The 57,671-nt window shown below is 63.6% G+C and carries 53 protein-coding genes and 1 pseudogene (1 of these 54 cut by a window edge); 27 read left to right on the top strand and 27 right to left on the bottom strand.

Translation table 11 applies throughout. The annotated features are described in order from the left end of the window. On the bottom strand, positions 1–1,195 hold the 5' portion of the coding sequence (locus tag C266_RS24105; protein ID WP_010805194.1) for an MFS transporter. It extends 53 nt beyond the left edge of the window; 1,195 of the gene's 1,248 nt are visible here — the first part of the coding sequence; the start codon lies at positions 1,193–1,195; the stop codon falls past the left edge of the window. Positions 1,196–1,292: 97 nt separating this feature from the next. On the opposite strand from C266_RS24105, the gene C266_RS24100 reads away from it, so the two are divergent. After that, on the top strand, positions 1,293–2,273 hold the full coding sequence (locus tag C266_RS24100; RefSeq protein WP_081636393.1) for a LysR family transcriptional regulator: 981 nt from the start codon (positions 1,293–1,295) through the stop codon (positions 2,271–2,273). On the opposite strand, the gene C266_RS24095 is transcribed toward C266_RS24100, so the two are convergent. Beyond that, positions 2,274–3,251 (bottom strand): LysR family transcriptional regulator, encoded by a 978-nt coding sequence (locus C266_RS24095; RefSeq protein ID WP_010805192.1) that lies wholly within the window; start codon positions 3,249–3,251, stop codon positions 2,274–2,276. A 151-nt stretch (positions 3,252–3,402) separates the two neighbouring features. On the opposite strand from C266_RS24095, the gene C266_RS24090 reads away from it, so the two are divergent. The 3 genes from C266_RS24090 (at position 3,403) to mmsB (ending at position 7,261) form a co-directional block, all read left to right on the top strand. Further along, complete coding sequence (locus C266_RS24090; RefSeq protein WP_010805191.1) at positions 3,403–4,641, top strand: ABC transporter substrate-binding protein; 1,239 nt, start codon at positions 3,403–3,405, stop codon at positions 4,639–4,641. 158 nt (positions 4,642–4,799) lie between these two features. Further along, a complete protein-coding gene (locus C266_RS24085) occupies positions 4,800–6,299 on the top strand; it encodes a CoA-acylating methylmalonate-semialdehyde dehydrogenase (protein ID WP_010805190.1) in 1,500 nt (499 codons plus the stop codon). Between the two features lie 32 nt (positions 6,300–6,331). After that, positions 6,332–7,261, top strand: a complete 930-nt coding sequence (gene mmsB / locus C266_RS24080) for a 3-hydroxyisobutyrate dehydrogenase (protein WP_010805189.1) — start codon at positions 6,332–6,334, stop codon at positions 7,259–7,261. 106 nt (positions 7,262–7,367) lie between these two features. Here mmsB and C266_RS24075 read toward each other — a convergent pair whose 3' ends face one another. Beyond that, entirely contained in the window at positions 7,368–7,757 is a 390-nt protein-coding gene (locus C266_RS24075; protein ID WP_010805188.1) for a hypothetical protein, read from the bottom strand. 234 nt (positions 7,758–7,991) lie between these two features. Here C266_RS24075 and C266_RS24070 point away from each other — a divergent pair, with 234 nt between their 5' ends. The 4 genes from C266_RS24070 (at position 7,992) to C266_RS24055 (ending at position 10,893) form a co-directional block, all read left to right on the top strand. Next, positions 7,992–8,903, top strand: coding sequence for a bestrophin family protein (locus C266_RS24070; RefSeq protein ID WP_010805187.1), 912 nt, complete (start codon positions 7,992–7,994; stop codon positions 8,901–8,903). 54 nt (positions 8,904–8,957) lie between these two features. After that, the gene (locus tag C266_RS24065) at positions 8,958–9,314 is read left to right on the top strand and encodes a helix-turn-helix transcriptional regulator (protein WP_010805186.1); all 357 of its coding nucleotides are present in this window, start codon (positions 8,958–8,960) and stop codon (positions 9,312–9,314) included. Beyond that, positions 9,298–10,248, top strand: coding sequence for an SRPBCC family protein (locus tag C266_RS24060; protein WP_010805185.1), 951 nt, complete (start codon positions 9,298–9,300; stop codon positions 10,246–10,248). Before C266_RS24065 ends, C266_RS24060 begins: the two co-directional genes overlap by 17 nt. Positions 10,249–10,485: 237 nt before the next feature. Next, positions 10,486–10,893, top strand: a complete 408-nt coding sequence (locus C266_RS24055) for a DUF4148 domain-containing protein (protein WP_010805184.1) — start codon at positions 10,486–10,488, stop codon at positions 10,891–10,893. A gap of 90 nt (positions 10,894–10,983) precedes the next feature. On the opposite strand, the gene C266_RS24050 is transcribed toward C266_RS24055, so the two are convergent. Further along, positions 10,984–11,886, bottom strand: coding sequence for a hypothetical protein (locus C266_RS24050; RefSeq protein WP_010805183.1), 903 nt, complete (start codon positions 11,884–11,886; stop codon positions 10,984–10,986). Positions 11,887–12,338: 452 nt separating this feature from the next. Here C266_RS24050 and C266_RS24045 point away from each other — a divergent pair, with 452 nt between their 5' ends. Continuing rightward, entirely contained in the window at positions 12,339–12,782 is a 444-nt protein-coding gene (locus tag C266_RS24045) for a hypothetical protein (RefSeq protein WP_010805182.1), read from the top strand. A 44-nt stretch (positions 12,783–12,826) separates the two neighbouring features. Here C266_RS24045 and kefC read toward each other — a convergent pair whose 3' ends face one another. Then, positions 12,827–14,749, bottom strand: coding sequence for a glutathione-regulated potassium-efflux system protein KefC (kefC, locus tag C266_RS24040; protein ID WP_010805181.1), 1,923 nt, complete (start codon positions 14,747–14,749; stop codon positions 12,827–12,829). Beyond that, positions 14,749–15,486 (bottom strand): NAD(P)H-dependent oxidoreductase, encoded by a 738-nt coding sequence (locus tag C266_RS24035; RefSeq protein WP_036664309.1) that lies wholly within the window; start codon positions 15,484–15,486, stop codon positions 14,749–14,751. The genes kefC and C266_RS24035 overlap by 1 nt, the downstream gene beginning before the upstream one ends. 199 nt (positions 15,487–15,685) lie before the next feature. Here C266_RS24035 and C266_RS24030 point away from each other — a divergent pair, with 199 nt between their 5' ends. Beyond that, positions 15,686–16,018 (top strand): hypothetical protein, encoded by a 333-nt coding sequence (locus C266_RS24030; RefSeq protein ID WP_010805179.1) that lies wholly within the window; start codon positions 15,686–15,688, stop codon positions 16,016–16,018. 63 nt (positions 16,019–16,081) lie between these two features. Here C266_RS24030 and C266_RS24025 read toward each other — a convergent pair whose 3' ends face one another. The 5 genes and pseudogenes from C266_RS24025 to C266_RS24005 form a co-directional block, all read right to left on the bottom strand. Then, on the bottom strand, positions 16,082–16,540 hold the full coding sequence (locus C266_RS24025; protein WP_010805178.1) for a cupin domain-containing protein: 459 nt from the start codon (positions 16,538–16,540) through the stop codon (positions 16,082–16,084). Between the two features lie 274 nt (positions 16,541–16,814). Next, positions 16,815–17,072: pseudogene (locus C266_RS27085) on the bottom strand (hypothetical protein); the annotation flags it as partial. Between the two features lie 7 nt (positions 17,073–17,079). Then, positions 17,080–17,781, bottom strand: coding sequence for an SH3 domain-containing protein (locus C266_RS24015; protein WP_010805176.1), 702 nt, complete (start codon positions 17,779–17,781; stop codon positions 17,080–17,082). Positions 17,782–18,190: 409 nt separating this feature from the next. Then, positions 18,191–19,297, bottom strand: coding sequence for an S-(hydroxymethyl)glutathione dehydrogenase/class III alcohol dehydrogenase (locus C266_RS24010; protein WP_010805175.1), 1,107 nt, complete (start codon positions 19,295–19,297; stop codon positions 18,191–18,193). Positions 19,298–19,553: 256 nt separating this feature from the next. Continuing rightward, positions 19,554–21,275 carry a bifunctional diguanylate cyclase/phosphodiesterase gene (locus tag C266_RS24005; protein ID WP_010805174.1) on the bottom strand — a complete coding sequence of 574 codons (1,722 nt, stop codon included), beginning with the start codon at positions 21,273–21,275 and terminating at the stop codon, positions 19,554–19,556. Positions 21,276–21,746: 471 nt separating this feature from the next. Here C266_RS24005 and C266_RS24000 point away from each other — a divergent pair, with 471 nt between their 5' ends. From C266_RS24000 to C266_RS23985, 4 genes are all read left to right on the top strand, one after another. Then, positions 21,747–22,331: a YfiR family protein gene (locus C266_RS24000; protein WP_010805173.1), complete on the top strand. Its 585-nt coding sequence runs from the start codon at positions 21,747–21,749 to the stop codon at positions 22,329–22,331. A gap of 134 nt (positions 22,332–22,465) precedes the next feature. After that, entirely contained in the window at positions 22,466–23,710 is a 1,245-nt protein-coding gene (locus tag C266_RS23995) for a diguanylate cyclase domain-containing protein (RefSeq protein ID WP_010805172.1), read from the top strand. Between the two features lie 137 nt (positions 23,711–23,847). Then, positions 23,848–24,372, top strand: a complete 525-nt coding sequence (locus tag C266_RS23990) for an OmpA family protein (RefSeq protein WP_306439163.1) — start codon at positions 23,848–23,850, stop codon at positions 24,370–24,372. A gap of 261 nt (positions 24,373–24,633) precedes the next feature. Then, positions 24,634–25,845: an SGNH/GDSL hydrolase family protein gene (locus C266_RS23985; protein ID WP_051126559.1), complete on the top strand. Its 1,212-nt coding sequence runs from the start codon at positions 24,634–24,636 to the stop codon at positions 25,843–25,845. Positions 25,846–25,867: 22 nt separating this feature from the next. Here C266_RS23985 and C266_RS23980 read toward each other — a convergent pair whose 3' ends face one another. Next, positions 25,868–26,530, bottom strand: a complete 663-nt coding sequence (locus tag C266_RS23980) for a 2-hydroxychromene-2-carboxylate isomerase (RefSeq protein WP_010805169.1) — start codon at positions 26,528–26,530, stop codon at positions 25,868–25,870. A gap of 244 nt (positions 26,531–26,774) precedes the next feature. Here C266_RS23980 and C266_RS23975 point away from each other — a divergent pair, with 244 nt between their 5' ends. Together C266_RS23975 and C266_RS27840 are read left to right on the top strand one after the other, a co-directional pair. Next, a complete protein-coding gene (locus C266_RS23975) occupies positions 26,775–27,827 on the top strand; it encodes a YeiH family protein (RefSeq protein WP_010805168.1) in 1,053 nt (350 codons plus the stop codon). A gap of 123 nt (positions 27,828–27,950) precedes the next feature. Continuing rightward, a complete protein-coding gene (locus C266_RS27840; RefSeq protein WP_168162952.1) occupies positions 27,951–28,121 on the top strand; it encodes a hypothetical protein in 171 nt (56 codons plus the stop codon). A gap of 83 nt (positions 28,122–28,204) precedes the next feature. On the opposite strand, the gene C266_RS23970 is transcribed toward C266_RS27840, so the two are convergent. From C266_RS23970 to C266_RS23950, 6 genes are all read right to left on the bottom strand, one after another. Then, a complete protein-coding gene (locus tag C266_RS23970) occupies positions 28,205–29,098 on the bottom strand; it encodes a glycosyltransferase family 2 protein (protein ID WP_010805167.1) in 894 nt (297 codons plus the stop codon). 16 nt (positions 29,099–29,114) lie between these two features. Continuing rightward, positions 29,115–30,428, bottom strand: coding sequence for an O-antigen ligase (locus C266_RS23965; RefSeq protein WP_081636392.1), 1,314 nt, complete (start codon positions 30,426–30,428; stop codon positions 29,115–29,117). 127 nt (positions 30,429–30,555) lie between these two features. Further along, complete coding sequence (locus tag C266_RS26455) at positions 30,556–30,903, bottom strand: hypothetical protein (RefSeq protein WP_010805165.1); 348 nt, start codon at positions 30,901–30,903, stop codon at positions 30,556–30,558. Positions 30,904–30,960: 57 nt separating this feature from the next. After that, a complete protein-coding gene (locus tag C266_RS23955; RefSeq protein WP_010805164.1) occupies positions 30,961–31,173 on the bottom strand; it encodes a hypothetical protein in 213 nt (70 codons plus the stop codon). Between the two features lie 291 nt (positions 31,174–31,464). Then, a complete protein-coding gene (locus tag C266_RS27605; RefSeq protein WP_010805163.1) occupies positions 31,465–31,590 on the bottom strand; it encodes a response regulator in 126 nt (41 codons plus the stop codon). Positions 31,591–31,699: 109 nt separating this feature from the next. Then, on the bottom strand, positions 31,700–33,001 hold the full coding sequence (locus C266_RS23950; protein ID WP_010805162.1) for a UDP-N-acetylglucosamine 1-carboxyvinyltransferase: 1,302 nt from the start codon (positions 32,999–33,001) through the stop codon (positions 31,700–31,702). Between the two features lie 252 nt (positions 33,002–33,253). Here C266_RS23950 and C266_RS23945 point away from each other — a divergent pair, with 252 nt between their 5' ends. The 3 genes from C266_RS23945 (at position 33,254) to C266_RS23935 (ending at position 36,066) form a co-directional block, all read left to right on the top strand. Next, positions 33,254–34,453, top strand: coding sequence for an amidohydrolase family protein (locus tag C266_RS23945; RefSeq protein ID WP_010805161.1), 1,200 nt, complete (start codon positions 33,254–33,256; stop codon positions 34,451–34,453). A gap of 310 nt (positions 34,454–34,763) precedes the next feature. Next, positions 34,764–35,759: an alpha/beta hydrolase gene (locus C266_RS23940; protein ID WP_144265915.1), complete on the top strand. Its 996-nt coding sequence runs from the start codon at positions 34,764–34,766 to the stop codon at positions 35,757–35,759. A gap of 85 nt (positions 35,760–35,844) precedes the next feature. Then, entirely contained in the window at positions 35,845–36,066 is a 222-nt protein-coding gene (locus tag C266_RS23935; RefSeq protein ID WP_371257182.1) for a hypothetical protein, read from the top strand. A gap of 29 nt (positions 36,067–36,095) precedes the next feature. Here the strand turns inward: C266_RS23935 and C266_RS23930 are convergent, their stop codons facing one another. Continuing rightward, entirely contained in the window at positions 36,096–37,010 is a 915-nt protein-coding gene (locus C266_RS23930) for a LysR substrate-binding domain-containing protein (RefSeq protein WP_051126536.1), read from the bottom strand. A gap of 219 nt (positions 37,011–37,229) precedes the next feature. Between C266_RS23930 and C266_RS23925 the strand changes: the two genes are divergently transcribed. The 3 genes from C266_RS23925 (at position 37,230) to mdoH (ending at position 42,400) form a co-directional block, all read left to right on the top strand. Beyond that, a complete protein-coding gene (locus C266_RS23925) occupies positions 37,230–37,904 on the top strand; it encodes a LysE family translocator (protein ID WP_010805157.1) in 675 nt (224 codons plus the stop codon). 354 nt (positions 37,905–38,258) lie between these two features. Beyond that, on the top strand, positions 38,259–39,782 hold the full coding sequence (locus C266_RS23920; RefSeq protein WP_051126558.1) for a glucan biosynthesis protein G: 1,524 nt from the start codon (positions 38,259–38,261) through the stop codon (positions 39,780–39,782). Further along, a complete protein-coding gene (gene mdoH, locus C266_RS23915) occupies positions 39,779–42,400 on the top strand; it encodes a glucans biosynthesis glucosyltransferase MdoH (protein ID WP_010805155.1) in 2,622 nt (873 codons plus the stop codon). The genes C266_RS23920 and mdoH overlap by 4 nt, the downstream gene beginning before the upstream one ends. A gap of 125 nt (positions 42,401–42,525) precedes the next feature. Here the strand turns inward: mdoH and C266_RS23910 are convergent, their stop codons facing one another. After that, positions 42,526–43,329 (bottom strand): peptidoglycan DD-metalloendopeptidase family protein, encoded by an 804-nt coding sequence (locus C266_RS23910; protein WP_081636391.1) that lies wholly within the window; start codon positions 43,327–43,329, stop codon positions 42,526–42,528. A 440-nt stretch (positions 43,330–43,769) separates the two neighbouring features. On the opposite strand from C266_RS23910, the gene C266_RS23905 reads away from it, so the two are divergent. From C266_RS23905 to C266_RS23895, 3 genes are all read left to right on the top strand, one after another. Then, positions 43,770–43,973, top strand: coding sequence for a cold-shock protein (locus C266_RS23905; protein ID WP_010805153.1), 204 nt, complete (start codon positions 43,770–43,772; stop codon positions 43,971–43,973). Positions 43,974–44,189: 216 nt separating this feature from the next. Next, positions 44,190–44,828 (top strand): LysE family translocator, encoded by a 639-nt coding sequence (locus tag C266_RS23900; RefSeq protein ID WP_010805152.1) that lies wholly within the window; start codon positions 44,190–44,192, stop codon positions 44,826–44,828. A gap of 267 nt (positions 44,829–45,095) precedes the next feature. Then, positions 45,096–45,863 (top strand): flagellar brake protein, encoded by a 768-nt coding sequence (locus tag C266_RS23895; protein ID WP_010805151.1) that lies wholly within the window; start codon positions 45,096–45,098, stop codon positions 45,861–45,863. A 111-nt stretch (positions 45,864–45,974) separates the two neighbouring features. On the opposite strand, the gene C266_RS23890 is transcribed toward C266_RS23895, so the two are convergent. From C266_RS23890 to C266_RS23860, 7 genes are all read right to left on the bottom strand, one after another. Beyond that, entirely contained in the window at positions 45,975–47,327 is a 1,353-nt protein-coding gene (locus tag C266_RS23890) for a hemolysin family protein (RefSeq protein ID WP_010805150.1), read from the bottom strand. Positions 47,328–47,471: 144 nt separating this feature from the next. Further along, positions 47,472–48,383, bottom strand: a complete 912-nt coding sequence (locus C266_RS23885) for a LysR family transcriptional regulator (protein ID WP_010805149.1) — start codon at positions 48,381–48,383, stop codon at positions 47,472–47,474. Between the two features lie 138 nt (positions 48,384–48,521). Next, a complete protein-coding gene (locus tag C266_RS23880; RefSeq protein WP_010805148.1) occupies positions 48,522–49,349 on the bottom strand; it encodes a dioxygenase in 828 nt (275 codons plus the stop codon). Between the two features lie 65 nt (positions 49,350–49,414). Beyond that, a complete protein-coding gene (locus C266_RS23875) occupies positions 49,415–49,819 on the bottom strand; it encodes a DoxX family protein (RefSeq protein ID WP_010805147.1) in 405 nt (134 codons plus the stop codon). Between the two features lie 177 nt (positions 49,820–49,996). Then, positions 49,997–51,247 carry a glycolate oxidase subunit GlcF gene (glcF, locus tag C266_RS23870; protein ID WP_010805146.1) on the bottom strand — a complete coding sequence of 417 codons (1,251 nt, stop codon included), beginning with the start codon at positions 51,245–51,247 and terminating at the stop codon, positions 49,997–49,999. A gap of 8 nt (positions 51,248–51,255) precedes the next feature. Then, positions 51,256–52,389 carry a glycolate oxidase subunit GlcE gene (gene glcE / locus C266_RS23865; RefSeq protein WP_010805145.1) on the bottom strand — a complete coding sequence of 378 codons (1,134 nt, stop codon included), beginning with the start codon at positions 52,387–52,389 and terminating at the stop codon, positions 51,256–51,258. Continuing rightward, the gene (locus tag C266_RS23860) at positions 52,389–53,981 is read right to left on the bottom strand and encodes an FAD-linked oxidase C-terminal domain-containing protein (RefSeq protein WP_010805144.1); all 1,593 of its coding nucleotides are present in this window, start codon (positions 53,979–53,981) and stop codon (positions 52,389–52,391) included. Before C266_RS23860 ends, glcE begins: the two co-directional genes overlap by 1 nt. Before the next feature lie 278 nt (positions 53,982–54,259). Here C266_RS23860 and C266_RS23855 point away from each other — a divergent pair, with 278 nt between their 5' ends. Then, a complete protein-coding gene (locus C266_RS23855) occupies positions 54,260–55,066 on the top strand; it encodes a FadR/GntR family transcriptional regulator (RefSeq protein ID WP_010805143.1) in 807 nt (268 codons plus the stop codon). A 997-nt stretch (positions 55,067–56,063) separates the two neighbouring features. Continuing rightward, complete coding sequence (oxlT, locus tag C266_RS23850; RefSeq protein WP_010805142.1) at positions 56,064–57,389, top strand: oxalate/formate MFS antiporter; 1,326 nt, start codon at positions 56,064–56,066, stop codon at positions 57,387–57,389. Positions 57,390–57,671 lie beyond the last annotated feature (282 nt).

Raw genomic sequence — 57,671 nt, 5'->3', positions numbered from 1 at the left:
CGGCAAGCGTGGCGAGCGATGCAACGCCCGTCCAACCCCAGTGCGCCAGTGCCTGAGCGCCGAGCGCTGCGCCTATCGACATGCCGATGAACACGCCGACGAAGAGCACCGCGTTCAGACGGCTGCGGGCGGCGGGCTCGATGCCGTACACGATGGTCTGATGCGATACGAGCGCCACCTGCACCCCCAGATCGAAACCGATGGCGGCCAGGCCGATCAACCACAACTGAGCGTGCGCGCCGAGCATGGGGGCGAGCAGCATCGCTGCAAACGAGACGGCCACCAGACCCGCACCGAGACGCGTCACGATCTGCGGCCCGCGACGATCGGCAATACGCCCGGCCAACGGCGCACCAAGTGCACCGGCGGCACCTGCCAGACCGAAGGCGCCCGCCGCAGCAGCCCCCAGATGGAACGGCGCTTCGTGAAGCATCACCGCCAGCGTCGACCAGAAGGCACTGAACCCGACCGACAGCAAGCCCTGCGCCACAGCGGCACGGCGCAACGCCGGATGACGCCGCCACAGGCTGGCCACCGAGCCGATTAACTGGCGATAAGTCATCTGCGTCGTCGGATGGAACGACGGCAGACCGCGCCATGCCACGACACCAAAGCCGGCCACGCTGATGGCGGCGACGACGTACATCGCGCGCCAGCCGAAGTTCTGCGCGACGAAACCCGACACGACCCGCGAGAGCAGAATGCCCAGCAACAACCCGGTCATCACCGTGCCGACCACCCGGCCCCGGATCGATTCGGGAGCGAGCGCGGCCGCCGCAGGCACGATGTCTTGCGCCATCGTCGCCGTCAGGCCGATGGCCAGACTCGCGGCGAGCAGCGTGCCGATGCCCGGCGCGAAGGCAGCCAGCAGCAGCGCGAGCGTGAGAATCGCGCCCTTGACCAGCACGATACGACGCCGATCGATGATGTCGCCAAGCGGCACCAGCAGCAGAATGCCAAGCGCGTAGCCAAGCTGGGTGAGCGTGGGCACCCAGCCGACGGTCGTGTTGGCCGCGTGGATGTCGTCGGTCATGATGCCGAGCATCGGCTGAGCGTAGTACAGCGAGGCAACCGTCAGGCCGGTGCCGGTGGCCAGTAACAGGATCAGCCGGGCGGACAATTCGGGCTGAGGCCGGACAGCGGCCTGAGCCGTGCCGTTCTGGCCGGCCACATCACTTGTTTGAGCGGAACTCATCAGGGGGACTCCGGTAGCAAAAGTATGGGCGTAGTGTCCCGCTTGGTGCGGTGCAGCGGTAGGCCTATAATCCGTACAACATTTATACGTGATGCGTATGACAGAGCCCCTCGAACCCCCGTCCGCTACGACCGACTCTGCCGCCAGCCGGGGCGGAGGCGCCGACCGCGTCGAGTTGATGCAGACGTTTGTGCGCATCGTCGAGGCCGGCAGTCTGTCGGCGGCGGCAGTGCGGCTCGGCACCACGCAGCCGACCGTCAGCCGGCGTTTGCAGATGCTTGAGCGTTCGCTGGGGCTCCGACTGCTCCAGCGGTCGACGCACCGCATGAAGCTCACCGAAGACGGCGAGCGCTGCTTCGCGCGAGCGAAGGAGTTGGTCACGAGCTGGGAGGCGTTCGAAGCCGATCTGCGCGGCACGGGCGACGACCCGGAGGGCACCTTGCGCGTGCTCGTCCCGCACGCGTTTGGTCAGGAAATGATGGTTGGGCCGCTTGCTGACTTTCTCGAGCGCTATGTCGGGGTCAAGGTGCACTGGTTCCTGCGCGACGATGAGCCCGATTTCATTGCGGAAGGGCTCGACTGCGCGATCCACGTGGGGGAACTGCGAGACCCGTCGAATGTGGCGATCACGTTGACCGACGTGCCGCGAATCGTCGTGGCGTCACCCGAATTGCTGGCGGGGCGCCCGCTCCCTGCGCACCCGTCGGATCTGGCGTCGTTGCCATGGCTTTCGCTCTCGACGTTCTATCGCAACGAGATCACGCTCACGCATGAGACAACCCGCGAGGCGGCCCGCGTCGCATTCGACCCGCGCATGAGTACGGACAATCTCTATGCGTTGCGCAGTGCCGCAATACGCGGGCTCGGGGTGGGGATCTGCTCCGCATGGGTGATGGCCGAGGACGTGGCGCAGGGGCGTCTGATCCAGCTTGTGCCGCAATGGCGCTCGACGCCGTTGCCGATGTACATCATCTATCCGTATGCGAAGTACTACCCGGCACGTCTGCGCCGCTTCATCGAAGTGATGCGCTGCGCCATTCCCCCCGTGATCGACGCCGAACAGCGCAAGGTTCGTTGATCAGATCAAGTGCAACTGCCCGGTCGTGCCTTGCAACAGGGCGTCGTTGCGGTGTGCGGCGTCGCGCAGATAGTCCCACAGCACCGTAATGCGCTTTAGCGTGCGCAATTCCTCGTGGCAGTAGATCCAGAAGCTGCGTGTGACCGCCACGTCGTCGACGAGCAACGGCACCAGCCGGGCGTCCTGCGCCGCCATGAAGCAAGGCAGGATCGCCAGTGCCTCGCCCTGCAACGCGGCCTGATATTGCGCAATGACGCTCGTGCTGCGCAGCACGACGTGGCACCCCGGCACGACGTCTTCCAGATAGCGCAACTCGTTGCTGAAGCTGAGTTCGTCGACATAGCTGATGAACCGGCGTCCGCTCAGATCCGCGAACGTCGTGACCTCGCCGTATCGCTTGAGATAGCCGGGCGTCGCGTACAACTGCAAGCGGTAGTCGCACAGCTTGCTGCACACATACGGGCCGCGTTGCGGACGTTCGATGGTGATCGCCAGATCGGCTTCGCGTTTCGAGAGACTCACGAAGCGAGGCACCGGTAACACGTCGAAGTCGATGGCGGGATATTCGCGCTGGAAGCGTGAGAGCACGGGCGTGACGAAATACGTGCCGAACGCTTCCGTCGACCCGATGCGGACATGGCCCGAGAGCGTTTGTCCCAAACCCGCGACTTGCTCGCAGGCCGATTGCACCGCCGTCTCCATCTGCTCAGCGTGAACGAGGAGTTGCTGACCTTCCGGCGTCAGAGCGAAGCCCGCGTTGCGAGATTTGTCGAACAACAACGTGCCGAGCGACTGCTCCAGCGCCCGGACACGCCGCGACACCGTGGTGTGATCGACCCCCAGACGCTGCGCCGCAGCACTCACCCGCTGCGTGCGCGCCACCTCCAGAAAGTACCGAAGATCGTCCCAGTCGGGACGTGGCTCCGCGCTCGAAACGCCGACGATACCCGACTGCCGTGCCGTTAAGGTGCGTGCCATCGCTCGATCTCCTATGTGTATTTATGCACAAAGTAGATGCAGATTTTCGCTATGTAAAGCAAATTCGCACAAATACAATTTATGAGCGCCGCGCATAGACGACGGCGACGAAAGCATAAGAGACCTGAAGGGATCTGAAGGAGACAAAGCGATGAAGATGAAGCCGTGGCTGCTCGCGCTGGGACTTGGCGCGGGCTTGGGGTTGACGTCGGTATCGGGGATGGCGGAGTTGCCGAACCGTCCGGTGAGGGTGGGTGTGCTGACCGACATGTCGGGCACCTATTCCGCGATGGGGGGCGGCGGGTCGGTCGTGGCGGCGCAGATGGCCATTGACGATTGTCTGGCGGCCGAATGCAAGGGCATGAAGATCGATCTGGTCTCGGCCGACAACCAGAACAAGGCCGATGTTGCCGCCAACAAGGCGCGCGAGTGGTTCGACCGTGACAACGTCGACGCGATTGCCGATCTGACGAACTCGGCCGCCGCGCTCGCCGTACAGAAACTCGCGATGGACAAGCAGCGCGTCGCGCTGTTCTCAGGCCCGGCGACCACGCGTCTGACGAACGAAGACTGCTCGCCCACGGGCTTTCACTGGATGTTCGACACCTACTCCCAGTCGGCGGCAACCGCGCGCGCCGTGGTCGGCGACGGCGGCAAGTCGTGGTATTTCATCACCGTCGACTATGCGTTCGGGCACTCGCTGGAGAAGGACGCCGCCGATATCGTGAAGACGCTCGGCGGCACCGTGATGGGCCAGTCGCGGCATCCGCTCAATGCCTCCGACTATGCGTCGTTCCTGTTGCAGGCGCAAAGCTCGAAGGCACAGGTCGTGGCGCTCGCCAACGGTGGCCAGGACACGGTCAATGTGCTCAAGCAGGCGCGTGAATTCGGCATCGTGCAACGCGGGCAGAAGCTCGCGGCGCTGCTGGTGTTCCTCTCGGACGTTCATGCGCTGGGTCTGAACACGGCACAGGGCCTGTTGTTTACCGACGGCTTCTACTGGGACTTCGACGACGCGTCGCGCGTTTGGTCGGCCCGCTTCCAGAAAAAATACAAGGATCTGAAGCCGACGATGGTGCAGGCGGGCGTGTATTCGAGCGTGCTGCACTACCTGCGTGCGGTGGCGGCGACGAAGAGCGTGGAGGCGAAGGTGGTCGCGCAGAAAATGCGCGAGATGCCGATCCGGGACCCGATCATGCACAACGCGTCCATTCGTCCGGACGGCCGCGTGATTCACGACATGTACCTGTTCCGTGTGAAGTCGCCCGCCGAGTCGAAAGGCCCGTGGGACTACTACACCAAGGTTGCCACCGTGCCCGCGACCGAAGCCTTCCAACCGTTGTCGAAATCGACCTGTTCACTCGTAAAGGCGAACACCGCAGCGAAGTGAGCGCCGGCTGATCGCCATGGCGCAGTCCTGGCCCCGATTGCCTATCTTGTAATTGCCGGCGGCGCTGCGTGCCCACTTGCCGCAGCCCGCCATCGCCCGAACCCCGAAGTGGCGCAAGCCCCGAATTCTTGCATTCGTTTCGATCTGGAGAGCCTGTCATGTCCTTACCTACCCTTCCGCTGCTCATCGACGGCAAACGCGTCGAGTCGAAGACCTCGCAATGGCGCGACGTTGTGAACCCGGCCACACAGGAAGTTGTCGCCCGCGTGCCGTTTGCGACAACCGAAGAACTCAACGCGGCCGTGGCGTCGTCCAAGGCGGCTTACAAAAGCTGGCGCAATACGTCGCAAGCGAACCGCATGCGCGTGATGCTGCGCTTTCAGCAACTGCTGCGCGATCACACGGGCGAACTCGCCGGACTGATCACACGCGAGCACGGCAAGACGCTGCCCGACGCCGAGGGCGAAGTGGGGCGCGGCCTCGAAGTCGTCGAACACGCATGCGCCATTGCGTCGCTGCAATTGGGCGAGTACGCACAGAATGCCGCCGGTGGCGTCGACGTCTACACGCTGATCGAACCGCTGGGCGTATGCGCGGGTATCACCGCTTTCAACTTCCCCGTGATGCTGCCGTGTTTCATGTTTCCGCTCGCGGTGGCAACGGGCAACACGTTCGTGCTCAAGCCGTCGGAGCAAGACCCGAGCGCATCGCTGCGTCTGGCCGAACTGGCGCTGGAAGCCGGTCTGCCGCCGGGAGTGCTTAACGTCGTGCATGGCGGCCCGGACATTGCCAACGCCATTTGCGATCACCCGGATATCAAGGCCATATCGTTCATCGGTTCGACGCACGTCGGCACGCATATCTATCGTCGCGCTTCGGATGCGGGCAAGCGTTGTCAGGCGATGATGGGCGCGAAGAACCACTGCGTGATCCTGCCCGACGCGGATCGCGAGCAGGCCATCAATCATTTGCTGGGGGCAGCGTTCGGCGCGGCGGGCCAGCGTTGCATGGCAACGTCTGTCGCGGTGCTCGTGGGCGAGGCGCGCGAGTGGGTGCCCGAGTTGGTGGAGCGCGCACGTGCGCTCAAGGTGGGCCCGGGTACCGATCGCCACGCGGATCTCGGCCCGGTGGTGTCGAAGCCGGCCCGTGCCCGCATCGAGAAACTCATCGGCGCCGGTGTGGAAGAGGGCGCGAAGCTGCTGCTCGACGGTCGCGGTCACTCGGTCAAGGAAGCACCGGAAGGCAATTTCGTCGGTCCGACCATTTTCGATGGCGTGACGGCCGACATGTCGATTTACCGCGACGAGATTTTCGGACCGGTGCTGTGCATGACAGGGGTCGATACGCTCGATGAAGCGATTGCCTTTGTCAACGCGAACCCGAACGGCAACGGTGTGGCGCTGTTCACGCAGGACGGCGGCGCGGCGCGTCAGTTCCAGAACGAGATCGATGTCGGTCAGGTCGGGATCAACCTGCCGATTCCGGTGCCGGTCGCCTGGTTCAGCTTCACCGGCTCGCGCGGCTCGAAGCTCGGCGATCTGGGGCCGAACGGCAAGCAAGCCATTCTGTTCTGGACGCAGACCAAGACCGTGACGGCGCGCTGGCAAGCGCGTGGTACCGGCCCGTCGGGCGTGAACACGACGATCACACTCAAGTAACACGCCTTTCCTACGGATTTCGGAGACAGACGATGGCTACGGAAACTCAATCAGGAACGTTGCGCGTCGCGTTCATCGGCCTCGGCAATATGGGCGGCCCGATGGCGGCCAATCTGGTCAAGGCGGGGCATGCGGTGTGCGGCTTCGATTTGTCCGGTGGGGCAGTGGCGCGGCTGGCGGCGGCCGGTGGCCGCGCCGCGACGTCGATTGCCGATGCCGTGCGCGACGCGCAGGTGGTTATCACGATGCTGCCCGCCGGTGAGCATGTGCTCGCGGCATACGACGGCCCGCAAGGGGTACTCGCGAATGCTGCGTCGGACGCCGTGCTGATCGACAGCAGCACGGTGCCGCCGGAGATTCCCCGTCAGTTGGCCAAACTCGCCCGCCCGGGCACGCTGCTGCTCGATGCGCCGGTTTCCGGCGGCACGGCGGGCGCGGCGGCCGGCACGCTCACCTTCATGGTGGGCGGCGACGCGGCGCTCGTCGAGCGCATGCGGCCGCTGCTCGGCAACATGGGACGTGCCATCCATCATGGCGGCCCGCTTGGCGCCGGGCAGACGCTCAAGCTTTGCAACAACATGCTGCTGGGCATCCTGATGGCCGGCACAAGCGAGGCGTTGCGTCTGGGCATCGCCAATGGGCTCGATCCGAAGGTGCTCTCGGCGGTCATGCAGCAAAGCTCCGGACGCAACTGGACACTGGAGGTCTACAACCCGTGTCCGGGCGTGATGGAGAACGCGGCGTCGTCACGCGGATACACGGGGGGGTTTGCGACCGATCTGATGGCGAAGGACTTGCGCCTGGCCCACGGAGCGGCCGAAGCCAGCGACGTGGCGACGCCGCTTGGCGATCTGGCTCGCCGCATCTTCGAGGTGCATCGGGCCAACGGCCATGGGGCGCTCGACTTCTCGAGCATCTTCCAGGATCCGGTGACGCTGGCCCAGGCGCTGGATGTGAAGTAGTTCCCGTCCGGCGAGACGGACAAACGCCCGTCGGCTTTGCGGCCGGCGGGCGTTCTCTTTTGCGGAGGTTCGTCGCCGAGCGCCTACGAGGCGGCGCGTCGTCACGTCAACCGGCGATCAGACGGTGCAACTGGTCGAGTTCCTGATTGAGCACACGTTGCTCGTCGCCCGACAGGCCGCTTCCGTGTTGCGCTGCCATGTCGCGGGTTTCCTGCGCAATGGCGTCCAGACGGCGGTGTAATTCATAACCGCGCGGTGGCGGGTAATAGCCCAGATTCACATGATTGTCGATATCGCGCGATTCGTTGCCGATGCGGCGGTCGATCTGCTCGCGACGTTGGATGGCCACGGTATGCGGATCGGGCTCCACGATGACACGCGCAGCGGGGGCTGGCCGTGGCGGTTCTACCACACAGCCCGACAAACTGCCGATGACGCCCGCGAGTCCGGCGAGCAACGCGATGGCGGCCAGTCCGCGAGTCTTGCGGGGCGCCATCGCGGATGGAATGCGAGAAGTGGGGTGCGCGACGTTCATGATCGTTGTTTTGGCCCTTAGCCCTTATCTACGCCAAGACGGCGTATTGGCATTCTCACTATCCCTGCGAGCGCCGGATAGCGATGTTGCAATCGGTTGCAACCATTTCAAACCCATCAATATGGGCGTATCATCCCGCCGCAGCGGCTTCCCCCCACAGCCTGCCTTTCCGCGCTTGCGAGCGCCTTTGTTGCCATGATCGTTCGACCCAATCTGCACTGGCTGCGCATGCTTTTCGTCGTGCGCGGCTCGATCTTGCCCAAGATCGCTCCGCAGCTCATTTTCACCACGATCATTTCGATAGTTGTCACACTCGCCCATGGGCGCATCTTCGAATGGAAGATCCCGCTCACGTTTATCCCGTTCTCGCTGATCGGCATAACGCTCGCGATCTTTCTCGGTTTTCGCAACACCACGAGCTACGCCCGCTACTGGGAAGCCCGCATGCTCTGGGGCAGCGTACTCAACGAAACGCGTGCATTGGCCCGTCAGTCGATGACGTTGGTGTCCGATGCCTCGGATTCGCCACGCTTCGTCTCTTATCTCATCGCTTTCGTGCACAGCATGCGCCATCAGTTGCGCGGCACCGACCCCCACGCCGACTTCGAACGGCTGCTCGGCAAGGAAGAGGTGGCGTGCCTCGCGCGTAAGCAGTTCAAGCCGATCACGATCCTGCTCATGGCGGGGGAATGGCTGCGGGAGCGCCGCGTGCGCGGGCAGATCGACGCACCGCTCGCGCAGGTCATGGAAATGCATCTGGATCGTCTGGGCGATGCCATCGGCGGCTGCGAGCGGATCGCCACTACACCGATTCCGTTCACCTACGGCGTGATCCTGCACCGCGTGACCTATCTCTACAGCCTGTTGCTGCCGTTCGGGCTGGTCGACTCCATCGGCCCGATGACCCCGGTGATCGTGGCTTTCATCTCGTACACTTTCTTCGCGCTCGAAGCGGTCAGCGCTGAAATCGAAGAGCCGTTCGGGCTCGAGCCGAACGACCTCGCGCTCGACGCCATGTCCGAGACGATCGAGCAGTCGCTGAGCGAAATCCTTCACCGCCAGCACACGGCCCGCGTGCGCGCGCGCGATCACCACATCATCACTTGACGCGTCGATACTAAAGTTCTTGCTTTAGTTTTTTTGACGTCTATACTCAAGCACATGCTTGACCATGACAACGCCCTCGATCTGACTTTTCAGGCACTGGCCGATGCGTCGCGCCGCGCAATGCTTGCGCGGCTGGCGCAGGGGCCGGCGTCGGTCAGTGCGCTCGCGCAGCCGCTGGCGATGTCGTTGCAGGCGGTCATGCAGCACCTGACCGTGCTCGAAAGCGCGGGGCTGGTGCGAACGGAGAAGGCCGGCCGTGTGCGCACGTGCCGGATCGAACCCCAGGCGCTGAGTCTTGCCGAGCGATGGATCAACCAGCGCCGTCATGAGTGGGAAGGTCATCTCGACCGTTTGGGCGAGTATCTGGCCAGCCTGCCCCCCGAAGGAGCATTTCATGAGGACAGCAAGTGAAGCCGCAGCGTCTGCGGCGCAGCCGCGCCCGCTGACGGTTGGCCGGACATATGCCACCACGCGGGAAACGGTATTTCGCGCCTGGACAACCACCGAGGCGGTGAAGCGCTGGTTTTGCCCGGCTGGCTACACCGTACCCGAAGCCAGGATCGACGCCCAAGTGGGCGGTGCTTTCGAACTGATGATGCAGTCGCCCGAAGGTGACGCGCACTGGATTCGCGGGCGCTTCGTCGAGATCGACGCCCCCGGACGTCTCGTGATCGACATGGAAGTGACCGACGCCAAGGGGGTGGCGCTGTTCGGCGCGCTCACGACGGCGTCCTTCACGGACGTAGCGCAAGGCACGCGGCTGGACGTCGAGCAACGCTACACCGTTCACGATCCCGCCTATGCCTGGATGCCCGAAGGCGCCAGCGCTGGCTGGGCACAGACGTTGGACAAGCTCGGTCGCGAGGTTATGCGCGAGGTCGGGGCGCCAGCGCAACGTAGCGTCGTGCATGCGACCTTTCGCATCGAGCGTCAGTATCCCGCATCTCCCGCACGGGTCTTCCGTGCACTGACCGACCGCGAAGCCAAGGACCGTTGGTTCGCCCGCAGCGACGGTCTCACGGTGCTGGAGCGATCGATGGATGCCCGGCCCGGTGGTCGCGAGCGCGTGAGCGGGCGGTGGGCCGGGGGCATGGTGTCGACGTTCGACGCCACGTATTTCGATGTCGTGCCCGATACGCGGCTTGTCTATGCCTACGAAATGCACCTCGATACCCGCAAGATCTCCGTATCGCTCGCGACGGTCGATCTACGCGCGCACGACGGCGGCACGCTTCTCGTCATGACCGAACAAGGCGCATTTCTGGACGGCTACGACGACGCGGGTTCGCGCGAGCGCGGCACCCGGCTTCTGCTCGACGCCCTTGGCGCGTCGCTCACGGACTGAGCCGTCCCGCCTCCGTTTCTTTCTTCTGTCACGCCGCTTTTTCCCTCAGTGAAACGGGGGAGAAGCGGCGTTTGTCATGATCGAATGCACCGGTCTGGTGCGATCGATTCCCGTCGAACGACGCAATAGTTCCTCGACAAATATCGCGTTTTTCATCGGGGCGGCGAGTTCTAGACTTCCTTACATCGACGGCGCAATGCAAAACAAAGTCGTCGCAACTAGACAGGAGTTAAGAAAATGAACACCAAGAACATCGCAATCGCCCTTATCGCCGCCGTGGCTTCGCTCGGTGCCGTTGCCAGCAACGCAGCAGAAAATGGCAACAACTATCCTCAAGTCGCCTCGCAAGGTCAGCCGCTCACGCGTGCCGACGTGCTGGCCGATCTGGCTCAAGCCCGCGCACAAGGCGTGATCCCGCACGGCGACGCCGATTATCCGGTGTATGTCGCTTCGGGTCCGGCCATGAGCCGCACGGAAGTGAAGGCCCAACTGGCTCAGGCGCGTGCTGAAGGCCTTATGGCCCAAAACGACATCGATTACCCGGTCGTCGCCTCGCAAGGCTCGAGCATGTCGCGCACCGACGTGAAGCAGGAACTGGCCCGTGCCCGCGCCGCCGGCGAGTTGAACGTCAGCCAAGGCAGCTAAGCGTTCGCTGGCTGTCGCAGCAAAATCAAAAGCCGTCCCGAGTGAGAAACTCGGGACGGCTTTTTTTCATCGGTACGACAGACGTGCCGCTCAGGACTTCATGAAGCGAAGCGCAATCCGGGCGAGCTTCGGCACGAAGGTCGGGCGCAACAGGCGCTTGTCGTAGCCATCCATGCGTCTTGCATCTTCCTCCAGGCACAGAACAATCAGGTCGCGGGGCTTGAGCGACTCGCCGATGTCGGCAGTGCCGGTCGCCGGAAAGTTGGCGTCACGGGCCACACCGTCGGTATCGATGCCGCGTGCGATCGCCATGCGATCCCAGATCAAGGTGACCCAGACGGCTGCCACGCGCGCGTAGAACCACGGCCGCTTCCAGACAGGCAGACTGCGCCGGTGCCACGCCACCCAGTTCGCAAAGAACAGGATGTGCCGGGCTTCTTCCTGAATGACGGGCTCGAACGTCTCGACGAGGGCTTCGGGGAAGTAGCCGGAGCGCTGGGCCGAACGGAACAGGCCGAAGGCGACGAAGCTGTCGATGCACTCGCTGAAGCCCGTTTTCATCCATGCCCATTCAGCGTCCTTGGGCGGCGGGTAGGGCGGTTCGGGAGCGAGTTCGATGCCGTACGCTTCGACCAGCTTGGAGAGCACAACCTTGTGGCGTGCCTCTTCCTCGCCGTCCATGACGAGCGCCTCGCGCAGCAGCGGGTCCTGAATCGTCGCGGCGTACGTCGCCACGCGAATCGACGCGCGGCCTTCGGTCTGTACGGCAATGTCCCAGATAGGCAGGGCGGTCAGGCGTTTGAGTGCGTCGGGTGGCAGCGTCGGCCAGTCGATGACCGAGGGCTTGTAAGGGTTGTGGGACTCGAGCAGCATGCGGCAGAACATGCGTTTATGGGAGTCCGAACCAATTGGCACGGTGCCATCGACATCGTATTGCCAATGGCGCATGACGTGGTCGGCTTGCGCGACGGCAACCGCTAGCGTGTCGGACATCTGGTCGGGATATCGCATGGAATATGAGTCTTATCTGCGTCGGCAAAAATCATACCATCAAGCGATCGCCGGCCGCTGTACAGAATGCTCCGGCAATCGCGTCTGGCACGCGCCGGAACACAGACATCCCGGCGACGAAAATCACGCATGAAAACAGTCGCGCCGTCGCGCAATGACCCAGGATGCAGGCCGGCGATCTTTTCCATTGGATTGCTATGCGTTGTCGTCAAGCGCTCCCGGCAAGGACATGACGTAACACTATGTAACGCAGAAGCGGTAGAACATGTGGCACGCGCGCGTAACGGCGCTTCGCGTGCGGTGGTGAAATATTTGGTAATCGTTGCTGCGCGTGCAACGCAAGTATTCGTAGAACATCGTATATTGGCGACTCACAGGTGCTTACACTATGAAGTCCGCTGTGATTGTCTCGCAGCTTTTTTATTGGAGTCGTCATGACGCTGACCCTTGAGCAACTCTTTCCGCAGCATCGTCCCGAAGGTGACTCTGTGGCTACGGCGCTCGACAGCCACGCTGTCGTACAGGCGCTGTCGCTGGCCTGTGCCGAGCATCCGCTCGTGTTGCTGCGCATGATATACCCGGCCACCGACGCGAACACGCACCGCAGCCGCGACGAACTCGCGGAGGTGCTGCACCGCCATGGGCTGCATCAGGTCGCGGGGTTGATCGAAGCGGAGTCGCCGTATCTGATGTTCACGTCGGCCCAGCATGCGCACCTCACACTCTCGGAAATCTTCCGCTACTCGGCGTCCATCACCGTGAATCTCTACTATCGCGGGTTGACCGGGCTCGACGCCGAAGCGCGTCTGCGTGCCGACGCGGCGGCGCCGGCCGATGGGCATTTCCGCCCGTTCGACGGTTTCGCCCGCACCGTGTAACCGCGTTGGCGAAACACCCCGGCGAGCGGCGCCGGGCCTAAGGTTCAGGCCCGGCTGTCGTCCGTGGGGGATTGGCTGCCGGACGGTGAGGGCTTTGAGGTTGGCGAGGCGGGCGGTGTTGGCGTCTTACCGGGCACACTCTCGCCATCCCAGCCGAACGTGACCTGATGCTGCGCGTGACGCTGTTCACGCTCGCGCATCATTTGTTCTTCGAACTGACGGCGGCCCTCCTTCGCTGCGGCAATCATCTTGTTGCGATCCTGATAGGCCGGGTACATCTCGTCGGCCAGTTGATGATTGGCGCGGCGGAACGCCATCGCGGCTTCGCGCGCTTCCGCCGCCGGCCAGCCTAGTTCCTCGAGCACCGAGCGCGCGCTGCGTAGCGACGACTCGAAGACCTCTCGCTCGATGTGCTTCACGCCACGATCGCGAAGCTGGAACAAGTGGCCGACGTTGCGCGCGCGTGCCACGACGGGAACGTCGGGGAAGTGCTCGCGCATCAGGTCGACGATCTCCAGCGACTGATCGACGTCATCGACCGCCACGACAACGGCACGCGCCTGTGCGACGCCCGCAATGCGCAGCAGATCGAGACGTGTGGCATCGCCATAAAACACGCGAAATCCGATTTGACGCAGGCTCTCGATGGTGTCGGGATCGTGATCGAGCACGGTCACTGACACGCCTTGCGGCACCAGCGTACGCCCGACGATCTGGCCGTAGCGTCCGAAGCCGCAAATCACGACGCTGGCCGACTGCGGCTCGGCAATCTCTTCCATGCGTGACGATCCTTTCAGGCTGTAACGCGGCAGCAGCCATTTTTCGATGGCCACGAGCAGCAACGGCGAGATCAGCATCGACAGCGCGACAGCACCGATCAGGAACGACGACACGGCCGGCGGCAACACCTGCGGCCCGGCCGACTGAAACACCACGAAGGCGAATTCTCCCCCTTGCGCGAGCAGCAGCGTGAAGATCGGCCGTTCCTGATAAGGCAGTTGCATCAGCCGCGACACGCCGTAGATCGCCAGCCCTTTCAGGGCCATGAAGCCGACGACCACGGCGATCATTCGCAGCGGTTGGGCGAGCAGCACGCCGAAGTCGATGCTCATGCCGACCGCGATGAAGAACAGCCCGAGCAGCAGCCCCTTGAACGGCTCGATGTCGGTTTCCAGCTCGCGACGGTATTCGCTCTCGGCGAGCAGCACGCCGGCGAGGAAAGCGCCGAGTGCCATCGACAGGCCGACCCATTGCATCAACGTGGCGATGGCCACGACCAGCAACAGCGACGCCGCCGTGAAAATCTCCGGCGTGCGGCTGTTGGCGATCCAGCGCAGCAGCGGGCGCAACGCGAGGCGGCCACCGAGGATGATCGCCGCGATCACGCCGACGATCTTCAGTGCTTCGAGGGCACGTGCCGAGCCCGTCATCACAGGGCTGTCGAAGGAATTCGCGAGCAGGGGCAGCAGCGCGAGGATCGGGATCGCGGCAACATCCTGAAACAGCAGGATCGAGAAGCCCGCCTGACCGCTCGGGGTACCGAGCAGATTGCGCTCCGCCATCACCTGCAGGGCGATGGCGGTGGAGGAGAGCGCGAGGCCGAGCGCCGCAACGAGGGCGATGCGCCACGGAGCGCCCAGCGCAATGCCCACCGCGAAGAGCAGTACGGCGCAGCCGAGGACCTGTGCCGACCCCCACCCGAAGATTGGCCGTCGCAGATTCCACAGACGTCGCGGTTCCAGTTCGAGGCCGACGAGGAACAGCATCAGCACCACGCCGAATTCGGCGAAGTGCAGCACGTCTTCCACTCGCGAGACGAGACCGAGGCCCCACGGACCGATGGCAATCCCGGCGGCGAGATAACCGATGATTGCGCCAAGCCCCAATGCACGGGACAGCGGCACGACGATGACAGCCGCCGCGAGGTAAATCAGACTGGCAAGCAGCCAGGCGGGCACGTGTTCCATCAGGCGGCCCTCCCTGCATTGGCGTTTACGGTGTCGTCGTGCGTGCCCGCGATGTCCGTCGCGCCACTCGGGCGATCTGCCGCCGGAATCTCCTGACACTCGGGGGCGTCTGCCATCGAGATCAGTTCCGGCCACTGCGGATACGTGGCTAAACGGCCTGCGAACTCGCTCACGTGAGCATCGAGCGCGGCATCGTCGCTGCGCCGTGCGCCGAAAAACACATGTGGCGGGAGGAATCGCATGCCGCACAGGCGTGCCGTCTGCTCGTAGGCAGGCAGAAATGTCGAGAAGTCGTGCTGGTTGTAGCCTTCTGGGCGATAGCTCGATGCAGGTCCGCCGGTGCTGGCCACGAGCCAGAGGTCCTTGTTCGCGAGCGCATGGCCGTCGTGGCCGTACGCCCAGCCCCAGGACAGCACGTCGTCGAGCCAGAGCTTTTGCAACGGCGGCATGCTGTACCAATAGATCGGATGGACCAGCACGATCAGGTCGGCGCGAGCGACGCGCTGTTGTTCGGCAGCCACATCGATGCTGAAGTCGGGATACGTCGAGTACAGATCGTTGATGTCGACACCTGCGATGCTGCGAGCGGCATCGAGCAGGCGGCGATTGACGCGCGAGTCGCGCCAGCGCGGATGTGCCACGATGACGTAGACGGCTCGCTCCGGTACACCGGTGCGAGACGCGTCGGCGGTGTCACGGGAAGCACTTGAGAGACGGGAGGATGCAGGGGCAGTCATGCGGGTGAGGATACCGCATTCATACGACGCCAGGCATCGCGCGCGTGGCGCGTGCGGATGCCGTCGCCGGCTAAAGACAACGGTGGCGAAAGCCGTTAAGTGTGGATATGCTCAATGCATCATTGAGCCTTCGATTGCCGCGATGCGCCGCTGGGGTGTGTCGTGGTCAAAAGGACAAATAACAAGAACCTTCGCGCCGGTGCAGCTTCAACGCTCGTGCCTGCGCCATACCGATATGTCGCCGCAAGCCTTTCGTACTACCGTCAATCTGATCTATCACGGCCGCAACGTTGCGCTCACGCTGTTGCTCGTCGCGTTGCTCTACAACCAGACGTTCTGGGTCTTCGCGAGTGCTGTCGCGGCGGCACTCTGTACGGGCGCGTTGCAAGAGGCGGCGCGCATGCCAAATGACGAGGATCTGCCACCGCGTCCGCTCGTCATTCAGGTGTTGCGGATTTCCGTGCCACTGCTGCTCACCATGTTCGCGATCGGCTACGGCGCGGTGTGGATCAATCGCAACTTCTTCGGCTGATCTTGCCCGAACGCAGCCGGACGGAGGCGGTTTCCCGGCCCGTCCGCCGCGCATGTCAGGCGCTCATTTAACGAACTGGATATCGGTCGGCGCCTGAGGCGGGAGCTTGACGGCCAGCACCTTGAACTCTCCACTGGTGTTTTGTGAACCCGCGTGCACCGTGCCGCGCGGAATCACGATCAGATCGCCCGGATGCACCTCGCGCTGCTGGTCGCCCAGCCAGAACGTGCCGCTGCCCGAAATCACATACTGAATTTCGTCGGTGTCCTGGTGGGTGTGGCGCGGCACGTTGCCGCTTTGTACCGCGATCGTGCCGTTGGGCGTGGCGACCAGGGTGCGCGTGCGCAGCGTGCCGACATTGGGTACGAGCTTGCCGATCCGCTCGTCGGTCATGGCGCCGACGTCGATGATCTGGGCGCTCAGGGCGGTGGCTTGCGCCATCGCGCCGGGCATCAGGTGGGAAGAGAGGAAGCCCGCAGCGAACGCGGCGGGTACGGCGGCCAGCAGGACATAGCGACGCATGTTCTATTTTCCTTTGCAGGGACGTGACGAAACGGCAGCAAGGGGAGCGACGGACGAACGACTTGCGTGATGCACAACGACATAACCCGCCGTCATGGCAGCGGAAGGCTCGCGGCATTTCGGTGAGTGCCGCGAGCCCTGTGACGGACTATACGCGCTCCCGCGCCATGGCGCGAGGCGGTACCGCCGGTGTGAGGCGGATCAGGAAGCCGTGCGCGGTACGTCGCCATGCTTGTGCAGCAGGGCGTTGCGACGGGCATACGTGCGATAGATCAATCACCAGAATCACGGTCGTCATGCCGAGAATCGTGCCCAGATCGACGAAGCCCGCGATCCAGTTCTGATCGGCGAATTGCAGTGCCAGCGACACCGGATGGTCGATGCCCGTGAATTGTGCGAAGGGCACGATCCCGATCTTGATCACCACCATCACATTGTTGATGCTGGCGGACTCACGCACGCCATACGACAGCACCCAGGTGACGAGCAGCATGATGACGACGGCCGGCAGGTTGATGAGCGTCGGGCGGCCGACGGCATCAGCGATTCGGCCCGCCGGGGCCACCCCCAGGCGGGTGGCCGCCGTGACCGCCACCGTGTCCTCCCCCATGCCCGCCGCCTGACGGACGCGGGCCGTGGCCCCCACCGCCACCCGGCGGGCGTGGGCCGGGACCGGCGCCATGGCTTGGCGGACGCGGCCCCGGACCATGACTTGCACCGTACCCGGGCGGGCGTGGGCCTGCACCGTGCCCCGGCGGACGCGAGCCCGGTCCCGGATAGTGTCCCGGCGGGCGTCCCGGTCCGCCCCAGGCGGGCGGGCGAGATCCGGGGGGCGGTCGATGCCAATAGCGCTGGTCGTGGTACCAGGGGCGATTGCGGTAATAGTTGCCCCAATATGTGCCGATAGAGAACGTCACGATCGGCAGCCCGATCATCGTGCCGTAGTTGAGCACAGGCACCGGGTTGCCCTGGTATGGATAGCTCAGCAGCGCCGCGTAGACCCAGCCGCGCGTGCCGGGCAGGCCCACGTCGCACCACGAGTAGTCGGACAGGCAGCCGTAGACGGTCACCGGCATGCCCGCGCCGGCTTGGGCAACGATCGGATAGGCGCTCGCAGGACCCGCGCGCACATTGGCGGGCGCATTGATCACCGCCTGCCCCGATTGCGCGGTCGCCGCGTCCGGCAGCATCACCAGCGTCGCCGCACCCGCGAGCACGAGCGGCAAAGTCCATTGGTTCATTTTCGTCTCCCTGTCATGACGATGCGGCGGGCCGGGCGAACCTTCCGCGCGAGCAGGCTGGCGCATCCCTGCCTGCATGCCCGTTCGACCGGTTGCGTCGGCAGTTGGTTTGCGCTCACATGTAACGAAACGAAACGGGGCGGCAATCTTCGCTTGCGTCAGGTGGCATTACCTAATGCGGGAGAGACGCCCGTTGGGATAGCGCAGGCACCACGATTACACGTCTGTCGCGAGTTGTTCGGTGCGCTGTTCGGTGCGCAGAAAGGGGGGAGGGAGGGCGTCGCGTGCCGGGACTGCAGGTGCCGTATCGGGGGCGAGCGGAACCAACGGTGGATGGGGGGCGAGTGCCCCGCAGGCGCTGCCAGCGGGGCCGTCGGGCGGCGCGAGCACGCCGCCGTGTGTCATGCGATCAGTACAGCACGACCGAGCGAATCGACTCGCCGCGCTTCATCAGATCGAAGCCTTCGTTGATCTGATCGAGGCGCAGCGTGTGCGTGATGAGATCGTCGATGTTGATCTTGCCTTCCATGTACCAGTCGACGATCTTCGGCACATCGGTGCGCCCGCGTGCGCCGCCAAATGCCGAACCCTTCCACTCGCGACCGGTCACCAGTTGGAACGGACGCGTGCTGATTTCCTGACCCGCTGCGGCCACGCCGATGATGAACGACTGGCCCCAGCCCTTGTGGCAGCACTCGAGCGCCTGACGCATGGTCGTCACGTTGCCGATGCACTCGAATGAATAATCGGCGCCGCCGTCGGTCAACTGCACGATGGTGTCGACGACGTTCTCGACTTCCTTCGGGTTGATGAAATGCGTCATGCCGAACTTCTTGGCGAGTTCGACACGGCCCGGGTTGATGTCGACACCGATGATCTTGTCGGCACCGACCATCTTCGCCCCCTGGATCACATTCAGGCCGATGCCGCCGAGACCGAACACCACCACATTGGCCCCTGCTTCGACCTTCGCCGAATAGACGACGGCGCCCACGCCGGTCGTCACACCGCAGCCGATGTAGCAAACCTTGTCGAAGGGGGCGTCGGAGCGCACCTTGGCGACCGCGATTTCCGGCACGACGATGTAGTTCGAGAACGTGGACGTGCCCATGTAGTGGAAGATGGGCTTGCCGTCGAGCGAGAAGCGCGACGTGGCGTCAGGCATCAGGCCGCGGCCTTGCGTGCTGCGGATCGCCTGACAGAGGTTGGTCTTGCGTGACAGGCAGAACTTGCACTGGCGGCATTCGGGCGTGTACAGCGGAATGACGTGATCGTCTTTCTTCAGCGTGGTCACGCCCGGGCCGACATCGACGATGACACCAGCCCCCTCGTGGCCGAGGATGGCGGGGAAGATGCCTTCCGGATCGGCGCCGGAGAGTGTGTAGTAGTCCGTATGGCAGATGCCGGTGGCCTTGACCTCGATCAGCACCTCACCGGCGCGCGGCCCTTCCAGATCGACTTCCTCGATGGTCAGGGGTTTGCCTGCCTCCCAGGCAATGGCAGCTTTGGTTTTCATGGCGATATTCCTCGTTGCAACGTCGTTCGGGGGAATCCCTTCGCGACGTACCTTACCGCTTTCTAAAGTCGCGCGCGAGTCTTGACACGCCATGTCGACGGAAAAAGCGGGGCCGGACACAAGAATTGCCGGTGTTTCGTCTGACGATGGCCCGGCTGCCGGCTTGAGCCATGTCTGATTGGGGGGGATGTCCTGTTCGGCGACGTCAAAAATCGGGAAGTCGACTGGGCCATTCCGCGCGGTGCCATCTCGCGCGTCAGCGACGGGCGCCGCTGCCCAGCGGCGCCATGATGTGATAGAAGCCGTGGATGTCGACCGGCCGTGCGAACCAATAGCCTTGCGCCTCGTCGCAACCCAGTTCGGTGAGCCGTTGCGCTTGCGCCTGCGTCTCCACACCCTCTGCCGTCACACGCAGCCCCAGAGAATGGGCCATGGCGATGACCGCGCTCACAATGGCGTGGCTCGGTGCATGGGTCAGCATGTCGCGCACGAAGGTCTGGTCGATCTTCAGGCGATGGACAGGGAAGCGCGTCAGGTAGGCAAGGCTGGCGTAGCCTGTGCCGAAGTCGTCGACGGCGATTTCCACCCCCAGATCGTGCAATGAGCGCAGGCAACCGACGGCAGCGCTGGAATCCCCGAGCAGCACGGTTTCCGTGATTTCGATTTCCAGATAGCGCGGCTCCAGCGCATGAGTGCTCAAGGCGCGCTCGATCATGCCGACGACGTCTTGACGGGCGAACTGCTGCGCCGAGACGTTCACGGAGATGCGCGGCAGTTGCCCGCATCGCCGCAACAGCCGGCTGGCTTCGCGGCACGCCGTGTGCATCACCCACTCGCCAAGCGGCAGGATCAGCCCTGCGGTTTCCGCAATCGGTATGAATTCCGCCGGACCGACGGCACCCAGGGACGGGTGACGCCAGCGCAGGAGCGCTTCGGCGTTACGAATTTCGCCGTTTGCCAGACTGACCTGAGGCTGGTAGACGAGATGCAGTTGCGAGTGCGCCTGCTCATGCACCGCCACGCGCAGCAGGCTTTCGAGTTCGTTGCGGCGTCGGGCGTGCGCGTCCATCTCGCTGCTGAAGAAGCGCAGTCCGCCGCCCGCCGCGCCGGCAATGCCGAGCGCGATATGAGCGCGGCGCAACAGCGTCTCGGGCGTATTGCCGTGGTCGGGATAGCTGACCGCACCGATGCTCGCGTCGAGCGCAACGGCATTCTGGTCGACGTCCACCCATTGCTCGAGCCGCGCCTGAATCCGCGCTGCCAGCAAGCGCGCGCCGTCGCCCGTCTCATTGGTGACGATGACGAACTGACTGCCGCCGAGGCAAGCGAGCGCATCTTCGGGACCGCTCGCTTCGCGCAGCCGTTCGGCGGCGATGCGCAGCGCCAACTCGGCGGTCGGCGGCCCGAACGTGCTGCGCAGCTTGCGCAGGTGATCGAGTTCGACGAGCAGGACCGTGAGTCCGGCCTGTTGGCGAGCACAACGATGGATCGCCAGTTCGAGCCGTTCGTTGAGCAGGGTCTGGTTCGGCAGAAGGGTGACGGGATCATGGTGTGTGACGTACCAGAGCCGGGACGCCACCTGCACCTGTTGCGAGAGGTCGAGCACGATACCCACCCAGCGCCGCTCGCCGGGGGCATGTTCGATGCAGGAAAGCGCCAGCCGGATCGGCAGCCAACTGCGCATGTGGGTGAGCAGATGCCATTCGTCGTCGTAGGGCACGGCTTCGTCGCCCGACAGGCTGGCCAGCGCCGGCAGACGGCGGCGAGCCAGTTCCGACGGGTCGAGCAGCGAGAGAAAACTGCGCTTGCCCAGGAGGTCGGCCGGTGGGTAGTCCGTCAGGCGGGTGAACGCGGTATTCATGCGCTCGAGCATGCCATCGTCGGTACAGACGAACATGGCATAGGGTGCGCTGTCGAGCGCGGCACGGCTCAACTCGGCCTGGACATCGGGCACCCGGCGAGGCACGGGGTCGTTCACGCCGGTGCCTCCCGAAAGCCGGCCCGGCCGGCGTTCAGGAACATCATGCAACACCTCCCTGGCGTCGCGATTATTATCTCGATAATCGAGCGATCGTACCGCACGATTCCCGTTGTTTATCAAATGGTTACGAGCGCCATTCTGCCACGTTGCGAGCCCGTGCGGGCAAGGGAAAACGCGGGGGGCGAAGGGGTTCCGAAAACGCGCCGGCGCGTGCATGCTGTGCATGCCCGAGCGGCAAAAAAAACGTGCTGAACGGCGGCAGAAAGCGAGGGCCGCATGCCCGTGGGCGTTGGTTCCGGCCGTCTCATTCATGTGGCCTGACGGCGGGTCCTTCGGTATCATGCGGCCTGGTTCAAGCGGGGGGCTGTGCATAAACGCGAGCCGGATATCGCGTTGTCTGCCTGCCCCGATCCATTTTTTCGGCAAAGGAAGACAGCGTTGCATTGCGCCTGGATATCGACAAGCGGGATGGCACGAGGCATCTGGCGAGCACGCCGGCCGCTTCATCGTCTGCGCGTGCGTCTGGCGCGTCTCATGCTACTCGTCTGTTGGGCTGCGCTCGGCAATGCCGCTGCGCAGCCGCCTGAGGCCGCCGCGCCCGCCAGCACGCGCGAGGCCAATGTGCGGCAGGTGGTGCTCGGCATCATCAGCTTCACCCGCTGGCCGACGCCGCCGGCCAAAGTGCGCCTGTGCGTGAGCGGCAACACCGACTATGCGCGCGACCTGCTCTCAGGACCCTTGCCGAGCAGCGGCGTACCGGTCGAGGCGCAACGTGTGTCCGTCGCCGATCCCACGATTGGTTCGCAGTGCGACGCGTTGTATCTCGGTGCCATGACGGACACCGAGCGCCGGCAAGTGCTGGCGACCATTGCGGGTCACCCCATATTGACGATCAGCGAGCGAAACGACTCGTGCACGCTCGGGACGATGTTCTGCCTGAACGTCGATCCCGACCGGGTGACTTTCGACATCAACCTCGACACCGTCGCGCGCAGCGGTGTACGTGTCCACCCCAATGTGCTGAAGCTGGCGCGAAAACCGGGGACACAATGACGACTTCACGCCCCCCAACCCCCCCTATGTCTCCTGGTTCAGGCGAGCCCGTTACCGGGTTGCCGCCGCCCCATATTTCATCCGATGCGCCGGCCGGTGGTGGTCATGAGCCACCGCCCGTCGCGCATCCCACCATGACGCCGGCCTCGGCCCGTCGACACCCGTCGTTGCAGGGCGTGTTGCGTCGCACCCACTTGCGCCTGGCCGTCTCTGCCGTGGTGCTCGCCGCCGTCGCGCTCTCGCTCGTGGCGTGGCTCGCCTTGCGCACGTATGCCGAGAACAATTTGTTGCTCATCGGGCGCTCGCTGACCTATACCGCAGAGGCTGCGGTCGTGTTCGGAGACCGTGTGGCCGCGCAGGAAGCGATTGCCCTTATCGCCAACGACGAAGACGTCTTTCAGGTGCGCGTGCTCGATGTGAGCAAGGCACAGTTTGCCCTGTGGCGCCGGCACGATGGCAGTACACTTGCGCAAGTCGAGCGCATGGTGGCGGAAGTTGCGCTGCCCGGCCCTGTCACGCTGCCGATTCGCCATGGCGGAAAGGTCGTCGGTTACGTCGAAGTGCAGGGCGAGGGGCATCAGTTCTTCGTCTTTTTGCTCAGCGGTTTGAGCGGGATACTCGCTTGTCTGCTGGTGACGTTCGCGGTGTCGAATGTGCTCGCGAAGCGGATGCATCGCGATATCGTCAAGCCGCTGCGTGCGCTCGCCGAAGTGGCGCACGCCGTGCGCCGCGAACGGGCGTTCCATCAGCGTGTGGCGGCCACACCGCTGGCCGAACTCAAGGAGCTTGGCGACGACTTCAATGCGTTGCTCGACGAATTCGAGGGGTGGCAGAATCACTTGCGGGCGCAGAACGCCACGCTCGCGCATCAGGCGAATCACGATCCTTTAACGGGGCTGCCGAACCGGGCGTATTTCGAATCGCGGCTTGCGCAGGCACTTGTCGACGCGCGCGAGGTCGGCACGCACGTCGCACTGCTTTACCTCGACAGTGACCGCTTCAAGGAAATCAACGACCAGTTGGGGCATGATGCGGGCGATGCCGTGCTCGTGGCCATTGCCGAGCGGTTGCGTCAGCCGTTGCGCGAGGGCGATCTGGTCGCTCGGCTGGGCGGCGACGAATTCGCCGTCATGTTGCTGGGCGTGCGACAGACGTCAAACGCCGTGCGGCTTGCGCAGAGCCTGCTCGTGGCGATGGAAAAACCGATTGCGCTGCCCGATGGCGGTGAGGTCGTGACGTCGATGAGCATCGGCGTAGCGTTGTACCCGACACATGCCGACAATGCCCCCGCACTGCTGCGCGTGGCGGACGCGGCAATGTATCAAGCCAAGCGGGCCGGTGTCGGCACCTGGCATGTTGCGGAAAGCCCCAAAAGATAAGGCGGCGCGCAGCACCTGAGCTGAAAGACACCACCCACATGAATGACGACCGGATTACCTAACGCAATGGGGACTTTGCTTTGGACTTCGCTGTTGACACACATGATTCACACTCACATTCGCTGAACCTCACTTTCGTGGCGCGCCTCGTTCGCGTCATCGCCCGGCGGGGGGTGTTGGCTCGCAGGTTGTTGGGGGTCGTTTGCCTGCTGGGCTTCGGTATGCTGGCCGGTTGCCAGACCACGCCGGTTCACGGCCTGACGGCCGAGCAGATTGCGGCGCTCAAGGAGGAAGGTTTCAAACAGACCGACGAAGGCTGGGAATTCGGCCTGTCCGACACGGTGCTGTTCGATACCGGCAAGTTCGTGGTGCGCGAGCCTGCGCAGCAGACTGTCTTGCGTATCGGCCGAACGCTCGTGCGGGTCGGGCTGAACGAGGTCCGTGTTTACGGGTATACGGACTCGGTGGGCAGCGACACTTACAATGAGCAACTCTCGGCACACCGCGCCGATGCTGTCGCCAGTGTGCTGGTCGACGCGGGCATGCAGCGCGCCGGAATTCAAACGATCGGTGCCGGCAAGCGCGATCCCGTGGCGGATAACAGCACGCCTGCCGGCCGTGCGCAGAACCGGCGCGTCGCCATTGTCATTTCGACGCGCTAAGTTTTTCAGGGCGCCGGGTTTCGTCACATCAAACCGTGTGTTGCATCGGCATCGACGCTGGCCATGCCAGTCATTGACCTTGGCCACAATCAGGCACAATGGCGGCTGTTGCCGGGCGATTCCGGCCGAGTTGCCTACGTTGCCCCGATGCTCCCGACGTTTCTGATCCACCGGTCTTCTTCCGCCGACGGTTTGCGCCGAACACCCCGTGCGCTGCGCGCGCTGGGCGTTGCCCTGAGCGTGGCGTTGTGTGCCGTTGCGATGATGGGCGTGACGTCGCGGGTCTTCGCGCAGAACGCGCGCGTCGGTACGTGGGCAACGGCGCCGCAAGCCGTGGCGCAGCATCCGGCGGCACCGTCGTTCAATCGGGCGCCGACGGTAAGCGGACGCACTATTCGTCAGATCGTCTATCCCACCCTTTCCGGCAACGACGTTCGCGTGCGCTTTTCCAACGCCTACGGCATGCAGCCGTTGGTGATCGAGCGCGCGAGCCTCGCCCTGTCGTCGCGGGGGGCGGCGGTCGATGCCGCCAGCGTGCGCCCACTGACGTTCGGCGGCCAGCCGATGGCCCGGATTGCGCCCGGCGCCTCGCTCGAGAGTGACCCGCTGCCCTTCGCCGTGCGCGCCGGAACGCCGCTGGCAGTCAGCCTTTTCACGCGTGAAGCCAGACCACCGACAACGTGGCACAAGATTGCGCAGCAGACGGCGTTTCTGAGCGGCGCGGGAGATTTCGTCGACACGGCGCAGGCGTCGGCTTATCCCACGCGTTTCACGAATACGTTATGGCTCGCCGGACTTAGCGTAGTGCCGGAAGCGCCTGCGCAGGCCATTGTCGCTATCGGCGACTCGATTACGGACGGCATGCGCAGCACGCTCAACGCGAATCGGCGTTGGCCGGATGCGCTGGCGCGGCGTCTGGAGAGTGCCGGGCGGCGCGACATCTCGGTGCTCAATCTGGGCATCAGCGGCAATCGCCTGCTGCACGATTCGGCCTGTTACGGCGAGCGCCTCGTTGCGCGCTTCCGGCGCGACGCGCTGGAGCAACCGGGGGTGCGAACCGTTGTCGTGCAAATCGGCATCAATGACATCAACTTCGGTTACGTGCCGCCTCACGGCGGCCTCGACTGCGACGTGCCCCATGTGATCGTGAGCGCACCCGACATGATCGCGGGGTATCAGTCGCTGATCGCCGCTGCGCGTTCGCGCAACGTCCGCATTCTCGGAACGACGATTCCACCGGGCAAGCTGCCGCCCGAGCGAGAGGCGGTGCGTGAAGCCGTCAACCAATGGGTGCGCACGAGCGGTGCTTTCGACGGCGTGATCGATTTCGACGCCGCGTTGCGCGACCCGGCGCAGCCCACGCGCATGCTGCCGCGTCTGGACAGTGGCGATGGCACGCACCCGAGCGATGCCGGCTATGCGGCCATGGCCGACGCCGTGCCGCTGCCGCTAGTGCTTGGCGGGGCGAAGTAACGCTAACGCTCAGGCAAGGGTGTCAGCGTTCGCGCCGCACACCGATCGTGACCTGCTCCAGACGCGCCACGTCGGGCGAGCGCAGCCATTCCGGATGGGCGAGGCAGTGGCGGAACAGCGCCGTGGCGTCGTCGCCCCAGTACAACTCCCCGTCATAGGCAAACGTCGGAACGCCAAACACCCCGGCGGCAATCGCCGTGTCGGTGTTCGCACGTAGCGTGGCTTTGGCCTGCGGGGCTTCGGCCAAGGCGATGGCTTCGTCGGCCGAAAGACCGAGGCGCTCGCATAGGTCTTGCCAGCCTTGTCCGTCGGTAACGTCGCGCCCTTCGGCCCAAATGAACCGGAAAATCGTGCGCACGACGTCGCGGGTGGCGCCTAGCGCCGCGGCCAGACGCAGCACGCGTATTGGATGAAACGGGTGCACCGGGGGCATGCGAAACGCGATGCCGTCCTGCTCGGCGCGAAACTGCGCCATGCGGTACGTGAAGATGCGCTTATGCGGGGTCTCGGCCGGCCCCTGCGTTTGCAGATGCACGAGAATCGCACCCAGCACGATCGGCTTGAGGTCGATGGCGAGCGAGCGCGGCAGTGTGTCGAAACGCTCGAATTGCAGATAGGCAAATGGGGAGGAGAAATCGAAATACCATTGCGCGCGACGGGCAGGGGTGTCGGCAACTTGTGACATGAGGGGCGATCTCCGGATCTGGATTCTGGACGCTCTTCCTGGCGGCTTAGGAGAGTGTAGCGGTCCACCGCAGACATTTGCACCCGTCGGCATTTGCAGCACAGGTGAAAAAAACCATCAATTCAATGAGTTACATGCCGGATAAATAATTATCGGTTATTTGGATATATCGTATTCGATATAACGATTTTTATTATCGAAGCGGAGTTTTTAGACTTGCAGTCATTCCAGAGGAGTGCCTGCGATGACCACAAAAACCGATATCACCCGCCCCGCCACGGCCAGCCGGCCCGATACGCTGGTGCCGGATCGGCAGAATCCGTGGGCCGGTCTGATTCTCTCGACGGTGATTGCTTTTGTGGCGTTGTTGCTCGGTCGTCAGATGCCGCTCATCGGCGGTCCGGTGTTCGGCATTCTGCTCGGCATTATCGTTCGTAACGTGTTCTCGCCCGGTGTTCGTTACGAAGCCGGCATCAAGTTCGCCTCGAAGTATGTGCTCCAGTGGTCGATCATCGCGCTCGGCTTCGGCCTGAGCCTGTCGCAAGTGGCGCATACGGGGCTCGAGTCGCTGGCGGTCACGGGGGTTACGATCACCGCTGCCGGCCTGTCGGCGTGGGGGCTGGGCCGTCTGCTCGGCGTGGGCGACAAGCTCAAGCTGCTTATCGGCGTAGGCACGGCGATCTGCGGCGGGTCGGCCATTGCGGCGGTCACGCCCATCGTCAAGCCGGACGACCACGAAACGGCATTCGCCATCTCGACCATCTTTCTGTTCAACATTGCCGCCGTGTTGCTGTTCCCGATGCTCGGTCACATGCTGCATCTGTCGGACCTCGGCTTCGGCATGTGGGCGGGCACGGCAATCAACGATACGTCGTCGGTCGTGGCCGCCGGTTATAGCTACAGCAAGACGGCAGGCGATTACGCGACCATCGTCAAGCTCACGCGTGCCACGCTGATCATCCCGATCTGCCTGACGCTGGCTGCCATCGTGGCGTACCGCGCCAAGCGTGCCGGGGCCGGCAACTTCAGCCTCGCCCGCATCTTCCCCTGGTTCATCCTCGGTTTTCTGATTGCGTCGGGGGTGCGCACGGCTGGGCTCGTACCGGCGGAACTGCAACCTTGGATTCACGACGCAGCGGAGTTCCTCATCATCGTCGCCCTCACGGCTATCGGCCTGTCGTCGAACCTGCGCCGCATGGCTTCAACCGGTGTGCGCCCCATTCTGCTGGGCTTGGGGGTGTGGGCTGCCGTGTCGGTCAGCAGTCTGGCGGTGCAACTGGCAATGGGCCAGCTTTGATGCGCACGGTCGTGAACGACGCTCAGGGCTAGGGCTGACCCGGCGGGCAAGCCGGGGGCGGTCGCCTAAAATGGAATCACGGACGACCGTTGGCCGTCCGTGAAGCATTTTCCGGAGGCCGTGATGACAACCTCATTCGGTGAAATCTGGTACACGATCGGCGCGCTGGTCGTAATCGCGCTGCTGGCCGGCATGGTGTGGGAGCTGGGTGTCTGGTGGACGCGCCACCCCGATCATCGGGCGGTGCAACGTCTCGAGCACGCGTGGGAGAAGATTCGCCACCCGCGCCATTGATTGCCTGAGGCGGCGCTTCTCGAAACACTCGGGGAAAGACGGCTGACGCTCGTCAGCCGACGGGAAAGTGTGTGCCTCGCCGCTCAGTCGAGCTTCAGGTGACTCGGCACGTTCGGGTCCCAGCGCTCGAGGTCTTCGAGCGGATACGGCTTGCTGCCATGCAAGGCCCGTTTGATGCGGCTCTGGCCGCTGGGCCGGGGGACGTTGGGTAACGCGGCGCCGGCCGGTGTGCCCGCCAGATCGAGATAGCCGCGCTTGAACTCGGCCTGGGTCATGCCCCACTTCATCAGAAATTCGCGGCTGCCGCGATTCTTCACGACACGGCCCGTCGACCGGCAGCCGAAGTGATACACCACGCTTTTACCCACAATGCGGAACGTGCGGCAGCCGACGAGCCATAGCTTCATGAGGAAGTCGTCGTCGCTGCTCATGCCTGGTCCGAACTCGATGCTGTAGCCGCCTACGAGGTGCCACAGACTGCGGCTCACGAGGGTGGGCTGTGTCGGCACGCCGTTGACATCCTCACGGCCGAGCGAGGCCGCAAAGGCGAGCAGGGCGGCTTCGTCGAATGTCTCCGTCGTCGTACCGAAATCCCGCGAGACCACCTGTTTGCTCACCCCGGCGTTCGGTTCGATCATCACGGACGAGAGGTAGTACACCGGCGTGTCGAGTGCACGGGCGGCGTCGAGGAGGGCAGTGTCCCATCCGGGCGTGACGAACATGTCGTCGTTCAGAAAGAGCAACTGGTCGTGCGACGCGAGCGGTGCGAGCTGATTGAGCGCCAGACAGACGCCGACGTTGCCGCTGCTGTGCGTGTGACGCAGACCTTGTTCCCGTACCCATTCGAGCGTGCCGTCACTGCCGTCGTTCACGTGAACGAGGATCTCGTGCGCTTCGCCGGAATGCCGGCGGACGCTATCGATGCACAGTTTCAGGAACGGCAGATTGTTCCAGGTCGGAATCAGGATACTTAGCATGTGGGGAACGGCGTGGTTACGGCGCGGCAGGGATCTTGTCGTCGGACGTGCCGATCGAATTGTCCACAGGATATGCGAAGGCCGCGAACAGGGCCACCATCGTCGAGTAGAAGGCGACGGTGACCTTCAGATTGAAGGTCTCCACAGTCAGACCGAATATGGCGAAAGCGACCGCTGTCATCAGGCCCATCAGCGCTGCACGATGCTCTCTGGGGCTATGGCGGATCTTGGCAGACCGGATGAAGAAATAGGCCGGGCCCACGTAGACCCCAAGAATGCTCAATAGGCCGAACACCAGTCCGTAGTCGACGACGTAAGCAAGAACCTGGTTATGGACTTCGCCCCTGCCCAAGTCTGCTGCTGTGGGCGTCAGCATGCCGGTTGCCGCCATCCCTGGCATGGCATCGTGATATCCATGGGCGCCCAATCCCAGTAAGGGATTTTCTCTGGTGAGCTTTGCCGCCGCTTTCCACAGTTCCAGCCGGATACCCGTAGACGAATCGGGCTGCCCGGCGGAACGACTGGTGAGATCTGTCTGGATGGATTCGAACCGCTCCCGAACCCTTGGCGAAGCGAAGGTGCTGATCAGGAGAACAATGGCAATGAGTGCAATGGCGGCTCGCCGGCCCGTACTGATGGGATGTTTGTGCCAAAAAAACCACACAATCAGCAGACAGGGCAATGAGATCCAGCCTCCACGGGATTGGCTTGCCCATGACGCATAGCAGCCAGCCGCCCCCCCGAGAATCTTAAAGGCGACGATCCACGGTTTGTCATGGGAGAGCCAGTGAATCGAAACGAGAGACAGGATGCCGAGCAGCAGTGCCATATCTCCGAAATGAATCGGGTTCAGAAACGAGCTTTCGGCTCTCGCGGCGAGGAGGTCTGCCGTCGAGTACAGGGCCATGGCTGCGGCACAGATGGCTCCGGCACCGAATGTCAGGTCGACCCATTTCGGAATGACATAGGCAATCCTGCGCAGACTGAAAAACACAATGGTGGCGAGCAGGAAGCGCACGGGGGAGTCGAGCGTATTCGCGACGATCTTGCCGTGGAACACTTCAACCGCCAGGATCGCAAAGAACGGCAGGAACAAGGCGACGACGAACACCCGGACGTGGGGGCTGGTCTTGATGAGGGAGGAAATCTCGCCGAACCTGCGATCCATCAGGAGGATGGCCGCACCTAACGCCACGATCAAAAACATAACAGTGTTCCCTCCGCGCGGAAGGATAAGCGCGGCGGCGGGAAACAACAGGATTAGTGTGCCGAAAATTTTGGCAAAAAGATGTCGGCTGGGCATCATTGCCGACGTTTCAGACGTGCTCATTGGCTAACTGGCGGACTTCGCGGTTTGCATTTGCACGAAGTATGCCAGAAATGCCCGCGCCGACGCATTTTCGTCGAATGCGTACAACCTCCCATGGGAAAACCGGGAGGATCGTGCTGAACCCGCTTTACAAGTTCATCGCCCCCAGCACCTCGCACAGATGCAGCGCCACATGGGTCCAGGCTGCCTCATCGTACGAATCCCCCTCGCGCGCCTGCCGCTGCGCTTCGTGAAATGCACGCCAGAGGGCTGCGGCGCTCGAGGGGGTGCCCCCGGCCAACTGGTATTGGCGCTGAAGCGCTTCGGCCAGCCACGGTTGTTCGTGGGCACAGGCGTCGGCATAGGCCTCGACGGCAACCCGCGCGTAGGGGTCGCCCGCCGGGTCGAGTACCACTGGGTGACTGGCAGCCGGCCGCGGTATAGCGGACAGGGTGTGGCGCTCGGCGGCGTTATGGCGTGTGTGGCGATGTTTCATGAGGGTCTCGTCTCGTTGGCCGCGCCAGGGCCCTGGCGCGGAATCGCTTACGTGGACTCAATCATTTTCCATATCGCGGATGAACAGCATGGCCGCGTGCTTGGCCTGATCGATGCTCTTGAACGTCCTGCCGTCCATGGGCCAGACGTCGACCAGTACGGCGTAGTCGCCGGGCCGATCGGCCTGCATGATGCGAATGTAATGCTGCCGGAACACGCAGCGCGCGAGTTCCACTGTCGGATGCGGTCGGCGGAAATGGGCGGTTGCCATGACAGTCTCCAGAAATTCGGCCCTCCAGCCTCAACGGGCCGTTGTTCTGTCATATGCAAGTTGCGCGCCACCCCATCTGAATTATTTAACTATTTGATATATAAGGAAGTTGTGAGGAGGGTGGGCGAGCGCGGTGGAAAAAGCGTTACGAAAACGAAACATCGCCGAAACGGCAAGACGTAACACTACCGGGGGGGGATATCAGCGGGACAACGGCGCTGCACACAACTCAGCCAACCCGGCCAGATCGCCTCGTTGCGCGAGTTGATGGACGTGCCGGGCGAAGCCGTCTTATTGCGGCGATGCCGAGATCGCCAGCACGGGCATGCCGCGCCAGCGGCAGCGTGTGGCGCGGGCGACCGCGAGACCGTCGGCGTTGGGCATCATGTGGCCGGTGACGACCAGATCCGGTCTCATTCGCGAAACGCCAGATTCAGACGACGCGTGTTGGTGCCGACCGCGGTCGGCGTGCCCGTCTGGCGAACCCGGCCCCGTGGGGGCCGGCCGCCGGCAGAACACAAGTGGCTTACTCGGGGGTCGTCCAGACGACGTTCGCGCCCACCGAGCACAGGTTTTCGACGAAGCGCGGGTGCGCGCGCTGGATCGGCTGGGCGTTCTTGATGGTCGATTGTCCGTCGATACTGGAGGCCACCATCAGCAGGGCAATCGCCACGCGGATGATGTACGGGCTTTCCACGACAGCCGGCGAGAGCGGTACGCCGCCGAACGTGATCAGGCGATGCGGATCGGACTGGAACACGTGTGCACCGAACTTCGACAACTCGGTCGACCAGCCCATGGCGCCGTCATACACCTTGTTCCAGAACATCGCGCTGCCCTCGGCCTTCACACCCAGCGCGATGAAGATTGGTAGCAGGTCGACGGGGAAATACGGCCAGGGGGCGGCCTCCACTTTCGTCAGAATGTTCTGTGTGAACGGTGTCTGCACCTTGAGCTTGCCTTGCGCGGTGGCCGTCGACCAGCCATCGCGGTGCTCGACCTTCACGCCGAACTTGGCGAATGTGCGGTCGATCAGCGGGAACTGATCCGGCGCCGTGTTCTTGACCGTGATTTCGCCGCCCGTGATCGCGCCGAGGGCCAGGAACGTCGTGATTTCATGGAAGTCTTCGGCGAAGCGGAATTCGCCGCCGCCGAAGCGTTCCACACCTTCGATGGCGAGCTGCGACGTGCCGACACCTTCGACGGGCACCCCCAGCATCTGCATGAAACGGCAGAACTCCTGCACGTGCGGCTCCGAGGCCGCGTTGTTCAGTTGCGAGCGCCCCTTGGCCGATGCCGCGCACAGCACGAAGTTCTCCGTGGTCGTCACCGAAGCATAATCGAGCCAATGGTGGATGGCGGGGCGCGCGTCGTCTGCGTGGATGAGCAGCGAGCCTTCGGTGCGCTCGACGCGTCCACCGAAATGGCGCAGCACTTCGATGTGCGGGTCGATCTCGCGCACGCCGAGCGTGCAGCCCTTGATGTTGTCTTCGATGCGTGCAACGCCGAACCGCGCGAGCAGCGGCGGCACGAGCATGATCGACGAGCGCATTTCTTCCGGCAGATGGTCGGTGAGCGGGTCGAACTTCGTATTGCGGTGATGGATGTCGAGCGTACCGGTTTCGAAATCGACGCTCACATCGCTGCCGAGCTGCCGGAAGATATCGAGAATCTTGCGAACGTCGGTGATCTCGGGCACGCCGATGAGGCGCACGGGCTGATCGGTGAGCAGCGTGGCGCAGAGTACCGGGAGAACGGCGTTCTTGTTGGCGGAAGGGATGATGCGGCCGCGCAGGGGCTGGCCGCCGTGGACTACCAGATGGGACATGGGCTTCCTTCGGGCTTCGTGCTTTCGTGTGTCGGGCGGGGGGGCGAAAGTGGCAGGCGGGCCACAGGCCCGTCGCAGACAGGCGAAATATACCCCTGAATGCGGCGCATGTGCCATGCGTCCCCTGAGCCCGTGGTGCGATTGCCGCGCCGCTTGACGGGCGACAGCCCGTGGTATCGGCGGTGTGGGCTGCCGTTCCCGATACCTGATACGCTCGCGCAACGTTGCCACGGAAATTCATTGAGGGAAGGCATGACAACACTGGACATCTGCAATGCACGCGGCCTCGACGGTACGCCGGTCGAGGTGCGCATCGAGAGCGGGCGGATTGCGGTGATCGGGCCGTCTCTTCCGTCGTTACCCATCGCACAAGGGAGCGCCACCCGCCGGATCGACGCGCGCGGCGCGTTGCTGCTACCGGGTCTTGTGGAGTCGCACACGCATCTCGACAAGACCGCGTGGGGCATGCCGTGGTACGTCAACGAGTGCGGCTCGCGCCTGATCGATCGCATCGACAACGAGAGACGGTGGCGTGCCGAGAGCGGGCACGATGCGGGGGCCGCGTCGCTCGCACTCGGGCGCGCATTCCTCGCGGCAGGCACCACGCGGCTGCGCACGCACGTCGACATCGATACCGACGCGGGGCTGCGTCATCTCGATGGCGTGCTCGCGACTCGGGAGGTGCTGGCGGACACGCTGGACATGCAGATCGTCGCCTTCCCGCAGTCGGGCGTGCTGGACCGCGATGGCACGGTCGCGTTGCTCGACGACTCGCTCGCGCGGGGCGCCGACGTGCTGGGCTGGCTCGATCCGTGCGCCATCGACCGCGACCCGAGAGCATCGCTCGACGCCATGTTCACGCTGGCCGACAAGCACGGTTGCCCCGTCGACGTTCATCTGCACGAGCCCGGAGAGATGGGCGCGTTCTCGATCGAGCTGATGCTCGAGCGCACTGTGGCGCTGGGCATGCAGGGCAAGGTCGTCGTGTCGCATGCGTTTTGCCTGGGGGAACTGGAGGCGGCGCGTGCCGATGCGTTGCTCGCGCGTCTGGCGGATGCGGGTGTCGCGCTGATCACGACGGCGCCGCCCTCGCGCGTCGTGCCGCCGCTCATGGCGTGCCGCCGCGCGGGTGTTCCGCTCGCTGGCGGCAACGATGGCATTCGCGACACATGGACACCGTACGGCACGCCCGACATGCTCGAGCGCGCCATGATGATCGGTCTGCGCTACAACCTGCGCCGTGACGACGAGTTGGCGATCGCGCTCGATTGCGTCACCCATCAGGGCGCGAGGGCATGCTGGTTCGACGACTATGGCTTGCATGCGGGGGCACGCGCCGATCTGGTGCTGGTCGATGCGGCGAATGCCGCGCAAGCCATCGTCACACGTGCGCCGCGCCGCTGGGTGGTGGCGAACGGTCATATCGTGGTGAGCGAGGGTGTGGCGGTGTGACCCTCTTGGCTGGCCCTCGGCTTATCGTGCGACATAACCAGTGCCCGTCATCAGCGCGCCTGACACGCCTGACGCATTTGGCGAGCGATACGCGCGATTCACGCGACTCGTACGGCCCACGCGTTGCGCACGCGAGACAGGTATGTCGTATGCAAAATTCATGCGATTCCCTACGCAATCCGCGCTAAGATGATCCATCGTGTGATGTCGCAGCGGGGCTTCGGCGCGAGACCGTTGTTCCCGGCCCAATTGGCCTGCCGGCCTGGGTGGCTGTGGGCTGCCAGAGACCAGGGGAGAACGGATGCTCGGAATGTCGCGCAGGGCCGGGGGACGATCGTTCGCGACGATGCTCGTCGCGCTCGGTGCCTGCGGTCTCGGCATCTCCTTGCTGGCTTCGCTCCCCTCGCTTGCCTCGGCTGCCGACACGACAATGCCGGGCAAACCGGCGGTGAAACCTGCTTCTCCCCCGGTTCCTTCGACTTCCTCTTCTGGTGCCACGCCTACGCCGAACACCCCGGCGCCGTCCGGTGTCGATCTGCGGGTGCTGCGCAGCGACGGTGGGTACGCCAATCTCCATGTCTTCCGGCCGCCTGCTGCTTGCAGCGGGGTGGCCGTGCTCAGTCCCGGCGCCGGCGACGACCGTGACGCGCTGGCTTGGCTTGGGCGTGCCCTCTCGCAATATGGTTGGCTGACGGTGACGATGGCGCACAAGGAAAGCGGGCACGACTCGTTGCGTGATCGCGTGCGCAACGGCGGGTTGCGCGACGGATTGCTGGCGCTCACTACGGATCCCGAAGCGTATGTCGATCGTCTCGAAGACACCGGCGCGGCGCTGCATTGGGCACGCACGCAATGCCGATCGGGACCGGCGGTCTTCGCGGGGCATTCGATGGGCGCGGTCACGGTGATGGTCGAGGCGGGGGCGAAGAACAAGCTCGGGCTCGACAGTGACGACCGTTTCGACGGTTATATCGCGCTGTCGCCGCAGGGGCCGGGACCGATTTTTCCGGCGGGCGCGTGGCACGACATCCATAAGCCCGTGTTGCTCGTGACCGGCACGCGCGACGCGCCGCTGGACGGCAAGTGGCAGACGCGCACCGAGCCGTACGCGGATCTGCCGACGGGGTGCCACTGGCAGGCGGTTGTCGATGGCGCCACGCATTTCAACTTTGCCGGTTTCGGTTACGGGCACGGCGATATCGAAGTCAAGGTGTTGCCGTTGATCCAGCGCTTTCTCGACAACCTGCGCGCGCACCAATGTGCGGTACCCGTGCCGGCGGCTGGCGTGAAGTTCGACGCCAAGTAGGGGGCGTCATGGCCGTGCATGACCTCACGCGCGGCCCGTCGGAAAGACCTTATTCCGGTTCTCGCTGCCGGTGCCGGGCAGCAATGTGCTTCAGTCGCTCAACGCCTCGATCAACGCAATGTGGATCGGGCACTTCCTGGGCGAGTTTGCGCTAACCGCCGCCTCCAACGCCAACATCCTGCTGTTCTTCCTGCTGGGCGTGGTGTTCGGCATCAGCATGGCCAACACATTGGCCAGTCCATCGGCGCGAAAAACCACGAACTCACTCAGCGGATCGTCGGCACGAGCGCCATATGCTTCGTGCTGACGTCGACGGCCGTCGCCGCCCTCGCAGGGCTATGGGATTGCGTCTCGCGTATCGGCCTGCGTTTCGCGGGAGATCCATTTCGAAGCCGATTCTGCGAGCGCGGAGCGAAGCCAGTGCAGGAGTGTTTCACGGGCCGGGTTTGCGGCGAACGGTTCGCGCGCGAGCGCGACGTACGCTGAGCCATCGCGGACGAAGCCGGAGGGGGCGATGAGGCGTCCGGCGTCAAGTTCGTCGCTCACCATATACACGGAGCCGATGGCGGCCCCCAGCCCGGCGCCTGCGGCTTGCAGGCTCAAATAAAAGTGTTCGAACGGCGGTGTTGTGGTGTTTGCGTCGATGGGTGATTTGCGGGTGGCGCGCTGCCAGTCCTGCCATGCCTGTGGGCGAGTGCGGGTATGGAGTTGCTTGGGGTGGGGAGTATCGAACGAGGCGGGCGAGCCGACGGGCCCGATCCATTCATCTGCGAGGGGTTCGGCGGCGAGCGTGTGTCCCCAGAAGAAATCATTACGCCGGATGGCGACGTCAACGCCGGCTGTTGCGAGATCGAGGGGGCCGCCGGCGGAGTGGAGATGCAGTGTGATGTTGGGATGCGCTTGAGCGAAAGTGCCGAGGCGGGGGATGAGCCAGCGCATGGCGAGGGTGGGTTCGCAGGAGACGACGAGGGGGTGGGTGGGGGAAGAGGGGTGAAGGCTGGCGACGGTTGAGGCGAGGTGTTCGAACATTTGCCGGGTGGTGGAGTGCAGGCGTTCTCCTGCGGGGGTGAGGAAAACGGCGCGATTGCGGCGTTCGAACAGTGGCAGGCCGAGGGCATTTTCGAGCGTACGGATTTGGCGGCTGACGGCGCCGTGGGTCACGAACAGGTGGTCGGCGGCGCGGGCGAAGCTTAATTCGTTGGCGGCGACGTTGAAAACGTGGAGGGCATTGAGGGGTAGCGACCGATTCATAGGTGAAAAATTATCACGAATAAAAGCGCACAAAGATCGTTTTTCGCGGCCGAAGAATTCTCACAGAATAACGAACAATTCAGGACCCAAAAAGTAAAAAAACGCCTGAAAAATCAAGTGAGACGGATCGGGGCCCTGTTCTGCCGCGAGTTGGGTCACTGTCTGAGTGGCGGAATAGGGCTCCGGTCCGTCGGTGTTGAATTCGGTGAGGTTTTATCAATGCAAGAGCTACTAGCGGTAATAACAATCACGGTATTGGCGGTAATCAGTCCGGGGGCGGATTTCGCGATGGTGACGCGGGAGAGTTGGCGGTATGGCCGGCGGGCGGGGATGTGGGCGGCGGTGGGGATAGCGGCGGGGGTGCAGGTGCATGTTATCTACACGTTGGTCGGGGTCGGGTTGCTGATAGCGCAGGTGCCGTGGCTTTTTGCGGTGATCAAGTGGATGGGGGCGGCGTATTTGATGTACATCGGTTGGCGGACGTTGCGAGACCGAGCGCCGGTAGCGGATGTGATTCGGGAAGAGGGGGCGACGGGAGCAACGGGGGCGTCGGCGCGGTGTGCCGGATTGGGCGTTTCTGGCCCAACGCATTGGGAAGAGGCCGCGAGCGCCTTGCGCAAGGGTTTTTTCACCAACGCATTGAATCCTAAGACCACGTTATTCGTGGTGAGTACGTTCACGCAGATCGTTCATCCGGGGACGGGGTGGGCGCTTGGGCTGGCTTATGGGGTGTTCATGTCGTTCGCGCATTGGGCGTGGTTCAGCCTTGTCGCGCTGGGTTTCTCGGCGGGTTGGATGCGAGCGGCGATGGTTCGGCGTCAGCACATCGTCCGGCGCACCATAGGTGGGGCGCTGATAACACTTGGCGGGTTATTGGCGATGACGAATCGGTAATCACACCCTGCGAAGGATGGGAATGGGCCAAAAGAGTCGGCCTCGAGTGGCGCGGAAATGGTGTGGAAATGACTTCCGGATGATCTGGCTGGGATTGAAGAGGGGGCCGAAATCCAGCCGTTTTGCGCATTCGTCACAAATAGTCACAAATTTATGACTCCCCGTGAGCGGCGTCCCGGTGGACGATTGGGGTAATGTGAGCACCCGCTTCGAAGGTTTTACCGATGCATCTTTAGTCAATCGGTGAATGAACGGGTAAAATTGCGCGTTCGGCGCACGCTAGCTACGGTTGGCACGCGCGTTACACGCTATCCCCCACTGCCGATGGAATTCCTGCCCAACGCGGTTCCCCGCATGATTCCCCACCGTGCCGTGCGCCTGGCGCTCGCCAGTGTGCTGAGTTTTTGCGCGCTCGTGTCCGGCGCCGCGCATGCGTTCTCATTCGATGATGTCGCCAAACAGGCGCGCACGCTCGCGAACAGCCGCTATAAGCCGAAAGATCCGAATCTGCCCAAAGAGTTGCAGAACCTCACCTACGACCGCTATCGCAATATTCGCTTCAAGCCCGAGAAGGCGTTATGGCGTGCGCAGAAGCTGCCGTTCGAACTGATGTTCTTCCACGAAGGCTCGTACTACGACCGCCCGGTCAAGATTAACGAGCTGTCGGGCAACGCCGTGCGCGAGTTGCGCTACAGCCCCGACATGTTCGATTTCGGCGCTCTCAAAGTCGACCCGAAACAACTGCGTGGCCTGGGCTTTGCGGGTTTCCGCGTCCACTTCCCGGTCAACACGCCGAAGTACAAAGACGAAGTGATGGTCTTCCTCGGCGCGAGCTACTTCCGCGCGCTGGGCAAAAACCAGACATACGGCTTGTCGGCGCGCGGGCTCGCGCTCGACACCGCGCTCAATTCCGGTGAAGAGTTTCCGCGCTTCACCGAATTCTGGATTCAACGCCCCGCCCCTGGCGCCAAAGAGCTGATCATCTACGCGCTGCTCGATTCGCCGCGCGCCACCGGCGCGTATCGCTTCACCTTGCGTCCCGGCGTGGACACCACGGTCGATGTGAAGGCCGAATTGTTCCTGCGCGAGAACGTCACCAAGCTGGGCATTGCGCCGCTCACCAGCATGTTCTACTTCGGCGAGAACCAGCCCGCAGCGGTGGCCGACTATCGTCCTGAAGTACACGACTCCGACGGCCTGTCGATCCAGTCGGGCACCGGCGAATGGATCTGGCGTCCGCTGGTCAATCCGAAGCGTTTGCTCGTGTCGTCGTTCGCGTTGTCGAATCCGGCCGGATTCGGACTCGTGCAACGCGACCGCGACTTCAGCAACTATCAGGATCTGGACGACCACTACGAATTGCGCCCGAGCGCCTGGGTCGAGCCCAAGGGCAAGTGGGGGCAGGGCCGCGTTGAACTGGTGCAGATTCCGACGCCCGACGAGACCAACGACAATATCGTTGCGTATTGGATACCGGATGCGCCGCCCAAGCCCAAACAACCGTATGCGCTCGAATATCGGCTGTCGTGGCAAAAAGATAACGACAAGCGCCCGCCGACGGCGTGGGTGTCGCAAAGCCGGCGTGGGCATGGCTACCGGGGAAAACCAGACGACAGTCTGCTGTTTGCGCTCGATTTCGAGGGCCCGGCGCTCAAGAAACTGCCGGACGATGCCAAGGTCGAAGGGAACGTATCCATCGACGGCAATGGCAAAATCCTGGAAGTGCAGACGCAGCGCAATGACGTCACGGGAGGCTATCGCGTCATGCTCCGCATGCGCCGCCTCGATTCCGAGAAACCCGTCGAAATGCGCGCTTACCTGCGCAACGGCAGTAACACCCTATCCGAAACGTGGAGCTACCTGTTACCCCCCGAGTGAGCGACCGCTCCGACATTCCGGTCGACGAGTTGTACGTCGACCGGTTGCCCCTGCCCGCCGAGAAGCGCCGCGCGCTGCTTGCCCAAGCACAGCGTGAGGGCGGCGATTCGCTCGACGTTCTCGCTCGCTTGCAGCGCTTGCTCGCCGCACGTGCCACGAACGCCGGTGGCGAGGCCTTGCCGCCTGCGGGCGATACTTTTGCCAGGCCTGGCACGCCGACCGACGCCAGTGATGCGACAGAGCAGAACGACGCCGGCGCCGTGACGGCCGCAGTCTGGCATCCGCACGATATTGCCGAGATCGAATCCGACAGCGACGCCGTGCTCGCCTCACAACCGGTGCGCCTTGCCATCACCGAGGGCGGATCGCTGGCGGCGGCTGCAGGGTTGAAAGCAGTGCGCGGTGTGCAGACATTGCGCATTGCGCCACCGGTACGCCGCACGTCGCTTATTCCGCGCGCCTGGTCGCTGAATCCCCTCGGCCGGCTGTGGCGCAAGCTGATCGGCCGCAACGACCCCGATCCGCTCGTGCGCGACGCGCCCGACCCCAAGGGAAGATGGTCGCAGGCGGGCCGCCGCCGTCGCTGGACGCTGCTCACGCTGATGATCGCGCAGACGGCGCTGGCCACACACTTCATGGCGTCCGTGCTGCCCTATCATGGGGCCGACTCGCTCGAGTTTGCCGTGCTGGTGTTGTTCGTGCTGCTCTTCGGTTGGGTCTCGGCCGGGTTCTGGACGGCTATCTTCGGCTTCTTCGTTCTGCTGTTCGGCGGCGAGCGTCACATGATCTCGAAGATGGCCGCGGGCGACACGCCTATTGAGCCTGATGCACGCACCGCCATCGTCATGCCGATCTGCAACGAAGACGTCGGCCGTGTGTTCGCCGGTTTGCGCGCGACTTACGAGTCACTGGCCAAGACCGACTCGCTCGAACGCTTCGACTTCTTCATTCTGTCCGATTCCAACGAGGCCGATAACTGCACCGCCGAAGTCGACGCGTGGCAGGCGCTTTGCCGCGAAGTCGGTGGCTTCGGCCGTATTTTCTATCGCCGCCGCCAGCGCCGCGTGAAGCGCAAGAGCGGCAACCTCGACGACTTCTGCCGACGCTGGGGCAGCGACTACCGCTACATGATTGTGCTCGACGCGGACAGCGTGATGAGCGGCGAATGTCTGACGAAACTCGCGCGCATGATGGAAGCGCATCCGAGCGCCGGACTGATTCAGACCGCACCGCTCGCGGCCGGACGAGAAACGTTCTATGCCCGTCTGCAACAGTTCGCGGGCCGCGTGTACGGCCCGCTGTTCACCGCAGGTTTGCACTACTGGCAGTTGGGCGAAGCGCATTACTGGGGCCACAACGCCATTATTCGTCTGAAGCCCTTCATGGAGCACTGCGCGCTTGCCCCGTTACCGGGCAAGGGCGCAATGTCCGGCGCCATTCTCTCGCACGACTTCGTCGAGGCGGCGCTCATGCGGCGCGCAGGCTGGGGCGTATGGATTGCCTACGACCTGCCCGGCAGCTACGAAGAAATGCCGCCGAACCTGCTCGACGAACTCAAACGCGACCGGCGCTGGTGTCAGGGCAACCTGATGAATTTCCGCCTGTTCCTGGCCGAAGGCATGCATCCGGTGCATCGCGCGGTGTTTGTCACGGGGGCCATGGCCTACGTTTCCGCGCCGCTGTGGTTCATTTTCCTGATTCTCTCGACGTGCCTGCTCGCCCAGCACACACTGGTCGTGCCCGAGTACTTCACGACGCCGCGTCAGCTTTTCCCCGTCTGGCCTGAGTGGCATCCCGAGCGGGCGCTCGCCTTGTTCTCGGCAACGGCAACGCTGCTCTTCCTGCCGAAGATCCTCGCCGTGCTGCTGATCTGGGTGAAGGGGGCAAAGCGATTCGGCGGCGCCTTCGCGGTGACGGTGAGCATGTTCATCGAGATGGTGTTCTCCGCCGTTCTCGCGCCCGTGCGGATGCTGTTCCACACGCAGTTCGTGCTCGCTGCGCTTACGGGCATCGCCATCCAATGGAAGTCGCCGCCGCGTGAAGACGCCGAGACGAGTTGGGGCGAAGCGATTCGCCGCCATGGCCTGCAAACGGTGATCGGGCTGGGGTGGGGCGCGATCGTCTACTGGCTCAACCCGGACTTCATCTGGTGGCTGATGCCGATCGTCGGGTCGATGATGATTTCGATACCCGTCTCCGTGTTCTCGAGCCGGGTAGCGCTCGGACGCGGCCTCAAGCGGGCCCGTTTGTTCCTGATTCCGGAAGAGTCGTGGCCGCCCAAGGAACTGCGCATGACGGAGAAGTACACCGAGGAAGCGGGCAAGCACATCGACTTCGTAGACGCCGTGATCGACCCGATGGCCAATGCCCTGATCGCCGCTAGCGTGATGCCGACCCGCGACGATGCGAAGCGCGACGCCGTGCGCGCCGGCCGTGTCGAGACGGCGCTGCTCAAGGGGCCCACCAAGCTGACGAACACGCAGAAGTGGGAGTTACTCAACGATCCGCGAGCACTCGCTGCGCTCCATCTGCTGGCGTGGACCGACCCGCGCGCACATCGTGAATGGCGCGACGCGCGTGCCAACGGGCTGTCGCAGGGCTTCCTCGCGTCGGCCTGAGCGGTGCGCCCCGTTCGGTGCAACGGAACGGGGCCACGGAATGAAAAACGGCAAGGCATCGTGCCTTGCCGTTTTGGCTTTCGCGGCCTTCGTCCCCAAAGACGAAACGGATGGCGCCGATCGGATCAGCGCGACGGCAGGAAGTCGCGTGGATTGAACGGCGTGCCCTTTTGGCGCACTTCGAAGTGCAACTTCACGGTGCCGTGCGAATCGGTGTCGCCCATCTCGGCAATCTTCTGGCCCTTGCTGACCGATGCGCCTTCCTTCACGAGAATGGCGCGGTTGTGCGCGTAGGCGGTGAGATAGCCGTTATCGTGCTGCACCATCACAAGGTTGCCGTAACCCCGAAGTCCGCTTCCCGCGTAGACAATCTTGCCTGCGGCGGCGGCGTAGATCGGGTCGCCCGGCTTGCCGCCGATATCGACGCCCTTGTTGCTGCCGCCGTCGTAATTCGCCAGCACCGGGCCGTCGGCGGGCCACACCATCGGAATCTTGTTTGTCGCTGTGCGCGGTGCCGCCGGTGCGGGCGCGGACTTCGGCGCCGGCTTGGCTTTCGCACGCGGCCGGGCGGTGCCGGACGACGCGCTGCCCCCCGACGATGCGGCCGTAGCGGGCGCACTGGACGAGGACGAGCCGGCGGGCGGCACGACACGCAGCACCTGACCGACCTCTATCTTGTCGGGGTCGGTCAGTCCGTTCCAGCGCACCAGATCGGCTGTGCTGGCGTTATTGCTGCGTGCAATGCCATAAAGGGTATCGCCCGACTGCACACGATAGCTGCCAGCAGGCACCGGACCATAGGTCGGCGATCCGGCGCAGGCGGCGAGCGTGGCACACACGGCCAGACTCAGCACCTGGGTGCGGCAACGGGCGAGCCAATGGGGTCGGCTTGAATTTCGTACTTCAGATTGCGGCCTCGAGGGGCGCATGAGAAGGTTAGGCTCCATCCGTAGGCAGGTGAGAGGCACAATGGCGGTCGCTTGGTGTGCCGGTTAGGCAATGCGCGTCAGATAGGGGAAAACCACGGGAAAGCGGTTTCAGACAGCACAAAACGCGGGCAAGATGCGCGACAACAGCATGGGCACGGGACAAAACGCCCATTGTACGGGCAGCGGCACCCGCTCGGACACAGGAAGAGTGCCCAAATTCCCCGCTATTTGCGGAAATTGTTACTCAATATGCGGTATTTACCCTGTTGACAAGCGGCGGCGCTACACGTATAAAACCAACTGCAGATTGTCAAGCCGCGAAGTTGTTGTCAGACGTAGTTTTCCTGCTTCTCGCTGGTTTCTAGTCCTTCATTTTCCCTTGATTGTCAGCGCTGGAGGGGTCATTCCGACCCCAGGCTATTGTTTTATTAGGAAAAAACATGGAAACCGGTATTGTTAAGTGGTTCAACGACGCAAAGGGCTTCGGCTTCATCACCCCGGACGCCGGCGGTGAAGACCTGTTCGCTCACTTCTCGGAAGTGAAGGTTGACGGCTTCAAGTCGCTGCAAGAGAACCAACGCGTGTCGTTCGAAGTGAAGACTGGCCCGAAGGGCAAGCAAGCTGCGAACATCAAGCCGATCTAAGCGGCTTCATCGCTTTCACGTGACGCTGTGCCAGCTTTAGGGCGAGACAGCGTCCCGCGATCAACAGGCCCGATGGCGAAAGTCATCGGGCCTGTTTGTTTTTTGATTTCTTTCCCTCGCGTTTCGCATGAGACGTGTACGCGAACGATGTCATCACCACGGTTCGACGCTACAATGCCTGACGCGAACTCGCGTATGCATTTTTCCGAGGCAATCATGAGCCTGCAAACGTGGTGGCTATACGTAGTCACCGTTTTTTTCGTCTCGGCGACACCGGGACCGAACATGTTGCTCGTCATGACGCATGGCGCGCGTCATGGGTTGCGTCCGTCGTTGGGAACGATGGCGGGTTGCATGACGGCGCTCATCGCGATGATGTCGATTTCGGCGGCAGGCCTGGGCGCGGTGCTCAAGGCGTGGCCGATGCTGTTCGACACGCTGCGCTATCTCGGCGCAGCCTATCTGATTTATCTCGGTTACAAGAGTTGGCGCTCGCCGGTGGACACCAAGGAAGCGGCCGCCAACCTCGGCACACCCGCGCTGGTGGCCGGCTCGAGCTTCGGCAAGCTGTTCAAAGCAGGCTTTCTGGTGGCGGCAAGCAACCCGAAGGCCATTCTGTTCGCCGCAGCGTTCTTGCCGCAGTTCATCGACCCGACGGCCGCCAAGCTCCCGCAGTTCTCGATTCTGCTCGGCACGTTCGCCGTGATCGAGATGAGTTGGTACATGGTCTACGCTACCGGCGGACTGCGCATTGCGCCGTATTTGCGCGAAGCGCGCGTGCTCAAGGCATTCAACCGCATCAGCGGCGGCGTGTTCATGGGCTTCGGCGCGCTGATGGCAGCGGTGCATCGCTGATCTCGCGGGACAGGCAGCAAGGGGGCATCGGAGCGCCCCAAGTGAGGCGTACGGCGCGGGGAGCAGTAAGTTCTTGCGCTGGAACACTCAATATTTACGGCCCGCAACCGTTAACGTTCATGATCAGATACACGAAACGGCGAGTGAGCACTGGCTGGCGCTCATTCGCGCTGTGATGCCTCAGGGTGTCGTGGGTAGCAAAGGCTTTAATGTGCACGGCTTGCGTGGACTCGCGTGGCTGTCACGGGGACAAATAGAAGATCAGGTATGGAAACGACAGAACCGCAGGTGACACCGGCGCCCACGGACGATGAGTCTCAACTGCATGACTCGTATCGCATCAGCAATCCGCTGGAGATTGGCGGCGTGCTGCGTCATCTGGCGACACGTGGCGATTTCATGACGGTGTACTTCGCGAACGGCCAGCGTCAGCTCGTCACGCGTTTGCTCAAGGTCGAGCCGCAAGCCCGCGGCTTCTATTTCGACTGGGGCGGTATCGAGACCGAGAACCGGGCGTTGCTCGCCAACAGGCGCGCGCTGTTCGTTGGCGTGCCCGAAGGCATTCAGGTGCATTTCCCCATCGGCGATGTGCAAGAGCGCGAGTACGAAGGCTATCCCGCATTTTATTCGTCGTACCCGGAAACGCTCGTGCGCTTGCAGCGCCGCGATTACTTCCGTGTGAATACGCCGATCCTCGATCCGTATCAGTGCACGATCAAATTTCCGGACGATACGCCGATGCGTCTGTCGGTGTTCGATCTTTCGCTCGGAGGCGTGGGTCTGCGTACGAAGTCAGACGTGGCTACCGAGATTCCGAAGGGCTCGATGCTCATGCACGTCGAGATCGAATTGCGCGACTATGGCGCCGTTCAGGTCGACCTGGAAGTGTGTGCCATTCGCAGCGTGCCCCTTGCAAAGGACGTCGAGCATCACATCGGCTGCCGCTTTATCGCGCTGTCTCGCACTGCCGAGTCGCGCCTGCAAAAGCTCATCACACAACTCGAACTCAATCGCAAGGCGTTTGCACGCGGCTGAACGTTTGAGATCGTCTGGTATTCGCCCCGCGCCATCTCACCGATGACACGGGCGAAACCGCAAGGGGGCGGCCCGTGGGGCTGCCCTTTTTGCTTGGCGCTCGCTCAACCATTACTCGTCGCGTTGCTGCGTCGCCGCATCGGATGGCGGCTCGCCACGCGCTTCGCGGACCCCGTCGGGATAGATGCGCACAAGCACGATACGAGGGCCCTGCATCTTCTTGACGACCACGGAGAAACCGTTGAAGTCGATCTTCTGGCCCTCGCGCGGCAGATAGGCCAGGGTATCCATGATCAGGCCCCCCACCGATTCCGCGCGCTCGCTCGGGATATCGATGCCCAGCGCGCGTTCCAGCGTCAGGATGGGTAAGCTGCCGCGTCCGATGAGCGTGCCGTCTTCCATGCGCGTCCAGTCGTCTTCCGTCTGACGGAATTCGTCGCGGATCTTGCCGACCAGCGCGGAGAGCAGGTTGTCCAGCGTGAGGAAGCCGATGGGCTTCTGATCCGGCCATCCCACAATGGCAAAGTGCGGTGCGCCCCGGCGGAAACGGCCGAACAGCTCGCGCGCGGGCATGTCGGGCCGCACGCGCTCGACCGGTCGCGCCATGCTGCCGAGATCCTGGATGGACTGGCCGTGGTGCTCCGCGAGGAACAGATCCTTCAGGTGGACGACACCGAGTACGGTTTCGCCGTCGTTATCGAAGAATGGGTAACGGCTGTAACGGTGGCCATAGGCCGTGTCCATGTTCTGCTCGAAGGTGGCATTACGGCGGAAAGCCGCCACTTCGCTCATCGGATGCATCAGATCGGAGACGGTCAGATCGCTGAAGTCGATGGCATACGCCACCACGTTCCAGTCGTCGCGCGAGAGTTTTTCGCTCGACGCTCCCCGGCGCATGATCAGCTTGATTTCGTCGGCCGAGTAATGGGCGTCGGCACCGTGCGAGGGGTCGAGGCCAGTCCAGCGCAACAAGCGATTGGCACTGTGGTTGAGTACCCAGATCGCGGGGTACATCAGCCAATAGAAGGCGTAGAGCGGTGCCGCCGTCCAGATGGAGACCGCTTCCGGCACGCGCAGCGCCATCGACTTCGGTGCGAGTTCGCCCACAACGATGTGCAGATACGAAATCGTGAAGAACGCGATGAAGAAGGCAAGCGCGTGAATCAGCTCTGCCGAGCTGACGCCCAGTGCGGCAAACAGCGGCGTGAGAATGCGGGCGAAGGCGGGTTCACCGATCCAGCCCAGACCGAGCGAGGCGAGGGTGATGCCGAGCTGGCACGCAGAGAGGTAGGTATCGAGTTTGCCATGTACCTTGGCCAGGATACGGCCGCGCCAACCGCGTTGGCGGGCAATGATCTGAACGCGCGTCTGGCGCAGTTTGACGAGGCCGAATTCCGCCGCCACGAAAAAGCCGTTGAGAAACACCAGCAGGATCGCAGCGACGATCAGTAAAAGGTTTTCCAAAATATATGAAATGGGACAACAGGCCCGCCAGTATAAGTGACATTTGCCCGAGATAAGAAATAACCGTGAAGTTCCGGTGTTTTGCCGGTCAGTTGCCGGTGAATCACGGGGCTTTCGCGGTGGATGCGGGCAAGTCCGGGTTCGTCAGCGGCGGTCGATCGCCCGCCAGCCGGGCATGGCGAAGGCTTCGACAAGGAAATCGATGAGGGCGCGAACCTTGGCACTCAGGTATTTGCGCGAGGGATAGACGACGTAGATACCGGTCTCGGCCTGCGTGTAGTCGGGCAGGAATTCAACGAGTTGGCCATTGCGCAGAGCGTCCTGAACGAGAAACGCCGGTTGCAGGAGGATACCGGCGCCGGACACGCCCGCAGCGAGACAGGTGTCCCCGTTATCGGCGATGAGCCTTGCATGCGTGCGCACGGAAACGGGGCCATCGGGACCATCGAAGCGCCATTCTCGGCGGTGGGAAAAGTAGCTATAGCCCACCGTCTCGTGATGGGCGAGTTCGCTTGGGTGCTTCGGCGTGCCGTGTTGCGCGAGGTAGCCCGGCGAGGCGCACAGCACCAGCCGGGTCCCGGCGAGCCGCCGGTGCACGAGCGAAGAATCGGGTAGGCGCGTGATGCGGATCGCAAGATCGTAGCCTTCCTCGACGATATCGACGAGACGATCGCTCAACGTAATATCGAGCGATACCTGCGGGTGCTGCGAGAGGAACGTCGGCCACAGCGGTGCGAGATGGAGCACGCCGAACGTGTGCGGGGCATTGATGCGCAGCGGGCCGGCCGGCATGCCGTCCTGCTCGCCCGCCATGGCGTCGGCCTCGTCGAGTTCCGTGAGGATCTGACGGCAGCGCTCGACGTAGCGCTGACCCGGCTCGGTAAGCGACAGGCGCCGGGTGGTGCGCTGGAGCAAACGCGTGCCCAGACGCGCCTCGAGATCGGCGACGTAACGCGAGATAGCCGTCTTCGAGATGCCCAGCGTTGCTGCGGCTTTTACGAAGCTGCCCGACTCGACCACGGCGATGAAGCACTCGATCTCGCGAAGTTTATTCATGCCGGGGCGGGACTCCTCAGAAATGCGTGTATCGATGCGCCGTCAGGTCTGGCGTTGGGACGACAGGTGAAACGGTCGCCGGTGGCCGGCAGCCGGGCGACGGAGCATGCCTTCGCCTCGCTACCAGCGCCAATGCCGCTATTGTGCCAGCGCATTCACCTCGGCGAGCGTCGGGGCGGCGCTGCCGAACGCGAAGGCATCCATGCGCAGAGCGCCGTAGGTGGCGCCCGTGTCGAAGTGCGTCTGACGCGCGGCGTTGTCGGCCGCGCCCAGCGCGATGTAGAGCGGTAGCAGGTGTTCGTCTGTCGGATGCGCGCGCTCGGCGTGCGGCGCGCGGGCACGGTAGTCGAACAGGGCGTCCAGATCCATCTTGGCGAGATGCTCGGTGAACCACGCGACGAACTCGGCCAGATAGGGGGCTTCCGCGCGATCTTCAGACGGCGCGCGGAACACTTCATGTAGATTGTGCGTGAAGCTGCCCGACGCGACGATGAGCACGCCGTCCTGGGCGAGCGGTGCGAGATGCTGGCCAAGCCGGTAGTGATACTCCGGGCGCATCTGCCGTTGCAGCGACAGTTGCGTGACGGGCACGTCCGCGTCGGGATACAGATAGCTCAGCGGCACCCATGCGCCATGGTCGAGACCCCATTGGTCATCGGTTGCGGCAGGCAGACCCGCATCGCGCAGAATCTGCACCGTACGTTCGGCCAGTGCGGGCGCGCCGGGGGCCGGATATTCCAGCGCATAGAGTTCGCGCGGGAAGCCGCCGAAATCATGAATGGTGCGCTGTTGCGCCAGATTGCCCACGCGCGGTGTCGGCGTCGACCAATGCGGCGAAATCACGAGAATCTCGCGCGGACGCGGCACCGCACGCCCCAACGCCGTCAACAACGGGCCGGTGCGGCCGGGATCGACCGCGAGCAGCGGTGAGCCGTGGGAGACGAAGAGGGTGGGAAGGGCAGACATGGCAATGACTCCGACAAAAGAACGCTAAAGAACGTGATGAAACGTAACGCAACGCTCGCGGGCGATCACGCGGTGCGCGTACGGCGAATCGCGCAGGCGCCATCCCCGAGCAGGGCGACGACCAGCAGCGCCACCAGCCAGAAGGCCGGGAATTCCCAGCCGCCGCCCTTGTTGGCGAAGACCCAACCGTTGTGGCCGTGGACCGACACGATGGTGCCGAGCATCAGGGCGGCCAGCGGCAACGCGGCCCAACGTGCATAGAAGCCCGTGATCAGCATCAGACCGCCGACGAGTTCCAGCGCCATCGTGACATAGGCGAGCAACGGCGGCAGACCAAGCGAGCCCATGAACCCAACGAAGCCGGGGATGGTGAACACGAACACCTTAAGCGACAGGTGGGCGAGGAAGAGGATGCCCAGCGATACGCGCAGCAGCAGCGCGGCGTATGGGGCGGTTTTGGTATCGATCATGATTGGCTCCGGTAAGAGATCAAGGTAAGGGTCGGCTCAACCATCCACGGGATGACTGACTCACCTTCAATTCTAGGAAGCCTGATCGTGCAGATAAACGCGCCGGTCAGGGATTGATTGTCCCTTCTGCCGGGACAATCAATCGTTGTTGCGGCGCGGTGGTGCTAACGCGGGAACTCAGGCCGAGGCGATCATCCGGTCGAGCAATTCGATCCAGTGCTGCACCGGCGCGTGATCGTGGGCGTGTTCGCCTTTGGCCGTCGCCTGCAAATGGCAGATACAACCGACGTTGGCCGAGACAACCAGCTCGGGATCGAGGGCGTCGAGTGCCTTCCACTTGGCGTCGCGCAACTGATGCGACAGCGCCGGTTGCGTAACCGAATAGGTGCCGGCCGAGCCGCAGCAAATGTGGCTGTCCTGCGGCAGCATGACGTTCACGCCCACGCCTGTGAGCACTTTCTCCACGACCCCCTTGAGTTGCTGGCCGTGTTGCAGCGTGCAGGGCGGGTGATAGGCCACTTTGCCGGTCTTTCGACTCGGCACGACGCGTTGCAGGGCTTCCAGGTTGTCGAGCAACACTTCCGAGAGGTCGCGCGCCAGTTCGGAGACACGCTGTGCCTTGCCCGCGTATTGCGGATCGTGGCGCAGCAGATGGCCGTATTCCTTGACCGTTGCACCACAGCCTGACGCATTGATCACGATCGCTTGCGCGCCCGCTTCGATCTCAGGCCACCAGGCGTCGATGTTGCGGCGAGCGTCGTCGAGACCGTCGTCGTGATAGTTCAGATGCAGACGGATGGCGCCGCAGCAACCGGCTGCCGCCGGGCGGATCATTTCGATGCCAAGGGCATCGAGTACGCGGGCCGTGGCCTTGTTGACGTTCGGCAGCATGGCCGGTTGCACGCAGCCTTCAAGCATCAGCATGCGGCGTGCGTGCTTGGCCTGGGGCCAACTGCCGGAGCGTTGATGATGCGGCACCTTCTCGCGCAGCGAACGCGGCAGCAGCCCGCGGAATTGCTGGCCCAGACGCAACGCGGGCGAGAACAGGGTGCGGTTGGGGAGCACGCGGGCGAGTGTCCAGCGCAGTGCGCGTTCACCGGCCGGGCGGCCGACCTTGGCGTCGACATGACGGCGGCCGATATCGACAAGGCGGCCGTATTGCACACCCGACGGGCATGTCGATTCGCAACTGCGGCAGGTCAGGCAACGATCCAGGTGACGCTGCGTCTCGCGCGTCACGTTCTGGCCTTCGACCATCTGCTTGATGAGATAGATGCGCCCGCGCGGGCCGTCGAGTTCATCGCCCAGCAACTGATAGGTGGGGCAGGTCGCGGTACAGAATCCGCAATGCACGCATTTGCGGAGAATGGCTTCGGCTTCGTCGCCGTCCGGCGTCTGACGGAGGAATTCTGCGAGGTTCGTTTGCATCGTCTCTATTAGCGGTACAGCCGATGGCGGTTGAAGATGCGGCTCGGATCGAATGCTTGCTGCAGACGTTTGCCGATAGCATGCAGCGCGGCCGGTTGCGGGGTAAAGACCCCGGCCGACTTATCGCCGTGGCGAAACAGCGTAGCATGTCCGCCCACCGCTGCGGCAATTGCGCGGACTTCGGCGGCGCTGCGCGGGGTGATCCACCAGCGTTGTGCGCCCGCCCATTCGATCAGATGTTCGTCGCCGTGCACGAGCGGTGGCGTGGTCGGCGGCACCGAAAGACGCCACAACGGCTGGCCGTCTCCCGTCACAGGCGCGGAGGCGAAAAACGGATGCGTCTGTTCGCGCAGAGCCTGCCAGAAGGTGTGTGCTTCGATGGTGTCGACGTGCTCGCCGCCCATGGCGGTGCGTGCGGCATCGATGGCCGCAGCGGCCCCGCCAAGTCGCACGCTCAATACCCCGTCGTGCCAGACCGATCCCATGAGGGGCAGCGGTTGTCCGCCCCAGCGATTGAGCCGATCGATGGCCTGCGCCTGCGGTAGTTCAAAACGCAGCGTGGTTTCGGCTACCGGGCAGGGCAGCACCTTGATCGAGAGTTCGAGCAGCACGCCAAGCGTGCCGAGCGAGCCGGCGAGCACGCGCGAGACGTCGTAACCCGCGACGTTCTTCATCACCTGTCCGCCAAAATGCAGCACCTGGCCCTGTCCGTTCATGACGACGGCACCCAGGACGAAATCGCGCGGCGCGCCGACATGCGGCCGGCGCGGGCCGGCAAGGCCCGCAGCAATGCAGCCGCCGAGCGTCGCGCCGGGACCGAAGTGCGGCGGCTCGAAGGGCAGGATCTGACCGCGTTCGGCCAGTGCCGCTTCGATCTCCGCGAGCGGCGTGCCCGCACGGGCGGTGATGACGAGTTCGGCCGGATCGTACGAGATGATGCCGCGATACGTGCGCATGTCGAGCGGGTCGCCGTCGGGTGTCTGGCCGTACCAGCGCTTGGTATTGCCGCCCTGAATGTCGAGCGGCGTACCGCTCGCGGTGGCGGCGAGCACGCGCTCGCGAATCGTGGCGAGCGCCTGCGCTGCCGCCTGCGGGGCGGCGTCGTGCAACGGTGCGTGGAGGACTTGCGGGACTTGCGACATCAGAACCTCGGCAAATCGGGGTGGGGCAGCACGCCGCCGCGCACGTGCAGCTTGCCGTACTCGGCGCAGCGGGCGCGCGTGGGGATGGCCTTGTCCGCATTGAGCAGACCGGCCGGATCGAACGCGCGCTTTACCGCGAAAAACGCGTCGCGTTCTTCCGGAGAGAATTGCACGCACATCGCGTTGATCTTCTCGATGCCGACGCCATGCTCGCCGGTAACCGTGCCACCCAACTCCACGCAGGCTTCGAGAATGTCGCAGCCGAATGCTTCGGCACGATGCCACTCGTCGAGATCGTTGCCGTTGAACAGAATCAGCGGGTGCATGTTGCCGTCGCCCGCGTGAAAAACGTTGATACAGCGCAGGCCGTATTGCACTTCCATCGCTTCGATACGCTTGAGCAGTGTGCCGATGGTCCGGCGCGGGATGGTGCCGTCCATGCAGTAGTAGTCCGGCGAGATGCGTCCGGCAGCGGGGAAGGCGTTCTTGCGCCCCGACCAGAAGCGCAGGCGTTCGGCTTCGGAGGCTGACGCCTGAATGCGCGTGGCACCCGATGCGCGCAGCACCGCCGAGACGCGTGCGATTTCCTCCGCGACTTCTTCCGGCGTGCCGTCGGATTCGCACAGCAGGATCGCCGCCGCGTCGAGGTCGTAGCCCGCGTGGACGAACTCTTCCACGGCTTGCGTGGCCGGTTTGTCCATCATCTCCAGACCTGCCGGGATGATGCCCGCCGCGATGATCGCCGCGACGGCGTTGCCACCCGCTTCCACGTCGTCGAAGCTCGCCATGATGACCTGCTGCACTTGCGGCTTCGGCACGAGCTTCACCGTGATTTCCGTGACGACACAGAACATCCCTTCGCTACCGATGAACACGGACAACAGATCGAGACCCGGCACGTCGAGTGCGTGCGAGCCGAATTCCACGATCTCGCCGTCCATCGTCACCGCACGCACGCGAAGCACGTTGTGCACGGTCAGGCCGTACTTCAGGCAATGCACGCCACCGGAATTCTCCGACACATTGCCGCCGATGGTGCAGGCGATTTGCGACGATGGGTCCGGCGCGTAGTAGAGGCCGTAAGGCGCGGCGGCTTCGGAGACGGCGAGGTTGCGTACGCCGGGCTGCACGGTGGCCGTACGGGCGTAAGCGTCGACATCGAGAATGCGCTTGAATCTGGCGAGCGAGAGCACAATGCCGTCGGTGATCGGCATGGCGCCGCCAGACAGGCCGGTGCCCGCGCCGCGCGGTACTACGGGGACGTTGTGTACATGGCACGCCCGCAGAATGCGGCAGACCTGATCCTCGTCGGCAGGCAGCACGACGGCAAGCGGCAGTTTGCGGTAGGCAGCCAGGCCGTCGCATTCGTACGGTGTGATCTGCTCACGGTCGGTGAGCCACTGCACGTCGGGGACGGCGGCACGCAACGCTGCGAGCCGGGCCGCGCGGGTGGCGTCGTCGAGTGTCTCGAAAACGGGCTCGTCTGCAAGCGGGGCTGGCAGTGGCGAGGACGCCGCCGAAGTCGGCGTCGACGGTGAAACCGGCCACTGCGAACTCAGCGACGGGGAAGGGGGCGACGCATGCGATGGCATCAGGCTTGCTCTCGAACGATCGTTGACGTGTAATGTGCCTATCCGGTCTTTTGGTCTACTGGTAGACTGGTCGACCAGTTATCGAATGACGTTATCGTAAAGGGAATGATCTGATTTCGACTAGCGGGTTAACCCTTGGTTTGAAGGGAGTCCACTTGCGATACCGGGCGATGGACCGAGCGGCTGCCCTGAGCGAAGCGTCATCCTGTATCGTGGCGTCTGTGATTTTTCTGTCGAGAACCCAAGCCGACATGCCGTCCAACGAGTCGTCTCTGCCTATGTCATCCCTACCTGCCAGCGAATCTTCGGGGGCCGTTGCGAGTTTTGTACCGGTCACGCCGCCACCGCGTCTGCGCCTGTCCGACATGGTGTACGAACAACTGGAGACGATGGTCGTCGAAGGCCGGCTCGCGCCGGGCTCGGCGCTGCCGTCCGAGCGCGATCTTGCGCAGCAGATGGGCGTATCGCGTCCGTCGCTTCGTGAGGCGCTGCTGCGACTGGAGTCTCGCGGTCTGATCGTGGGGCGCGCCGGTGGCGGCTATCTGGTCGCCAACGCCAGCCAGCCGCTGCTCGCCGAACCGCTGTCGCAATTGATGTCGCGGCACAGCAAGACCGTCGACGACGTTCTCGAGATGCGTGAGGTGCTCGAGGCCAAAGCCGTGGAATTGGCGGCCGAGCGTGCGACGCCCGAAGACATCGCCCGGCTCGCGAAGGCGCTCGACGCGCTTGAGGCGGCGTATGCCGCAAGTCGCGATGGGCTGGACGGCGAGGGCGACGCCAGAGGGCAGTCGCTGCTTACCCGCGTGCCCGAACTCGACGCACACTTTCACCTGGCGCTGGCCGAGGCCACGCACAACCTGGTGCTGGTGCACCTGATGCATGCGATCTTCGAATTGCTGCGCGGATCGGTCGTCGACAATTACCGCGCCATCGTTGGTCACGGTGCCGATCTGGCCGAGTTGATCGGTCAGCATCGCCGCATCTTCAATGCCGTGGCGTCGCACGATGCCAACAGCGCACAGCGTTCGCTGCGCGAACACCTGGCCTTCATCCGCAACAACTCGGGCGACGTCGAGTCAGTCTGACCCCGATTTCTGCTGTCTGACGGTGCCTTCGCAAGCGGGCAAATCGAAGCCGTCAAAACGTCATCGTTTTCCCTGACCCTGCGCCGTGCGGCTACCTGCCGTACAGGCGCGGGCTCGTCTGCGTTGTGGCGTGCAATACCCTTAAACACCGCGAATTCCCTACGTTTGCCGGTTATCGAGCGCTTACCTCGTTCGGCCTCGTACGCGCCGCCAAGCGCTCGTGTCCCTTCCCATGCGAGCGCTCTCGGGTTGACAGTGCCCCGACCATCGACTAATTTTGGAACCATAAAAAATACTTAATTCGATATATTGAATCTTGTATATCAGATTCAAAGCGTCGAATCGGCACTCATCGAGACCTGTGAATCAAACCGGGCAGGCGCCGAGCGGACGCGGCATTCATCGGAGACATCAGTTGGGCAAGCACACATTTCCTTTCGGGCAGGCCTCATGCGACGGTTCCTTCGCATCGTCTGCCCAGTTGCATCCGCCGCTGGCATCCGACGCTGTGGGTCGGGCGCTGCGGTGTTCCTCCTCTGCCTGTCGCCCGTTGCGGGCAGGCGATCTGGCGATCACGCGTCCGCGAGGCGCGCCCGCCTGAGTGACGGGACCTGACCTGCGGCGGGTTCACGGGAATCCACCGTGACCCTGATAGCGCAGACCGGTCCGCACTCGAATTCGTCATCCCGTCACCCTTCGGCAGCCGGCAACTTGCCGGCGCGGGCCTGAAAAGCCAGCGTCGCCGCGCCGAAGCGGGGGCCGGAAGTGTCCTTTGGCGCTTCCGCAAGTCAGTCAGCCGGGGCTCAAGCCCTGCGAGCGCGCCGCCAGGCAGCGTTCCGCGATCAAGCGGCCAAGCATGAGCCGCATGTAACGCCAGGAGGCGTGCCGTATCCGCGATTCCCCATGCCGGGACGCGCCACGGCACGCGATGACGGCGGGCACCGCACAACGAGGCGCGGGCCGCCGCCAATCGTCTGACAGGTATAGGAGGCAAGTCATGCAAGCAGCTGCGCAACCGGAGGAGAAGACCTCTTTTCTGGGAGGGCGCTGGTCACAACTGGTGATCGGCATCATTTGTATGGGCCTGGTGGCCAATCTGCAGTATTCGTGGACGCTGTTCGTCGAGCCGATGGAGGCCAAGAACCATTGGGGCATCGCGGCCATCCAGGTGGCGTTCTCGATCTTCATCGTGGTGGAAACCTGGCTGGTGCCGATCGAAGGCTGGCTGGTCGATCGTTTCGGGCCGCGGCCTGTGGTGGCGGGTGGCGCTATCTGTGTGGCGCTGTCGTGGATCATGTACTCCTACGCCGAAACGCTGACGGTGTTGTACACGGCGGCGGTGATTGCCGGTATCGGCGCCGGTTGTGTGTATGGCACCTGTGTGGGGAATGCGCTCAAGTGGTTCCCGGACAAGCGCGGTCTGGCCGCCGGTCTGACGGCTGCCGGTTTCGGTGCCGGTGCTGCGATCACGGTCATTCCGATCGCCAACATGATCCGCGAATCGGGCTACGAGGCGGCGTTCTTCAACTTCGGTATCGTGCAGGGCGTGGCGATCTTCATTCTCGCGCTGCTGTTGGTCAAGCCGCGTGCGCCGAAGGGGGTCACCGTATCGCGCCGCAATCTGGCGACGAACGTGGACTACACCTCGGGCCAGATGATTCGCACGCCGGTGTTCTGGGTGATCTACGTCTGCTTCGTTGCGGTGGCTGCTGGCGGTCTGATGGCGACGGCGCAGATCGGGCCGATCGCGAAGGACTACGGTATTGCTTCGATGCCGATGACACTGTTCGGCGCCACGCTGCCGCTGCTGACCATGACGCTGTCGATCGACAACCTGTGCAACGGCTTTACGCGTCCGCTGTGCGGTTTCGTCTCGGACAAGATCGGTCGTGAGAACGCGATGTTCATCATCTTCCTCGGGGAAGGGGTGGCCATGCTCGGTCTGATGCATTTCGGTCAGAACCCGTACATGTTCGTGTTTTTCGCCGCGATGACCTTCCTGTGCTGGGGCGAAATCTTCTCGATTTTCCCGGCGCTGTGTGCGGACACGTTCGGTAGCAAGAATGCGGCGTCCAACGCGGGCACGTTGTATACGGCCAAGGGGACGGCTGCGTTGCTGGTGCCGCTGGCATCCGTGCTTGCCATCGGCGGTCACTGGGATCGTGTGTTCATCGCCGCTGCGGTGATCAGTATCGCGGCGGCGGTGGCGGCGAAGTTCCTGCTTGCCCCGATGCGTCGCCGCTGGATCGAAAGCGTGAACAACAATGAGTTGCAAGCGTCGACGAAACCGCCGGTCGCGATGAGTGCGCCTGCGAGCGAGTAAGTGAGCCGCTGCGTGAGCAGATAAGGCAGCGCGTACGCGCTGTTGGGGAGGTAAGGGAGCGGGGTGCCGGAGACGGCGCCCCGTTTTCATTGGCATGACGCCCCCGACGGACCCGGCCGGGGATACGCAATGCGGGCGATGGTGTCTCATCGCATATCGCCGCCGCGGAAAACAAAAAAGCCTTGCCGATCGGCAAGGCTTTTCGCATTTTGGCTCCTCGACCTGGGCTCGAACCAGGGACCTACGGATTAACAGTCCGGCGCTCTACCAACTGAGCTATCG

The organism is Pandoraea sp. SD6-2, assembly GCF_000389825.1.
GTDB lineage: Bacteria > Pseudomonadota > Gammaproteobacteria > Burkholderiales > Burkholderiaceae > Pandoraea > Pandoraea communis.
This window is presented reverse-complemented; position numbering and strand designations above follow the sequence as displayed.

Bases quoted from the DNA above. Each gene is read 5' to 3' on its own strand.
- C266_RS24100 (WP_081636393.1), top strand. From the start codon at position 1,293: ATGACAGAGCCCCTCGAACCCCCGTCCGCTACGACCGACTCTGCCGCC.
- C266_RS24095 (WP_010805192.1), bottom strand. From the start codon at position 3,251: ATGGCACGCACCTTAACGGCACGGCAGTCGGGTATCGTCGGCGTTTCG.
- C266_RS24090 (WP_010805191.1), top strand. From the start codon at position 3,403: ATGAAGATGAAGCCGTGGCTGCTCGCGCTGGGACTTGGCGCGGGCTTG.
- C266_RS24085 (WP_010805190.1), top strand. From the start codon at position 4,800: ATGTCCTTACCTACCCTTCCGCTGCTCATCGACGGCAAACGCGTCGAG.
- mmsB (WP_010805189.1), top strand. From the start codon at position 6,332: ATGGCTACGGAAACTCAATCAGGAACGTTGCGCGTCGCGTTCATCGGC.
- C266_RS24075 (WP_010805188.1), bottom strand. From the start codon at position 7,757: ATGGCGCCCCGCAAGACTCGCGGACTGGCCGCCATCGCGTTGCTCGCC.
- C266_RS24070 (WP_010805187.1), top strand. From the start codon at position 7,992: ATGATCGTTCGACCCAATCTGCACTGGCTGCGCATGCTTTTCGTCGTG.
- C266_RS24065 (WP_010805186.1), top strand. From the start codon at position 8,958: ATGCTTGACCATGACAACGCCCTCGATCTGACTTTTCAGGCACTGGCC.
- C266_RS24060 (WP_010805185.1), top strand. From the start codon at position 9,298: ATGAGGACAGCAAGTGAAGCCGCAGCGTCTGCGGCGCAGCCGCGCCCG.
- C266_RS24055 (WP_010805184.1), top strand. From the start codon at position 10,486: ATGAACACCAAGAACATCGCAATCGCCCTTATCGCCGCCGTGGCTTCG.
- C266_RS24050 (WP_010805183.1), bottom strand. From the start codon at position 11,886: ATGTCCGACACGCTAGCGGTTGCCGTCGCGCAAGCCGACCACGTCATG.
- C266_RS24045 (WP_010805182.1), top strand. From the start codon at position 12,339: ATGACGCTGACCCTTGAGCAACTCTTTCCGCAGCATCGTCCCGAAGGT.
- kefC (WP_010805181.1), bottom strand. From the start codon at position 14,749: ATGGAACACGTGCCCGCCTGGCTGCTTGCCAGTCTGATTTACCTCGCG.
- C266_RS24035 (WP_036664309.1), bottom strand. From the start codon at position 15,486: ATGACTGCCCCTGCATCCTCCCGTCTCTCAAGTGCTTCCCGTGACACC.
- C266_RS24025 (WP_010805178.1), bottom strand. From the start codon at position 16,540: ATGCGTCGCTATGTCCTGCTGGCCGCCGTACCCGCCGCGTTCGCTGCG.
- C266_RS24015 (WP_010805176.1), bottom strand. From the start codon at position 17,781: ATGAACCAATGGACTTTGCCGCTCGTGCTCGCGGGTGCGGCGACGCTG.
- C266_RS24010 (WP_010805175.1), bottom strand. From the start codon at position 19,297: ATGAAAACCAAAGCTGCCATTGCCTGGGAGGCAGGCAAACCCCTGACC.
- C266_RS24000 (WP_010805173.1), top strand. From the start codon at position 21,747: ATGGCACGAGGCATCTGGCGAGCACGCCGGCCGCTTCATCGTCTGCGC.
- C266_RS23995 (WP_010805172.1), top strand. From the start codon at position 22,466: ATGACGCCGGCCTCGGCCCGTCGACACCCGTCGTTGCAGGGCGTGTTG.
- C266_RS23985 (WP_051126559.1), top strand. From the start codon at position 24,634: ATGATGGGCGTGACGTCGCGGGTCTTCGCGCAGAACGCGCGCGTCGGT.
- C266_RS23980 (WP_010805169.1), bottom strand. From the start codon at position 26,530: ATGTCACAAGTTGCCGACACCCCTGCCCGTCGCGCGCAATGGTATTTC.
- C266_RS23975 (WP_010805168.1), top strand. From the start codon at position 26,775: ATGACCACAAAAACCGATATCACCCGCCCCGCCACGGCCAGCCGGCCC.
- C266_RS27840 (WP_168162952.1), top strand. From the start codon at position 27,951: ATGACAACCTCATTCGGTGAAATCTGGTACACGATCGGCGCGCTGGTC.
- C266_RS23970 (WP_010805167.1), bottom strand. From the start codon at position 29,098: ATGCTAAGTATCCTGATTCCGACCTGGAACAATCTGCCGTTCCTGAAA.
- C266_RS23965 (WP_081636392.1), bottom strand. From the start codon at position 30,428: ATGAGCACGTCTGAAACGTCGGCAATGATGCCCAGCCGACATCTTTTT.
- C266_RS26455 (WP_010805165.1), bottom strand. From the start codon at position 30,903: ATGAAACATCGCCACACACGCCATAACGCCGCCGAGCGCCACACCCTG.
- C266_RS23955 (WP_010805164.1), bottom strand. From the start codon at position 31,173: ATGGCAACCGCCCATTTCCGCCGACCGCATCCGACAGTGGAACTCGCG.
- C266_RS27605 (WP_010805163.1), bottom strand. From the start codon at position 31,590: ATGAGACCGGATCTGGTCGTCACCGGCCACATGATGCCCAACGCCGAC.
- C266_RS23950 (WP_010805162.1), bottom strand. From the start codon at position 33,001: ATGTCCCATCTGGTAGTCCACGGCGGCCAGCCCCTGCGCGGCCGCATC.
- C266_RS23945 (WP_010805161.1), top strand. From the start codon at position 33,254: ATGACAACACTGGACATCTGCAATGCACGCGGCCTCGACGGTACGCCG.
- C266_RS23940 (WP_144265915.1), top strand. From the start codon at position 34,764: ATGTCGCGCAGGGCCGGGGGACGATCGTTCGCGACGATGCTCGTCGCG.
- C266_RS23930 (WP_051126536.1), bottom strand. From the start codon at position 37,010: ATGAATCGGTCGCTACCCCTCAATGCCCTCCACGTTTTCAACGTCGCC.
- C266_RS23925 (WP_010805157.1), top strand. From the start codon at position 37,230: ATGCAAGAGCTACTAGCGGTAATAACAATCACGGTATTGGCGGTAATC.
- C266_RS23920 (WP_051126558.1), top strand. From the start codon at position 38,259: ATGATTCCCCACCGTGCCGTGCGCCTGGCGCTCGCCAGTGTGCTGAGT.
- C266_RS23910 (WP_081636391.1), bottom strand. From the start codon at position 43,329: ATGCGCCCCTCGAGGCCGCAATCTGAAGTACGAAATTCAAGCCGACCC.
- C266_RS23905 (WP_010805153.1), top strand. From the start codon at position 43,770: ATGGAAACCGGTATTGTTAAGTGGTTCAACGACGCAAAGGGCTTCGGC.
- C266_RS23900 (WP_010805152.1), top strand. From the start codon at position 44,190: ATGAGCCTGCAAACGTGGTGGCTATACGTAGTCACCGTTTTTTTCGTC.
- C266_RS23895 (WP_010805151.1), top strand. From the start codon at position 45,096: ATGGAAACGACAGAACCGCAGGTGACACCGGCGCCCACGGACGATGAG.
- C266_RS23885 (WP_010805149.1), bottom strand. From the start codon at position 48,383: ATGAATAAACTTCGCGAGATCGAGTGCTTCATCGCCGTGGTCGAGTCG.
- C266_RS23880 (WP_010805148.1), bottom strand. From the start codon at position 49,349: ATGTCTGCCCTTCCCACCCTCTTCGTCTCCCACGGCTCACCGCTGCTC.
- C266_RS23875 (WP_010805147.1), bottom strand. From the start codon at position 49,819: ATGATCGATACCAAAACCGCCCCATACGCCGCGCTGCTGCTGCGCGTA.
- glcF (WP_010805146.1), bottom strand. From the start codon at position 51,247: ATGCAAACGAACCTCGCAGAATTCCTCCGTCAGACGCCGGACGGCGAC.
- glcE (WP_010805145.1), bottom strand. From the start codon at position 52,389: ATGTCGCAAGTCCCGCAAGTCCTCCACGCACCGTTGCACGACGCCGCC.
- C266_RS23860 (WP_010805144.1), bottom strand. From the start codon at position 53,981: ATGCCATCGCATGCGTCGCCCCCTTCCCCGTCGCTGAGTTCGCAGTGG.
- C266_RS23855 (WP_010805143.1), top strand. From the start codon at position 54,260: ATGTCATCCCTACCTGCCAGCGAATCTTCGGGGGCCGTTGCGAGTTTT.
- oxlT (WP_010805142.1), top strand. From the start codon at position 56,064: ATGCAAGCAGCTGCGCAACCGGAGGAGAAGACCTCTTTTCTGGGAGGG.